General features: G+C 60.7%; 48 protein-coding genes (2 of these 48 only partly in view). 12 read left to right on the top strand and 36 right to left on the bottom strand.

Annotation, left to right across the window (positions count from 1 at the left end; all coding sequences use genetic code 11):
* The 15 genes from pnp to miaB form a co-directional block, all read right to left on the bottom strand.
* On the bottom strand, positions 1-1,745 hold the 5' portion of the coding sequence (gene pnp, locus H6851_03605) for a polyribonucleotide nucleotidyltransferase (GenBank protein ID MCB9942693.1). Its footprint begins 463 nt before the window's first position; only the first 1,745 of its 2,208 coding nucleotides appear in the window; its start codon is at positions 1,743-1,745; its stop codon lies beyond the left edge, outside the window.
* A 76-nt stretch (positions 1,746-1,821) separates the two neighbouring features.
* Positions 1,822-2,091 carry a 30S ribosomal protein S15 gene (gene rpsO / locus H6851_03610; GenBank protein MCB9942694.1) on the bottom strand — a complete coding sequence of 90 codons (270 nt, stop codon included), beginning with the start codon at positions 2,089-2,091 and terminating at the stop codon, positions 1,822-1,824.
* Positions 2,092-2,124: 33 nt separating this feature from the next.
* A complete protein-coding gene (gene truB / locus H6851_03615; GenBank protein ID MCB9942695.1) occupies positions 2,125-3,072 on the bottom strand; it encodes a tRNA pseudouridine(55) synthase TruB in 948 nt (315 codons plus the stop codon).
* 9 nt (positions 3,073-3,081) lie between these two features.
* Positions 3,082-3,525, bottom strand: coding sequence for a 30S ribosome-binding factor RbfA (gene rbfA, locus H6851_03620; protein MCB9942696.1), 444 nt, complete (start codon positions 3,523-3,525; stop codon positions 3,082-3,084).
* Entirely contained in the window at positions 3,494-6,172 is a 2,679-nt protein-coding gene (gene infB / locus H6851_03625) for a translation initiation factor IF-2 (GenBank protein MCB9942697.1), read from the bottom strand. The genes rbfA and infB overlap by 32 nt, the downstream gene beginning before the upstream one ends.
* Entirely contained in the window at positions 6,165-6,827 is a 663-nt protein-coding gene (locus tag H6851_03630; GenBank protein MCB9942698.1) for a DUF448 domain-containing protein, read from the bottom strand. Before H6851_03630 ends, infB begins: the two co-directional genes overlap by 8 nt.
* 5 nt (positions 6,828-6,832) lie before the next feature.
* Entirely contained in the window at positions 6,833-8,437 is a 1,605-nt protein-coding gene (gene nusA, locus H6851_03635) for a transcription termination/antitermination protein NusA (protein ID MCB9942699.1), read from the bottom strand.
* Positions 8,438-8,441: 4 nt separating this feature from the next.
* Positions 8,442-8,975: a ribosome maturation factor RimP gene (rimP, locus tag H6851_03640; GenBank protein MCB9942700.1), complete on the bottom strand. Its 534-nt coding sequence runs from the start codon at positions 8,973-8,975 to the stop codon at positions 8,442-8,444.
* Between the two features lie 109 nt (positions 8,976-9,084).
* The gene (gene trmB / locus H6851_03645) at positions 9,085-9,813 is read right to left on the bottom strand and encodes a tRNA (guanosine(46)-N7)-methyltransferase TrmB (GenBank protein ID MCB9942701.1); all 729 of its coding nucleotides are present in this window, start codon (positions 9,811-9,813) and stop codon (positions 9,085-9,087) included.
* The gene (locus H6851_03650) at positions 9,765-10,916 is read right to left on the bottom strand and encodes a methionine adenosyltransferase (GenBank protein ID MCB9942702.1); all 1,152 of its coding nucleotides are present in this window, start codon (positions 10,914-10,916) and stop codon (positions 9,765-9,767) included. The genes trmB and H6851_03650 overlap by 49 nt, the downstream gene beginning before the upstream one ends.
* Positions 10,917-11,102: 186 nt before the next feature.
* Positions 11,103-12,638, bottom strand: a complete 1,536-nt coding sequence (gene lnt / locus H6851_03655; protein ID MCB9942703.1) for an apolipoprotein N-acyltransferase — start codon at positions 12,636-12,638, stop codon at positions 11,103-11,105.
* Positions 12,625-13,536 carry an HlyC/CorC family transporter gene (locus tag H6851_03660; protein ID MCB9942704.1) on the bottom strand — a complete coding sequence of 304 codons (912 nt, stop codon included), beginning with the start codon at positions 13,534-13,536 and terminating at the stop codon, positions 12,625-12,627. The genes lnt and H6851_03660 overlap by 14 nt, the downstream gene beginning before the upstream one ends.
* Positions 13,533-14,066, bottom strand: coding sequence for an rRNA maturation RNase YbeY (gene ybeY, locus H6851_03665; GenBank protein MCB9942705.1), 534 nt, complete (start codon positions 14,064-14,066; stop codon positions 13,533-13,535). Before ybeY ends, H6851_03660 begins: the two co-directional genes overlap by 4 nt.
* A 44-nt stretch (positions 14,067-14,110) precedes the next feature.
* Positions 14,111-15,088, bottom strand: a complete 978-nt coding sequence (locus H6851_03670) for a PhoH family protein (GenBank protein MCB9942706.1) — start codon at positions 15,086-15,088, stop codon at positions 14,111-14,113.
* 23 nt (positions 15,089-15,111) lie between these two features.
* A complete protein-coding gene (miaB, locus tag H6851_03675) occupies positions 15,112-16,494 on the bottom strand; it encodes a tRNA (N6-isopentenyl adenosine(37)-C2)-methylthiotransferase MiaB (protein ID MCB9942707.1) in 1,383 nt (460 codons plus the stop codon).
* A 112-nt stretch (positions 16,495-16,606) separates the two neighbouring features.
* Between miaB and H6851_03680 the strand changes: the two genes are divergently transcribed.
* On the top strand, positions 16,607-16,858 hold the full coding sequence (locus tag H6851_03680) for a hypothetical protein (protein MCB9942708.1): 252 nt from the start codon (positions 16,607-16,609) through the stop codon (positions 16,856-16,858).
* 11 nt (positions 16,859-16,869) lie between these two features.
* Here the strand turns inward: H6851_03680 and tnpA are convergent, their stop codons facing one another.
* The gene (gene tnpA, locus H6851_03685; GenBank protein ID MCB9942709.1) at positions 16,870-17,301 is read right to left on the bottom strand and encodes an IS200/IS605 family transposase; all 432 of its coding nucleotides are present in this window, start codon (positions 17,299-17,301) and stop codon (positions 16,870-16,872) included.
* Between the two features lie 149 nt (positions 17,302-17,450).
* Positions 17,451-17,882: a MucR family transcriptional regulator gene (locus H6851_03690; GenBank protein ID MCB9942710.1), complete on the bottom strand. Its 432-nt coding sequence runs from the start codon at positions 17,880-17,882 to the stop codon at positions 17,451-17,453.
* Positions 17,883-18,022: 140 nt separating this feature from the next.
* Between H6851_03690 and H6851_03695 the strand changes: the two genes are divergently transcribed.
* Positions 18,023-18,265 carry a sulfurtransferase TusA family protein gene (locus H6851_03695; GenBank protein ID MCB9942711.1) on the top strand — a complete coding sequence of 81 codons (243 nt, stop codon included), beginning with the start codon at positions 18,023-18,025 and terminating at the stop codon, positions 18,263-18,265.
* Positions 18,266-18,291: 26 nt separating this feature from the next.
* Here H6851_03695 and H6851_03700 read toward each other — a convergent pair whose 3' ends face one another.
* The 5 genes from H6851_03700 to H6851_03720 form a co-directional block, all read right to left on the bottom strand.
* On the bottom strand, positions 18,292-18,831 hold the full coding sequence (locus H6851_03700; protein MCB9942712.1) for a GNAT family N-acetyltransferase: 540 nt from the start codon (positions 18,829-18,831) through the stop codon (positions 18,292-18,294).
* An 8-nt stretch (positions 18,832-18,839) separates the two neighbouring features.
* Complete coding sequence (tsaB, locus tag H6851_03705) at positions 18,840-19,538, bottom strand: tRNA (adenosine(37)-N6)-threonylcarbamoyltransferase complex dimerization subunit type 1 TsaB (GenBank protein MCB9942713.1); 699 nt, start codon at positions 19,536-19,538, stop codon at positions 18,840-18,842.
* Positions 19,501-20,055, bottom strand: coding sequence for a NifU family protein (locus H6851_03710; protein MCB9942714.1), 555 nt, complete (start codon positions 20,053-20,055; stop codon positions 19,501-19,503). The genes tsaB and H6851_03710 overlap by 38 nt, the downstream gene beginning before the upstream one ends.
* Positions 20,056-20,541: 486 nt before the next feature.
* On the bottom strand, positions 20,542-21,612 hold the full coding sequence (locus tag H6851_03715; GenBank protein MCB9942715.1) for an alanine racemase: 1,071 nt from the start codon (positions 21,610-21,612) through the stop codon (positions 20,542-20,544).
* Positions 21,609-24,368, bottom strand: a complete 2,760-nt coding sequence (locus H6851_03720; protein MCB9942716.1) for a hypothetical protein — start codon at positions 24,366-24,368, stop codon at positions 21,609-21,611. Before H6851_03720 ends, H6851_03715 begins: the two co-directional genes overlap by 4 nt.
* A 317-nt stretch (positions 24,369-24,685) precedes the next feature.
* On the opposite strand from H6851_03720, the gene H6851_03725 reads away from it, so the two are divergent.
* The 3 genes from H6851_03725 to H6851_03735 all read left to right on the top strand — a co-directional run bounded on the left by H6851_03725 (position 24,686) and on the right by H6851_03735 (position 29,697).
* Positions 24,686-25,798, top strand: a complete 1,113-nt coding sequence (locus H6851_03725) for a TRAP transporter substrate-binding protein (protein ID MCB9942717.1) — start codon at positions 24,686-24,688, stop codon at positions 25,796-25,798.
* Positions 25,799-25,967: 169 nt separating this feature from the next.
* Positions 25,968-26,978 carry a TRAP transporter small permease subunit gene (locus H6851_03730; GenBank protein ID MCB9942718.1) on the top strand — a complete coding sequence of 337 codons (1,011 nt, stop codon included), beginning with the start codon at positions 25,968-25,970 and terminating at the stop codon, positions 26,976-26,978.
* A 55-nt stretch (positions 26,979-27,033) separates the two neighbouring features.
* Complete coding sequence (locus tag H6851_03735) at positions 27,034-29,697, top strand: TRAP transporter large permease subunit (protein ID MCB9942719.1); 2,664 nt, start codon at positions 27,034-27,036, stop codon at positions 29,695-29,697.
* A gap of 578 nt (positions 29,698-30,275) precedes the next feature.
* On the opposite strand, the gene ggt is transcribed toward H6851_03735, so the two are convergent.
* Entirely contained in the window at positions 30,276-32,021 is a 1,746-nt protein-coding gene (ggt, locus tag H6851_03740) for a gamma-glutamyltransferase (GenBank protein MCB9942720.1), read from the bottom strand.
* A gap of 88 nt (positions 32,022-32,109) precedes the next feature.
* On the opposite strand from ggt, the gene H6851_03745 reads away from it, so the two are divergent.
* Positions 32,110-33,294, top strand: a complete 1,185-nt coding sequence (locus tag H6851_03745; GenBank protein ID MCB9942721.1) for a class I SAM-dependent rRNA methyltransferase — start codon at positions 32,110-32,112, stop codon at positions 33,292-33,294.
* 131 nt (positions 33,295-33,425) lie between these two features.
* Here the strand turns inward: H6851_03745 and H6851_03750 are convergent, their stop codons facing one another.
* Together H6851_03750 and H6851_03755 are read right to left on the bottom strand one after the other, a co-directional pair.
* Positions 33,426-34,925, bottom strand: coding sequence for a sensor domain-containing diguanylate cyclase (locus H6851_03750; GenBank protein MCB9942722.1), 1,500 nt, complete (start codon positions 34,923-34,925; stop codon positions 33,426-33,428).
* Positions 34,926-35,100: 175 nt separating this feature from the next.
* Positions 35,101-36,705, bottom strand: coding sequence for a choline dehydrogenase (locus H6851_03755; protein MCB9942723.1), 1,605 nt, complete (start codon positions 36,703-36,705; stop codon positions 35,101-35,103).
* A 130-nt stretch (positions 36,706-36,835) separates the two neighbouring features.
* Here H6851_03755 and H6851_03760 point away from each other — a divergent pair, with 130 nt between their 5' ends.
* Positions 36,836-37,207 carry a DUF1232 domain-containing protein gene (locus tag H6851_03760; GenBank protein MCB9942724.1) on the top strand — a complete coding sequence of 124 codons (372 nt, stop codon included), beginning with the start codon at positions 36,836-36,838 and terminating at the stop codon, positions 37,205-37,207.
* Between the two features lie 15 nt (positions 37,208-37,222).
* Here the strand turns inward: H6851_03760 and H6851_03765 are convergent, their stop codons facing one another.
* The 3 genes from H6851_03765 to H6851_03775 are packed head-to-tail and all read right to left on the bottom strand — an operon-like array spanning position 37,223 to position 40,294.
* On the bottom strand, positions 37,223-37,957 hold the full coding sequence (locus H6851_03765) for an SDR family oxidoreductase (GenBank protein MCB9942725.1): 735 nt from the start codon (positions 37,955-37,957) through the stop codon (positions 37,223-37,225).
* A 59-nt stretch (positions 37,958-38,016) separates the two neighbouring features.
* Entirely contained in the window at positions 38,017-39,093 is a 1,077-nt protein-coding gene (alr, locus tag H6851_03770; GenBank protein ID MCB9942726.1) for an alanine racemase, read from the bottom strand.
* Between the two features lie 37 nt (positions 39,094-39,130).
* A complete protein-coding gene (locus H6851_03775) occupies positions 39,131-40,294 on the bottom strand; it encodes an acyl-CoA/acyl-ACP dehydrogenase (GenBank protein MCB9942727.1) in 1,164 nt (387 codons plus the stop codon).
* A gap of 68 nt (positions 40,295-40,362) precedes the next feature.
* Between H6851_03775 and H6851_03780 the strand changes: the two genes are divergently transcribed.
* Together H6851_03780 and H6851_03785 are read left to right on the top strand one after the other, a co-directional pair.
* Positions 40,363-40,887, top strand: coding sequence for a gamma carbonic anhydrase family protein (locus H6851_03780; protein MCB9942728.1), 525 nt, complete (start codon positions 40,363-40,365; stop codon positions 40,885-40,887).
* Positions 40,888-41,138: 251 nt separating this feature from the next.
* Positions 41,139-41,909 carry a TIM barrel protein gene (locus H6851_03785; GenBank protein MCB9942729.1) on the top strand — a complete coding sequence of 257 codons (771 nt, stop codon included), beginning with the start codon at positions 41,139-41,141 and terminating at the stop codon, positions 41,907-41,909.
* Positions 41,910-41,945: 36 nt separating this feature from the next.
* Here the strand turns inward: H6851_03785 and rnr are convergent, their stop codons facing one another.
* The 5 genes from rnr to H6851_03810 form a co-directional block, all read right to left on the bottom strand.
* On the bottom strand, positions 41,946-44,150 hold the full coding sequence (rnr, locus tag H6851_03790; GenBank protein MCB9942730.1) for a ribonuclease R: 2,205 nt from the start codon (positions 44,148-44,150) through the stop codon (positions 41,946-41,948).
* Position 44,151: 1 nt separating this feature from the next.
* Positions 44,152-46,845, bottom strand: coding sequence for a type I DNA topoisomerase (gene topA / locus H6851_03795; protein MCB9942731.1), 2,694 nt, complete (start codon positions 46,843-46,845; stop codon positions 44,152-44,154).
* Positions 46,846-46,930: 85 nt separating this feature from the next.
* Positions 46,931-48,058: a DNA-protecting protein DprA gene (gene dprA / locus H6851_03800; protein MCB9942732.1), complete on the bottom strand. Its 1,128-nt coding sequence runs from the start codon at positions 48,056-48,058 to the stop codon at positions 46,931-46,933.
* Between the two features lie 94 nt (positions 48,059-48,152).
* Complete coding sequence (gene purS, locus H6851_03805) at positions 48,153-48,395, bottom strand: phosphoribosylformylglycinamidine synthase subunit PurS (GenBank protein MCB9942733.1); 243 nt, start codon at positions 48,393-48,395, stop codon at positions 48,153-48,155.
* 86 nt (positions 48,396-48,481) lie between these two features.
* Positions 48,482-49,246 carry a phosphoribosylaminoimidazolesuccinocarboxamide synthase gene (locus tag H6851_03810; GenBank protein ID MCB9942734.1) on the bottom strand — a complete coding sequence of 255 codons (765 nt, stop codon included), beginning with the start codon at positions 49,244-49,246 and terminating at the stop codon, positions 48,482-48,484.
* A 191-nt stretch (positions 49,247-49,437) separates the two neighbouring features.
* On the opposite strand from H6851_03810, the gene H6851_03815 reads away from it, so the two are divergent.
* Both H6851_03815 and H6851_03820 read left to right on the top strand, forming a co-directional pair.
* Positions 49,438-50,379 (top strand): 2-hydroxyacid dehydrogenase, encoded by a 942-nt coding sequence (locus H6851_03815; GenBank protein ID MCB9942735.1) that lies wholly within the window; start codon positions 49,438-49,440, stop codon positions 50,377-50,379.
* Between the two features lie 4 nt (positions 50,380-50,383).
* Complete coding sequence (locus H6851_03820) at positions 50,384-51,298, top strand: homocysteine S-methyltransferase family protein (protein ID MCB9942736.1); 915 nt, start codon at positions 50,384-50,386, stop codon at positions 51,296-51,298.
* Positions 51,299-51,541: 243 nt separating this feature from the next.
* Here H6851_03820 and H6851_03825 read toward each other — a convergent pair whose 3' ends face one another.
* The 3 genes from H6851_03825 to H6851_03835 form a co-directional block, all read right to left on the bottom strand.
* Positions 51,542-53,905: a mitochondrial fission ELM1 family protein gene (locus tag H6851_03825; GenBank protein MCB9942737.1), complete on the bottom strand. Its 2,364-nt coding sequence runs from the start codon at positions 53,903-53,905 to the stop codon at positions 51,542-51,544.
* 220 nt (positions 53,906-54,125) lie between these two features.
* Positions 54,126-55,235, bottom strand: a complete 1,110-nt coding sequence (locus H6851_03830; protein MCB9942738.1) for an AI-2E family transporter — start codon at positions 55,233-55,235, stop codon at positions 54,126-54,128.
* A gap of 2 nt (positions 55,236-55,237) precedes the next feature.
* The gene (locus H6851_03835; protein ID MCB9942739.1) at positions 55,238-56,134 is read right to left on the bottom strand and encodes an NAD-binding protein; all 897 of its coding nucleotides are present in this window, start codon (positions 56,132-56,134) and stop codon (positions 55,238-55,240) included.
* A 400-nt stretch (positions 56,135-56,534) separates the two neighbouring features.
* Between H6851_03835 and H6851_03840 the strand changes: the two genes are divergently transcribed.
* Positions 56,535-57,671: the beginning of a sensor domain-containing phosphodiesterase gene (locus H6851_03840; GenBank protein ID MCB9942740.1), read on the top strand. The gene runs 1,677 nt beyond the window's last position; 1,137 of the gene's 2,814 nt are visible here — the first part of the coding sequence; it begins with the start codon at positions 56,535-56,537; its stop codon lies off the right edge, out of view.

Genomic DNA, 57,671 nt, shown 5'->3' on the forward strand with positions numbered 1-57,671 from the left:
GTCTCGGTGATCTCGCGGATCATCTTGCCACCTGGTCCAATCACCGCGCCGATCTTGTCCTGCGGGATCTGCAATGTGATCACCCGAGGTACTGAATCGCGCATCTCAGGACGCGGGATGCCGATGCATTTGGCCATCTCGCCCAGTATGTGGATACGCCCCGCCTTTGCCTGATCGAGAGCGACCTGCATGATCTCCTCGGTAATGCCGGCGATCTTGATGTCCATCTGCAGCGAGGTGACACCGGCTTCCGTACCGGCGACCTTGAAATCCATGTCTCCAAGATGATCCTCATCACCAAGGATGTCGGAGAGCACCTCGAAGCGGTCACCTTCCTTGATCAGCCCCATGGCGATACCAGCGACCGGGCGGGGCATGGGCACACCGGCATCCATCAACGCCAGCGATGTGCCGCAAACCGTGGCCATCGACGATGAACCGTTGCTTTCGGTGACCTCCGAAACCACGCGGATGGTGTAGGGGAACGCCTCCTTGCCGGGAAGCAGCGGGTGAGTCGCACGCCAGGCGAGCTTGCCGTGACCGACCTCCCGACGACCGGGCGAACCGATACGCCCCGTCTCACCCACCGAATAGGGCGGGAAGTTGTAGTGCAGCATATAGTTCTGCCGCATGTCACCTTCGAGCGCGTCGATCAGCTGTTCGTCCTGACCAGTGCCGAGAGTGGCCACCACCAGCGCCTGAGTTTCACCGCGGGTGAACAGCGCTGAGCCATGAACACGGGGCAGAACACCAACCTCAGCCACGATCGGCCGTACCGTCCGGGTATCACGCCCGTCGATGCGGGGCTTGCCATCAAGAATCGAGCCGCGAACGATTTCCTGCTCGAGATGCTTGAATTCGCCGGCGACAACCAGTTTCTGGTCGACATCCGCGTCTTCGGCCATGAAAGCGGTCATCGCCTGGTCGCGCACGACGGCCACCTTCGCGGTGCGTTCCTGCTTGACCCGCTCCGCGTAAGCTTCACGCAACGGCGTCTCGAAACGCTCCTTCATCTGGCCGTAAAGGACGCTGTTATCGACCTCCTTCAGATCCCAGGGCTCCTTGGCACAGGCCTTGGCCAGCTCGATGATGAGATCGATGGCGGGCTGGAAACCCCGATGGCCGAACATGACGGCCTTGAGCATGGTATCCTCGGAAAGCTCATGGGCTTCCGATTCAACCATCATCACGGCGTCCCGGGTACCTGCGACCACCAGATCGAGCTTGCTTTCCTTGACCTGCTCGATCGTCGGATTGAGGATGAAGGCGCCATCGACATACCCGACCCGCGCCCCGCCGATGGGACCGAGAAAGGGAACACCGCTGATCGTCAAGGCTGCACTGGTGGCAATCATCGACAACACGTCAGGATCGGTCTCGCCATCATGGGCGAGCACCGTGACGATGACCTGCGTCTCGTTCTTGAAACTTGACGGAAAGAGGGGGCGGATCGGCCGATCGATCAGGCGTGATGTCAGCGTCTCCTTCTCCGAGGGACGTCCCTCGCGCTTGAAGAAGCCACCTGGAATCTTGCCTGCAGCGAATGTCTTTTCCTGATAATTGACGGTTAGCGGGAAGAAATCCTGGCCCGGCTTGACAGACCGCGCGGCTGTCGCCGTGGCCAGGACAACCGTCTCGCCGAGCGTGGCGAGAACCGCACCGTCCGCCTGTCGGGCGATACGGCCGCTCTCGAGCCTGAGCGGCTTGCCGCCCCACTCGGTCTCTTTCACGGTGACTTGAAACATGGAATTTGCCTTTCATGGACCTGCCGGACGGCAGGCGGCGGACCCGCGTGATTACGGGTCCGCACGATCTGCCGGATCAGCGACGCAGGCCGAGCTTGCCGATCAACTCCTGGTAACGTGCGGCATTGTTCCGCTTGACATAGTCCAGAAGCCGGCGTCGCTGGCCGACCATCATCAACAGACCACGGCGCGAAGCGAAATCCTTCTGGTGCGTCTTGAGATGTTCCGTGAGATTGGTGATGCGCTCGGACAGGATGGCCACCTGCACCTCGGGCGATCCGGTATCGCCTTCCTTGGTGGCATATTCCTTGATGACTTCTATCTTGCGCTCGGGCGTAATCGACATCGGATTCCTCCTCCAGATGAGACTTTCTCACCTTCACTGGGGGTTGAATACGCGGAGCGGACTGAGTTCCGCACCATGCAGCCGTGCCAGAGCGACGACCTCGCCTCCCTGCAACGCCTGAATGGTAACACCTTCCTCGTCATCGCCGATATCATGGTTTTCGGGAAGACCCTGAACCAGACGCGGGGAGATGACGATGGATTGTCCGGAACGCAATCGCACCGCTTGCGGTTCCGTGAGGGCAAACGCCGGGATGTCGGCCAGCGCCGTCCTCATCGAAACCAGAACCTGGGAAAGGCTGTCATCCGTGACAACCTGCTTGAGCGTATCGAGCGTGATGGCCTCGGCCTCATCGAATGCCCCCACACACAATCGCCGAAGCTCGCTCACATGAGCTTCGCAACCGAGTAACTCGCCAAGGTCACGCGCCAGGGCACGGACATAAGCCCCCTTGCCACACGTCACCTCGAAGACCGCATGATCCCTGTCCGGACGCCCGACCATCTCATAGGCGTCAATGCGGATCGGGCGGGGTTCGAGCTCGACCTTTTCCCCGCGCCGGGCGATATCGTAGGCCCGCTCGCCCTGGATCTTCACCGCCGCATAGACAGGCGGCCGCTGCAGGATGTCACCGACAAAATCGACCAGTGCTTCACGAATGGCTTCATCGCCGGGGCGGTCATCGCTGGTCGCGACCACCTCGCCCTCGGAATCGTCCGTATCGCGCCGCTCACCGAAACGCATCGTGAAACGATAGCGCTTGACCGATTCCATGACATACGAAACCGTCTTCGTCGCATCTCCCATGGCGATCGGCAACACTCCCGTCGCCAAGGGATCGAGTGTACCGCCATGACCGACCTTGGCAGCGCGAGTCATGGCCTTGACCACGTTCACGACATGCGTGGAGGTCATGCCCGCTGGTTTGTCAATCACCAGCCACCCGTTTATCGGGCGGCCCCTTGAACGCCGTCTTGCCATACCTTCACTTCAACTTTCGCGTCGGTCGCGACCGAGTCCTTCATCGAGCAGTTGCTCGATCCGATCGACACGATCAAGCGTATCGTCGGCAAGAAACCGGAGCTTCGGCGCATATTTGAGATTGATCCTGCGCGCCACCATACCACCGAAGCGGCCGGCCTCGCGTTTGAGCAACTCAAGCACATCGGAGGCAATACCCGAATGCCCCAGCTGACTGATAAACACGGTAGCCTGACGCAGGTCGGGAGACATGCGCACTTCGAGAACCGTCAACTGCGCATCCTGAAGCCGGGTATCATGAACCTCGCCACGGACGAGGCTCTCAGCCAGCACATGCCTGACCTGTTCCCCCACCTTCAGCTGCCGCTGCGATGGCTGCCCCTTTCCTTGCCGGCTGTCGTTCCGGCCCGCCGGGGGGCGGCTAGAGCGTGCGGGCAACTTCCTGCACCTCATAGGCCTCGATCACGTCACCCTGCCGGATGTCGTTGTAGCCCTCAATCGACATGCCGCACTCGAAACCCTGGCGAACCTCTCGCACGTCATCCTTGAAGCGCTTGAGCGAACCGAGCTCACCATCATAGATGACAACATCGTCGCGAAGCAGCCTTGCTCGCGCACTGCGTTTCATCAGACCATCGATCACCATGCAACCGGCGATCTTCCCGACGCGGGAAATGCTGAATACTTCGCGAATTTCGGAATGGCCGAGGATGACCTCGCGTGCTTCCGGCGCAAGCATGCCGGAGAGGACCGCCTTCATCTCGTCGAGCAACTCGTAGATGATCGAATAATAGCGGATCTCCAGCCCTTCGCGACGAGCCAGTTCGCGGGCCTGCGCATTGGCGCGGACATTGAAACCCACGACCAGAGCGCCTGAAGCCTGTGCCAGCGTGATATCACTTTCGGTGATGCCGCCAACGGCACCGAACAGGACGCGAACCTTCGCCTCATCGGTCCCGATCTTGTCGAGACCGGCCTGGATAGCCTCCAGCGAACCATGCACGTCCGACTTGATCACGACCGGCAATTCCTGGATCTCACCGGCCTTCAACTGGTTGAACATATCCTCCAGTGTCGCCTTGCCACCCGTGGCGGCAATCTGCTGACCACGCCGCTTGCGCTGGCGATAATCGACAATCTCGCGGGCCTTGCGTTCGTTGTCCACGACCGACATGACATCGCCGGCTTCAGGAACACCATCAAGGCCGAGGATTTCCACCGGCATCGATGGTCCCGCCTCCTTGACGTTCCGGCCATGATCATCGACCAGCGCACGAACACGACCCCACTGAGCACCGGCCACGACAATATCACCGACCCGTAACGTACCCTTCTGGACCAGAACGGTAGCGACCACGCCACGACCGCGATCAAGACGCGCCTCAATAATGAAGCCCTGGGCCTCGCGATCCGGATTGGCCTTGAGTTCCAGCAATTCCGCCTGAAGCTGGATGGCCTCGATCAACTTGTCGAGGTTCTGCTTCTTCGTGGCACTCACTTCCACGGCCTGCACATCACCGCCAAAATCCTCGACGACGATATCGTGACTGAGCAGTTCCTGCTTGACCCGCGACGGATCCGCATCCGGAAGGTCGCATTTGTTGACCGCCACGACGACTGGAACACCCGCCGCCTTGGCGTGACTGATCGCCTCGATCGTCTGCGGCATGACACCATCGTCGGCCGCAACCACCAATACCACGATGTCCGTCACCGACGCACCGCGAGCACGCATCGCCGTGAACGCGGCGTGACCGGGAGTATCGATGAAGGCAACCGGCGTACCGTGACCGATATCCACCTGGTAGGCACCGATGTGCTGGGTGATGCCACCCGCCTCGCCGCTGACCACATTGCTCTTGCGCAACGCATCGAGGAGCGACGTCTTTCCATGATCGACATGGCCCATTACCGTGACCACCGGCGGACGCGGCTTCAGGTCGCTGTCGTGGTCCTCGGCACCTTCGACACCGACCTCGACATCCGATTCGCTGACTCGCTTGGGCGTATGACCGAACTCCGAAACAACAATCTCCGCCGTATCGGCGTCAATGGACTGGTTGATCGTCGCAAGGACACCATTACGCATCAGCACCTTGACCACTTCCGCACCGCGAATTGCCATCCGCGCCGCAAGTTCCTGCACCGTGATGGTCTCGGGAATTACAACTTCACGGACCTGGGGCTCGTTGCTCGCCACTTTCGCCAGACGCTCGCGCTCACGCTGCCGCTTGAGCTTGGCAAGGCTGGGACCACGCACGGGCTCATCGTCGTCAGCACCCAGCGTCAGCTTGGAACCTCGCCGGTTGTCACGCTTGGCGGCACCACGCCCGGGCTTGCCCCGCCCACGTTCATCATCATCACCTTCGGCGCGACGCGTGGACTTGGCCGGACGCTTGGCACTATCGGGGCGCGGTGCGGCCACGTCCTCACCGGAAACCACAGCCGGCTCATCGGCAACAACGACCTGATCCGCGGTGGCATCAGCCTGAACCTCTGCCTGCCGAGCCTTTTCGGTCTCCTCGGCGGCCTTGCGCTTGGCCTCTTCCTCGGCCAGCAGTCTCGCCGCCTGCTCTTCGGCCTTGCGCCGGGCATCTTCCTCTTCCTGACGACGTGCAGCTTCCTGCTCCTTGCGCAAGGCTGCGGCCGCCTCCTCCTCCTTGCGCCGGGCCAGCTCCTCGGCAGCACGGCGAGCATTCTCCTCCGCCCGCTTACGCGCTTCTTCCTCGTTCTTGCGCGCCTCGCTCAACGCCTTGAGCCGGACCTTCTTTTCCTCATCGGTCAGCGGCTTGAGGACCACCGGGCCGCGACCGGACTTGCCGCCTTGGTCCTGACGCGCCGAACGCCGGACTTCGCGCTCATCGCCCGCCCTTTCACCGCCACCCTTGCCGCCCCCGACGGCCGGCTTGCGCATCGAGCCGCCTGTGCCCGTACCGATCCGCCGTTTCTTCACCTCGACAGCGACCGGCTTGCTCCGCCCATGGCTGAAGCTCTGCCGGACAGTACCCTGTTCCACAGTCGTCTTGAGTTCGAGCTTGCCACCACCCGAGCGGTTCAACTCGATCCGGCCGCCACGATCCTGCCCCTTCGCGTCACTCATTGCGTCCGTGACTTCCCTTCCTTTGACGGCATTGCTCGCCTCGCAATGCCCACGTATCCGGTATGACCATCTCTACATCGCGAAAGCCTCGCAGCTTGCGCACGAGCGCGACCAACCTCATGGCAATCGCGCCTTCTTCCATCCATGCATAAACCAGCTCGTCACGCCCTACCTGACGACCGATCTCCTGCCGGGCAAATGCCTCGATGACGATACTGCCGTCACCAATCTGACGAAGCTTACGGGCGTCGCCGGCCGCATCCACGGACATGATCAACACACCGCGCACAGCCGACGAAAGTGCTGGCCGCACCTGATCAAAACCAATGACCAGCTGTCCGGCACGTCGCGCCAACGAAAGCTGTTGCAGGCAGGCCTGCACCAGCAAGCGCTCGACGAGATCGGCCAACCCGCCATCAGCAATGGCCTTGCGACGCAACTCACGTGCGAAAAGATTCTTTCTCGTCGCCAGCATCACCGCATCGCGAGATGCCTCCAGCCAGACACCGCGCCCGGGCAACTTTCCCGCAACATCGGGTACAATACGCCCTTCCGTGTCGGCAACATAGCGGATCATGTCACGCGCGGGCACCCGTTCCCGATTCATCGCATTGCGACGAATCGGCCCGGAAACCTCCGCGGGTATGGCATCCATGATCGTCAGGAGCGTTCCTCTCCGGTTTCAGGTTCGACAGCAATGCTATCCTCTCCACCTTCGTTGGAAGGCTCGACTTCAGGATTATCGCCTTCGCGCTCAGGTTCGATCCACCCCAACTTCACCCTGGCGGCGAGAATGATCGCGCCCGCCTCCTCGCTGTCGACATCGACCTCGGGCAAAAGCTCGATGAACTCGTCGCCGGATAGATCGGCGAGATCCTCAAGCGTCTTTACACCCTGCTTGGCCAGATCGACCACAGTAGCCAGGTCGAGCATCTCGAATTCGCGCAAGTCATCGGCGAGTCCCACCGAGTCGGCTTCCGCAACCAGCGCCTCTTCCTGTTCTTCGAAATAGGCATAAGCGCGTTCCTTCAGCGCCTCGGCTATTTCCTCGTCGAAGCCCTGAATGGCGGCCAGTTCTTCAACATCACTGTTAACGATTTCCTCTATCGAGGAGTATCCCTCGGTCGAGAGTAGTTGGGCGATAACCTCTTCGACATTCAACGCTTCAGTGAACAACTGCGTTGTCTGGCGGAATTCGCGATTGCGCCGCTCGGACTCTTCGGTCTCCGAGACGATATCGATATCCCAGCCCGAAAGCTGCGATGCCAACCGCACGTTCTGTCCACGACGGCCGATGGCAATATGTTGCATGTGATCGGGAACAATCACCTCAATGCGCTGGTTGTCGGGATCGAGCACAACCTTGCTCACCTCGGCCGGCGCCAGGGCATTGACAATGAAGGTAGCCTGATCGGCGGACCATGGAATGATATCCACCTTCTCGCCCATCAGTTCCTGCACGACGGCCTGCACACGGCTCCCACGCATGCCGACACAAGCCCCCACGGGGTCGATGCTGCTGTCCTTGGAAATCACCGCGATCTTCGCACGGCTTCCCGGATCGCGCGCCACCGCCCGGATCTCGATAACACCATCGTAGATCTCAGGCACTTCCTGCTCGAACAGCTTCGCCATGAACTGCGGGTGAGTACGGGACAAGAAGATCTGCGGTCCCCGGGTCTCGTGGCGAACGTCGTAGATATAGGCGCGAATCCGATCCTTGGGGCGGAAAATCTCGCGTGGTATCAGGTCATCACGACGAACAACGGCCTCGCTGCGACCAAGGTCGATCAGCACGTTGCCATGTTCCATGCGCTTGACCTCACCGACGATAACCTCGCCGATGCGATCCTTGAATTCTTCGTACTGGCGTTCACGCTCGGCATCGCGCACCTTCTGCACGATGACCTGCTTGGCGCTCTGGGCGGCAATCCGTCCAAGATCGATCGGCGGGAGAGGATCCAGGATATGGTCGCCGATACCAGCTGCGGGATTGCGTTCTCTGGCATCGGGAAGGGAGATCTGCCGGGCATGATCCTCCACCTCCTCTGACACCTCCAGCTCGCGATAAAGCCGGATCTCACCGGTCTTGCGGTCAATCTCCGCAACGATCTCGTGTTCCAGACCATATTTCCGGCGCGCTGCGGTCTGGATGGCCTGCTCCAGCGCCTCGATCACCTCGGCGGTGGAGATGCCCTTCTCCTGTGCCACGGTCTCGGCCACGCGAATCAGTTCGGCGCGTCCCAGGCCGGCACTCAGATCCATGAGATCATCTCCCGTCATCCTCTCTGCTTACAACCGGATCGGGCTTGCGGGCTTTCCCCGCTTTCCGGATCAAATCCTCGCTCACCTCAAGACGCGCCTTGCGGACATCAGACAACGGCAACTCAACCACGCCATCCTCACAATTCAGCCGCAACTGCCCTCCATCGCCAACCAGAGCCAGGAGTTCCCCCTTGAAACGCCTGCGACCATTGACCGGAGTCCCGGTCTCAACCCGGATGCCATGACCAACAAAACGCACAAAATCTGCCTTGCGAACCAAGGGACGGTCGAGTCCCGGAGAACTCACCTCCAAGGTATATCGCCCCGGAATGGGATCCTCCACATCAAGAACTGCGGACAGGGCATGACTGATCTCGACACAATCCTCAACCGTCATCGACCGACGATGGTCCACTGGCTCGGCCATGACCTGGAGCGTCCTTTTCGAACCACCGATCATGCGAGCCACAACCAGATCATAACCGAGATCGGACAATACCGGTTGCAACAGCTTTTCGATTTCGCTGAAAGCGTCGATTCCTGACATCACCCCACAACAAAAAAGAGCGGGCGTCGACCCACTCTTTACCATTTCCGTGCTTGTCTGACGACGCCCTTATGCTCCGAATCGAGCGTTGGCGCAACCCCTAAACCTGATGCCGCGCCACCCGCCCGAAACGCAGGAACACGGGAGGGCGGTTCTCCCTTACAGCCTTTTCCTCGTATCGTGTCGGCGGCCAATCATCACCCCGCTCGCGCCAGTCCGCAGGGCGCTCTGCCTGCCATTCGAAACCGGGCGCCCGCAACATCACCTCAAGAATCCATTGGCGATAGTCTGCATGATCCGTGGCAATCCGCAACAATCCACCGGACCGCATAACCCGGGCGACCTCGGAAATCACGGCATCACAGACAATCCGCCGCTTCCAGTGCCGGCGTTTCGGCCATGGATCGGGAAACAGGATGAAAACCCGCTCCACACTCCGTTCGGGAAGTGCGGCCAGCAGAAGGCGGGCATCGTCGACGACAACCCGAACATTCTTCAGGTCGTCGCTTTCGATATGCTGGAGCAATTTGACCACACCACCCATGAACGGCTCGACACCGATGAAGCCGACATCCGGGTTGTTGGCAGCCTGCCATGCGAGATGCTCACCGCCACCGAAGCCGATCTCCAGCCATAGCCGCTCCGGAAGATGGACAAGCCTGCCGTCTTCGGGAATGTCGAGACGCAGCTTCGGCAACATTGTCTCAAGCCGCGCCTTCTGGACCGGGCGCAGCCGCGGCGCAAGATGCCGGCCATAGACCTGCCGTCGAACTCCCGTATTCAGTTGAAGGCTCGCTTCAGCTCGTCGACGAGGTCGGTCCGCTCCCACGAAAAGCCGCCATCGGGCGTAGGCTCACGACCGAAATGACCATAGGCTGCGCTGGGCGCATAGATCGGACGGTTGAGCTGCAACCGCTCGCGAATACCGCGTTGCGACAGGTTGATCTCACCGAGCACCTTGACCAGACGTGCCTCATCGACCCGCCCCGTGCCGTAGGTGTCGACATGGATTGACAGCGGCTGCGCCACACCGATCGCATAGGAAAGTTGGATCATGCAGCGGCTGGCCAGACCGGCAGCGACGACGTTCTTGGCCAGATGACGGGCAGCGTAGGCGGCCGAGCGATCGACCTTGGTCGGATCCTTGCCGGAAAAGGCGCCTCCACCATGAGGTGCCGCGCCGCCATAGGTGTCAACGATGATCTTGCGACCGGTCAGACCGGCATCACCATCCGGCCCGCCGATAATGAACTGGCCCGTGGGATTGATGTACCAGACTGTCTCATCCGACAGCCAACCCTCGGGCAGGGCCTTGAGCACGTAAGGTTTCACGACCTCCTGCACACGTTCCTGGCTGACGTCGGCTCCATGCTGGGTCGAGACGACCACGGACGTGACACCGACCGGCTTGCCGTTCACGTAGCGAACGGTGATCTGGCTCTTGGAATCGGGGCCGAGTTCCGGTGCATGTCCCGACTTGCGTGCCTCGGCCATGGACCGGAGTATCCTGTGTGAAAACTGGATCGGGGCCGGCATCAGTTCCGGTGTCTCATCGCACGCATAGCCGAACATGATGCCCTGATCACCGGCGCCATCACGATCGACGCCCATGGCGATATCGCCTGACTGGGCGTGCAGCAGTACATCGACCTGTGCATGCTTCCAGTGAAATCCGTCCTGCTCGTAACCGATATCGCGAACGGCCTCACGGGCCGCCTCCTCGATCCGCTCACGGGTGATGTCCGCGGGTCCCCGAACCTCGCCGGCGATGACGATGCGATTGGTGGTGGTCAGCGTTTCCGCCGCGACACGAGAATTGGGATCCCCGGCAAGGAACAGGTCGACGATTTCGTCGGAAATACGGTCACAGACCTTGTCGGGATGCCCTTCCGAGACGGACTCGCTCGTGAACAGGTAATCGGATTGCGACATGATGAGAGGCCCTTCCGCCCTTATAGCAGGTGGTCGTAATGCCCGGTTGATGGGGAATGGCCACCTGCCGGATTGCGGGTCGTGGCCGTGACGACGACGCCCTTTAAGACCAAGAAGGTGCATGCGGTCAAGAATGGCCGGCAGACGATTTCATCGAACAAAATCCATCGACCGCGCAACATACCCTCATGCATCCTTCCGAGGAACGATGATGGCGGCCAGCAACCCCAGCAATGGAAGCAGCCAAGCCAGCAGCGGCCAGCGGGCAACGGGGGGAGGAACGACCAGGGCGGGCGGCAGCGCGACATCCAACACACCCATTTCCCCCAGCCCCAGTTCGCCGACCACCCGACCATAGGCATCCGTCACCACCGAAATACCCGTATTGGCAGCACGAACGAGGGGAAGTCCGCTTTCGACCGACCGCATCCTTGCCATGGCAAGATGCTGATACGGTCCCGAACTTATTCCGAACCATGCATCGTTGGTGACGTTCAGGATCCAGCGCGCCCGACCGCTGCCATCGGTCGCCCTGCCGGGGAAGACAGCCTCGAAGCAGACCAGCGGACTGAACGGTTCCACATCCTCGACCTCGATGGTGTGTCGCTTCGCACCAGGCTGGAAGTCGATACTGCCAACCGCCAGTGCATCCAACCCGACCCTCCCCAACAATGAACGGAACGGGAGAAATTCTCCGAATGGTACCAGGTTCACCTTGTCATAACGGGCACGAACAATGCCGTTGCGGTCGATGACATAGACGCTGTTGTTGAGGATCGGCGGCTTGCTGTCGAAGTCGATGTGATCAGCGCCGACAATCGCGAGCCGCCCCCCGCCGATGGCCCCGGCCACCATGCGTCGGGCGGTCTCGTCGTCATCGAGGCGATAGGGCACCGAGCTTTCCGGCCAGATGAGCAGATCGTAGCGGCCGGGCAGGTTGGAGAGCTCGATATGGCGCATGAACCATCCGCGTCTGAGCTCCGGATCCCATTTGTGGTGCTGGGCGATATCGGGCTGGACGAGACGCAGGCCGAGCATCGGATCCTCGCCGAGGGCCAGGTGATCGAGCCGCTGGTGACCGACCGTGAAGAGGATCGCCGTCAGCGCCACGACACCGGCAAGCCGGCCCCAGTGACGCTGTGCCAGCGACAAGCCCGCAACCATCGGTACCAGCAGGGTCAGGAAACTCGCACCCGGCACACCGACCCATGCGATCAACTGGTAGAGAGAGTCGCTGAATGCCAGGGCGATGGCCGGCGGATTCCACGGGAACTGGGTGCCGAATGCGCCACGGAACAGATCGGTCAGGGGCCACGCGGACGCGAGCACGAGGACCGAGGCGAGCACGCTGCGCCGAGCAAGACGTGCGAACAGGGCCAGAATCGAGGCGTTGATCGTCGAAAGGACCACCGCCAGCCCGACCACGCCCGGCACGGCCAGCGCTCCAAAACGTTCGGCATCGGCAAAAAAGGCTATCCCCACCCAGTAGAGGCCGGCCAGGAAATAGCCAAAGGCGAACGACCAGACGACAAGGAACGAATCCCACGCTCGCTCGGCACGATGAAAATGCCAGGCAAGGAATGCGAAGACGAGAAACGCCGGGAACAGATGCAGGGGCGGCAATGCCGCAACAGCAACTGCCCCCGCAAGAAACAGGCCCGCGCCCAGCTTCCATCCGGTTCGTCGCGGTGCGGGCCGAATGTCGCTGTTAATGATCGCCATCTGCCTCGTGCGTATCGCCGGGTGTTCCCGGCATCACTCGTACCCGCTTGATCCGCCGGGGATCGGCATCGAGGATCTCGAACACCGGGCCTGCCGGGTGCACGACCTTTTCGCCGACGGCCGGCACCCTGTCGACAAGTGTGAAGATCACACCGGCCAGAGTGTCGACCTCGTCACGATCGTCGTCCTCCAGCAGCGACAGACCGAGCCGTTCCTCCAGTTCATCGATGTCGAGCCGGGCATCCGCCTCGAAGGAACCGTCTGTACCGTCAACCAGGTGTTCGGGCTCGGGCTCGGCATGTTCGTCATGCATGTCGCCGAGGATTTCCTGAACGAGATCCTCCACGGTGACAAGACCGTCGGTGCCGCCGAATTCATCCACCACCACCGCCATGTGCGTGCGCGTGTCACGCATCTCCAACAGCAGGTCGAGAACCCGCATGGATGGCGGCACGACCATGACCGGGCGCATGATCGCAGCAAGTTCGAACCGCTCGCCATCGCCCCAGAACGGGAGAATATCCCGAATATGAACAATACCCGCAACGTCATCGAGATTGTCGCGATAGACGATGAGCCTCGAATGTCCGCGTTCGCCGAAAGCCGTCACCAGTTCTGTTAGGGTGGTGGCAATCTCGATGGCGCGAATGTCGCTTCTCGGCACCATGACGTCATCGACGCGCAACTCGCCGAAGCTCAGGGCGTTGAGCAGCAATTCACGCTCTTCAGCTGTGAATTGCTGCTCATCGGGCGTATCTCCCTCTTCCTCGATCAGATCCTCAAGGGTCTCGCGCAGGCCATTGTTTTCACCATCGCCCTTGCCGAGGCCACGCAGGCGGCGCAGCAAGGTGTCTAGCAGTGACGGCGACCTTTCCTCATTCCTCGGAAGCTGTTTCATGATAGCGGTTCTTCGCTGGTTTCCAGCAGTGCCGTGCCGGCATAGGGATCGGCAAATCCGAGTTGGCCGAGAATGCGCCGCTCCGCGCCTTCCATCTCGTCGGCTTCGGCATCTTCGATATGATCGTGACCCGCCAGATGCAACAGGCCGTGGACAACCATGTGGGCCAGATGCGCATCGGCACCAATGCCGGCGGCTTCCGCCTCATCGCGTACGGTCTCCCACGCCACGACAATATCGCCAAGCAGCACCGGCCCCGCCGACGGCCAGTCCTCATCGTCACCCACGCCCGGAAAGGACAGGACATTGGTGGGTTTGTCCTTGCCACGCCAGCGCGCATTGAGCTCGCGGATCGACGCGTCATCGGTCAGAATAATGCCGAGTTCGACGCGTTCGCGGACGTCATCGGGAAGTTCGAGCAAAGCCGCACGCGCAATATCAGCGCAGAAGGCCTCAGGATCGGTGACGGTCACGTTCCAGCCTGCGGCCTCGACCGTCACCTCGATAGACTGACTGCAATCTTCATCCATGAATTCCTCTGATGGCACCCTCGCGGATACCGTCGCGCTCCCTTTCAGTTCTGGTTGTTTCCAATGGCGGGCGGAGACGGATCCCCTCCCTCGTAGGCTTCGACGATGCGGGCGACCAGTGGGTGTCGGACCACATCGCCGCGATCAAAACGAACCGTGGCGATCCCCGGTATGGTTTCCAGCCGCTCGACGGCATCGACAAGCCCCGAACGCATTCCATGAGGCAGATCGACCTGACTGGGGTCGCCTGTCACGACCATGCGGGAACCGTCACCGAGACGGGTGAGGAACATCTTCATCTGTGCCGCCGTCGCATTCTGAGCTTCGTCCAGAATAACATAGGCATTCGACAATGTCCGTCCGCGCATGAACGCCAGAGGAGCAATTTCGATCTGGCCACTGTCAAACCGCTGCACCAGCTTTCCTTCGGGCAGCATGTCATGCAGGGCGTCGTAGAGTGGCCGCAGGTAGGGGTCGACCTTCTCCTTGAGATCGCCCGGCAGGAAGCCCAGCCGCTCGCCGGCCTCCACGGCCGGCCTCGAAAGGATCAGCCTGTCGATGCGCCGTTCCTTGAGCATCGCCACCGCTGCCGCCACCGCGAGATAGGTCTTGCCCGTACCCGCCGGTCCCAGCGCGAACACCAGATCATGGCGCTCCAGCGCCGACAGATAGGCCGCCTGGTTGGGTGACCGAGGCTTGACCGCGCGCCGCTCGGTCTTGAAATGACGGCGATCGTCGAGGCTGACGGGATGGTCCCCCACGACCATGCGCAACGCGGCGTCGACATCCTCATGGCCGATCACATGCCCCTGTTCGAGCAGGCTGTAGAGTGACTGCAGCACATCTGCCGCCGCGGCGACATCGCCATCGGCCTCGCCCTGAATGAAGACCTCGTTGCCTCGGGTAACGAGACTCACGGACAGGCGCTGCTCGATCCGGGCCACATTCATGTGATGCTGACCGAACAACATCGCGCAAATACCATTGTCGGCGAAACTGAGCCTCCGGCTCGCTCCGTTCATGTCCGCCTTGGGTGCTGGTATCGTCAGGCTCCAGGCTCCTCTTTTGCGATGTTCCGTTCCGCCCGCTCGCCGGCGAGACTGTGGGGATTGCGGGCGACGATGGTCACATCGACGATATCGCCGATATGCGCGTCGCCATCTTCCAAATGGACCGCCTGCAGATGCGGTGTCTTGCCGACCAGTTGCCCCGGATGGCGGCCCTTTCGTTCGAGCAGGATGGCCGTGCGACATCCGACCGAAGCCGCGTTGAAGGCATCAGCCTGCTCATTCAGCAGAGACTGCAACCGCGCCAGGCGCTCGCTCTTCACCGTATCCTTCACCTGCGCGTTCATGAGTGAACCGGGCGTTCCCGGTCGCGGACTGTACTTGAAGGAAAAGGACTGGGCGAAGCCGATTTCCTCGACCAGTTTCAATGTCGCCTCGAAATCGTCGTCACGTTCGCCGGGAAAACCGACAATGAAATCTGAAGAAAGAGCGAGATCGGGACGAACCGCACGCAATGCCTCAACAACCCGCCTGAAATCATCGGACGAATACTTGCGGTTCATGGCTCTGAGCACGACATCCGAGCCCGATTGCACCGGCAGATGCAGGAACGGCATGAGTTGCGGGACTTCTCCATGAGCACGGATAAGGTCGTCACTCATGTCGACCGGATGGGATGTGGTGTAGCGGATGCGCTCGAGTCCATCGATTTCGGCGAACATACGCACGAGATCGCCGAGACCGCGGCTGCGCCCCCGTGCGTCCAGCCCATGATAGGCGTTGACGTTCTGGCCCAGAAGCGTGATCTCGCGCGCGCCAAGTGCCACCAGTCGACGGGCTTCGTCGAGCAGGTCGGTCACCGGCCGGCTCTCTTCCGCGCCGCGAGTGTAGGGCACAACACAGAAGGTGCAGAACTTGTCGCAACCTTCCTGCACAGTAAGGAAAGCGGAAACCGAACGTTCCCCGATGTCGTCCCCGACACCTCCCGCCGGCAACAGGTCGAACTTGCTTTCCACGGGAAAATCCGTGTCGACGATCGCGTTCGCCGACCGCTCGCGGCGGGCGAGCAGTTCCGGCAGCCGATGGTACGATTGAGGTCCGACCACGACATCGACGAACGGCGCGCGTGCGATCATCGCATCGCCTTCGGCCTGCGCGACGCAACCAGCCACGACCAACAGGGTTTGCCGCCCCTCACCTTCTGCCTTGCGATCCCGCATAGCGCGTAACCGGCCCAGCTCCGAATAGACCTTCTCGGCCGCCTTTTCCCGAATGTGACAGGTATTCAGCAGAACAAGGTCGGCATCCTGAACCGACTCGGTCCGAGCGTAACCGTGATGCGACAGAAGTCGTGCCATACGATCGGAATCGTAGACATTCATCTGACAGCCATAAGTCTTTATGAAAAGTTTTCTAAACACGCGCGACGCCGACTTGCTTCAAAGGCCAGCCGTCACATAAGCAGTTCACATCGCGCGTCAAGATTGTTACCGTACCAAATGTCTGTCTGCAGACTTCAAAACAGGGATCTCAATGGCCACGATGGCCTATTCGACCACCCGGCCTTCCATACGCTCCGCCGACACCCGATCCGAATCCAGGACGAAACAGGCGGGAGTCATGAAACAATACCATCATTACCACTTCATGAACAACCTGCAAAGCCGGCTCCTTCGAGGAACCGGCTTCAGTAAATATCCCCCGGCAGAGCCGGGGGCTTTGGTTGAGAGCCGCTCAAAGCGGCGGTTTGCGGCGCTGCGCGGCCGCAATCTGTTCGCCGCCTGAAGGCGGCATGTTCAGGGTAACAGCGCGAGTTGATCGAGCCGGCGATCTTCCTTCTCCTGATTGCGAATGTAGTCGCGGATGACCGTTTCGTCTCGCCCGACCGTGCTGACAAAATATCCTCTTGCCCAGAAATGTTGGCCAACGAAATTGCGTCGGCGTTCGCCATAAACACGGGCTAAGTGAATGGCGCTCTTCCCTTTGATGAAGCCGACGACATTGGAGACAGCATATTTGGGGGGAATGGCGAGCATCATGTGGACGTGATCCGGTAGCAGATGACCTTCTATGACCTTGCTCTCCTTTTGTTTGGCTAGCTGTCGAAAAACCGCGCCGAGATGTGGGCGCAGGCCTGTATACAGCGTCTTGCGTCGGCATTTCGGGATAAAGACGACATGATATTTGCAGTCCCAAACGCTGTGACTTAGGCTCTGATACGTGTCCATCGCTGACGTTCCTTCCGTATGCGTGGTGGCAAACGAAAGAAACCCGGCGATGGACTGCCGGAAACGTCAAACTCGGGCTGCCGCCCCGGCATAGCCGGGGGATCTCCTATTTTAGTTTAGGTCATGAGACGAACGAACAACGCCACCGATCACCCGGCGCTACGACGGCCACGTGCGCGAGGCTTGGTGCCCAAGCCAATCTTCTTGGCCAGACTCGACCTCTGCTCGGCATAAGCCGGCGCAACCATAGGATAATCATCCGGGAGCTTCCACTTTGCGCGGTACTCGTCCGGGCTCATGTCGTAGCGGGTCTTCAGATGCCGCTTGAGCATCTTCAATTTCTTCCCGTCTTCCAGACAAATAATGTAATCGGGCTGCACGGACTTGCGAACCGAAACTGCAGGGACAAGTTTCTCCGGCTGCTCCGGCTCATCCTCACTCCCCTGTCCCGCGAGACTGTTGAAGACAGCCTTGATCAGATACGGTATGTCGCTCACTGGAACGGTATTGTTCGACACGTGCGAAGCGACAATTTCGGTTGTAAGGGAGAGCAACTCGTTCTGGCTGATTTTCTCGCTCATGACTTTTGTTTTCCATAAATTGCGAGTAAAGGGATGCGATGAGCGTCAACATATAATCTTTTCATGTATCTTCAAGGCAAATTTCGTTGCAAAAACATTAAAAAATACACGAGTCAATCGACTATGGAGCTTTAGACCAAATGAAACCGGACCTCGAAATCGACATATCTACAGAAAACTGCCCGATGACATTCGTCCGGACCAAGCTTGCACTGGAGAAGATGACGAGTGGTGAAATTCTCGCAGTGACGTTGAAAGGCGAGGAACCGCGACGGAATGTCCCTCGCGCAGTGCGCGATCACGGACATGAGATCCTTGGCGAGGACGATATCGGCGAAGGCAGGTTCAGACTATACATTCAAGTCAAGAACAATCTGATTTAGTAAAATTCTCCGCTGCAAGACAGCTGTCAGTTGTTGTCGAGAAATAACAGGCTTCCCTCCATCGTGTAGGCATGGGCACGAGTACCATCCGCACGCTGGTAGTAATTCGGCCGTGTTCCGACCGTTTCGAAGCCGTGCTCGGCGTAGAGCGCCTGGGCCTCCGGGTTGTCGATGGCCACTTCAAGGAACATTTTCTTAGCACCGGCCATATGGCAGTGAACCATGCTCGCCTGCAGCAGGGCCCGGGCCACACCCTGCCGGCGACTGGCAGGAATGACGCCGATCGACAGCAGCTCGCATTCGTCACGAACGACCCGGCACAACGAGAATCCGGCACCGCGCAGGCTATCCAGCCCCGGAAACCCGCAGTGGTTCAGCCGTGCGAACAACCCGAAACTGCCCGGCAGAGCGAGCAGATGCGCGACATCCGACCGGCTCCAGCCATCAGCGAAACAGGCGCGGTGCAGGCGCGAGATACGGCCAAGATCGAACGGCCCCGCAACTTTGATGGTAACGCGCGACAGATCCTGATGTTCTCTTGAGGGATTATCGCGCGATGCCAACATCGGATGGGTCACGCCGATCGATGCAGAAGGGACTGACCGGCCGACTTTCGCGCATCCGGCGGATTCAGGTAAAGAGGCAGCAGCGATGTGCCGGCAATCGGCACGGCCCCGCGCTCCATTCGCACCGCCGCAAGCCGGATCATCGCCGACGCGCCCATCATGGCCGGCTCCCCGCCGAACCCCAGAACGGGCCGTTGCGATCCGGTACCCCTTAGGGTGGCGAATGCCGCATGATCGAGACTGGCGGCCTCGCCTTCCGCCGTGAACGGGTCACTGAAATCCTGCACGAACAGACGGTTGCGGCGGCCGTCCATGATCACCCTGAACGCCCCGCCGCTGCCGCGTCCCGCCGCCATGACTTCAAGCGTGGTCATCGGCATGATGGGAATACCCCCTGCGAGCGCAATGCCGCGCGCAGCGGCCACGCAGGTACGGATGCCGGTAAAACTGCCGGGGCCGCATGTCACGGCGAGCAGGTCGATGGCATCGAACCCGCATCCCGCTGCCTTCACCATGTCGACGATCATCGGAACGAGACGTTCGGCATGACGGGCCGTCGATGCCGAACAATCCTCGGCAAGCATCGTCACCTGCCCGCCGTCGACATCGCCGACACCGGCCGCCATCGCATCACCGCAGCAGTCGAAAGCGAGAACACGCACCAGGCGTTCAGCCGATCGACCGAACCTCGACAACCTCCGGAACATAGTAACGCAGGAGATTCTCGATACCGTTCTTCAACGTGATGGTCGAACTCGGGCACCCGGCGCAAGCTCCGCGCATGTGCAGATAGACGACGCCGCGATCGAAACCGTGAAAGACGATGTCACCACCGTCCTGGGCCACGGCCGGACGTACGCGGGTATCGATCAGTTCCTTGATCTGCTTCACCGTTTCATCATTCTCGTCGATCTGCACATCTTCCGGCAGGTTCGCGCCGTCCTCGATTACCGGATCACCGGACATGTAATGGTCCATGATGGCACCGAGGATTGCCGGCTTGAGAAGGTACCAATCTTCCATCTCGGACTTGGTTACCGAGATGAAATCGTGGCCGAGATGAACGCCGGACACACCATCGACAGCAAAGAGACGACGCGCCAGCGGCGACCCCGCGGCCGACGACTCATCGGCAAAATCGACCACGCCCTCGCCCATCACATCCTTGCCCGGAAGAAACTTCAGGGTCGCGGGATTGGGGGTCTGTTCGGTCTGGATAAACATGGGAAACGCTCCATTGACGCACCTTGCGTCTACCTAAGCAGGCCATTGTCATTCCGGCACGCTTCCAAATCAAGGATAATCCCGGGCAGCGACCCGGCAAGGCAATCCTGCATTCTTCAGCTGCGAAATATTGCCGGTCAACCCGACTAGCGGTCACCGTTGCAGATATGCAGATGGTACGCGAACGACGTTTGCACAAGCAGCCATCGATAGAGCGACTACAATTCGTCGCATAAAAGATACGTCGGAACTGCAAGCCCCTGCCGCCAACACTTCCATCCTTCCAGTTCTTTCTACCGCAATGACAAGAACGGAATATCGGGAAAGTCATCGGCTGACCGGATTCACCCACATGACTACAGTTTTCCAATGAAACCATCCCGGCTGGAGGTTACGACGGTTGGAATTGATCTGGCAGAGGTTGTGCTCGTGCTGCGCGAGTGGCACCATACCCGATTGCGGGTACCGGAAAGCTTACCGGCCTGATCAGGTTACTTGGCCGCGGGCATCGACCCGCTGGGACCCAACGACCTCGGCGCCCATGGTCAGCACCACCTCGTCAAAGAGATTGGAGACCGGACATACATGGTTCGGAATGATCGTTATCCGTTCACCGATCCGGGGCTTGTCCGACGATGCGGACAGATCGACATGACCGTGCTCTTCGCTGAGCTGTCTGATCACAGCTAGGGGATATTCCCGGATGAGACCATGTCCCGCCAGACCTCCCATATCGCTCGTGAGCGATTTCGAGCCGGCATCGATGCAGGCTCGGTCACCATGGCGGCTCACCACCGTCGCATGTACCGACAGCGCACAATCTTCGAAAGTCGCCGAACCGGCAGCTTCCTGCATGCGGTCAAAATAGATGTAGGTGCCGGCCCGGTGCTCGGTGGCATTGGTGACCTCGTGCGCCTTCCACATGTCGGGCGAACCACCGTTGGAACGGATACGGGTTTCGATACCGGATTCGGCGAGCATTGCCGCCGCATCTTCAAAGAACCCGCGCACCTTCGCGGCACCGCCGGTCGGAGGATAGGTCATGAGCCCCTCGAAGCGGATTGCCGGCAGGCTATCGGCCAGTTTGGCCAGGGCGAGGGCTTCTTCAATCGTCGCAACGCCGCAGCGTCCGGCCCCCGAGTCGAACTCGATGACAAGGCCGACCTCACTACCGGCTGCCTGCATGGCCTGGGCCATGGGCAGCAGCATCGCCTCGTTGTCACAAGCCAGCGTCAGCCGGCACTGCTTCGACAGGGCCGCCGCCCGCTGAAGCTTGGAATTTCCCAGGATATTATAGGGTATCATCAGATCCAACGGGCCACGATCGGCCAATCCCTCAACCATCACTTCGGCTTCGCCGAGCTTCTGGCAGGCTATGCCCATCGCTCCCTTCTCCAGCTGCAACCGCGCCAGCGACACCAGCTTGTGGGTCTTGATATGCGGACGATTTCCAATCCCGTGCCGATCCAGATAACCCTGCCAGCGGTCGATATTGCGCATCACCCTGTCGAGATCGACAGCAACGAAGGGAGTTTCAATATCGGCGAGACTGGTCATCGCGGCGCGGGCTCCGGCGGCTTGGGTGTGTAGCGGGAAAGAAGTTTTTGAATACTGTTCATCCGGTCCCGGAGTTGATCCACACGATCGGTCAATTCGTCATTCTCATTTTGGCTCGCATGCAGTTCACTGGCCACGTTGATCGACCCGGGTGCCGCCGGCGGGAGATTGGCCAGTTGCCCTTCGAGATCGGCAATGCGCGCTTTGGCACCGGTCAATTGCTGAGTAAGAGCAAGAATGCGGTCATTGCTGACAACGACACCGTTCGCATTTTCAGCTGTTTCCGGAGCCGTAGCACCTGCTGTATCGTCGCCACTGGCACCTTTTTCCAGGTTGGCAATACGCTCCTGCAACCGTTCGCGCTCGCTGGCGAAGGATCGTTCTGCCGCGACCAGCGCCGACTGGCCGGTTGCCAACGCCGCGTCGCGCTCTTCCGTAATCTGGTCGAGGCGGGTCTGAAGGCTGCCGATACGCTCCTCGGCCATCTGCAGCGCCACCTGTGCCTCGGAATCGACGGAAGTCGCGTCACCGGCTGCGCCAGACTGTTCCGCCATCTTGGCCGCGAACGCATCGCGTTCGGCGGCCAGCACGACACGTTCATTCTCCCACTTCACCTTGTCGGCTTCCAGAGCCCTTACCTGGTCAAGCGCAGCCGCAAGCTTCGCGTCCAGACCGGTCGCAACCTCCCTTTCTTCAGAGGCATTCGCCTCCAGCTCGGCAAGCTGCCTCCGGAGCTGGTCCACGTCCCCTTCGCGCGCGGTCTCGTAACCCGCAAGCATCGTGTCAAGCCGCTGCCTTTCCTCCATCAGCGAAGCATTTTCGCTCTTCAGCGCCGCCAGGGCTGCCGCCGTCGCCTCCCGTTCACCCTGCTGCGCATCGCGATCCTCCAGCGACCCCTGCAGGGAAGCCACCTGTTCACCCAGCCTGCCCACCTGGGCCGCAAGATCGTCCCTCTCGCTCGCAAGCTGTGCATTTTCCTGCGTCAACCGATCACTGGCTGACGCCATTTCGCCAAGTCGCGCATTTTCCGCCTGCAACCGCTCGACCTCACTTCGCAGTTCGGCCAGCGTCGCCGAATCAGCCTGCTGCCCATCCAATTGCGACTGGCGTTCGTCCAGCGATTGCCGAAGCGATGCCACCTGCTCACCCATGCTTGCCGAATCGGCCTTCAGTTCCTCGTTCTGGCTCGCAAGCTGATCATTTTGAACGCGCAAGTCAGCGACTTCGCTTTCCAGAGCCGCCCGGGCCCTTTCGATACGGTCAAGATCGCCTGCAGCGGCCTCACGGGCAGCGGAAGATTGCTCGCGCAAGCTGTCGACTTCGGCCTTCATCCTGTCGCGTTCGGAAAGTGCCGAATCTCGTTCCTGTACGAGCGACTGCCTTTCAGCTTCCGCACCCGACTTCAGTTCGTCGAGCTGCGCCAGGGTCGCCGAAAGCGACTCGCTTCCCTTCTGTTGCACCTGCTCAAGCTCGGATTGGAGGCTGGAAACCTTGCCCTGCGCCTCCGCCAGCGCGTTCTTCTGCTCAACCAGCTCGAGATCAAGAGCCGAACGACCACGCTCGACCGCATCGCGCTCGCTCATCAGACGCTGCTTTTCACCCTCTGCCGCCTGCTTGTAACTGTCGAACTCAGCCTGCAATGCGGCAAATTTCTTCTCGCCATCACCACCAAGCTCAAGCATCTGCGCCTTGACACCATCAAGTTCGGAGCGTGTCTCGGCGACCTGGTTTTCGAGGGCCTGACGCCGGGCTTCCGCATCCTTTACCGCCGTGTCGGCCTCTTCCAGCTTCTGCCGGGCAGCCTGCAACTCATCGGCGTTCGCCTGGTTCCCGGCGAGTTGTTTCGTCAGATCGGCGATATCACTCCGAGAAGCATCGAGTTCGCGATCGCGGGCAGCGAGCTCGATGGTCTGCGCCTGCAACTGACGTCGCAGTTCCGCCATCTTGAGGGCAACGTCATTGCCGCTGACGGAAGCGATCCCTTCGTCGATCTGGCTTTCGAGATCCGTGACGATCGCCTGCAAGCGGGCGACCTCGGCACTGTCGGCCGCATTTTCATCGGTGCTTTCCTGCGCTGGAGCGGGAGCCTTGACAACGACAGCTTCCAGTTCGGAGACACGGCCCAGCAGCTTGTCCACCTGCTGGCGGGCAGCATCGCGTTCGCTGGCCGCAAGACGCAATTCGAGCCGTGCTGCTTCAAGTTCGGCGGACAGATCCCCGTCGCCATCTCCGGCCACACTTTCGCCCTGCGGCAGCGAGAGCTCGCTTTCGAGCGCCTTTGCCCGTGCCTCGGCTGCCTGCCGGAGAGCAAGTTCGCTGGCATGTTCGCTTCGCAACTGCTCAAGCTGGGCCTGAGCGGCCGCAAGCTCGCTGCTCAACGCCGCGGCATTGCCATTCGCCGATTCCGCCGCCGCATCCCCGGCCGCCGCATTGCTGTCGATCACCGCCTGCAACCGTGCGACCTCTGCGCGGGCGGCATCAAGCTCCGGACTTGGCGCGTCTTCACGGCGGGCTTGCAGTTCCATCGTCAGTTGCTGCTGCCGGGCCGTGCCACGCTCGTACTCGAAATAGCCATATCCGAGTACGGCCGAAAGAATGGCAACCAACAGGCACAGGACGACAATTGCCCCTTTCACCACAGGCGATGTGCCGGTCTCTTCAATAATGACATGGGGCTCGCCGAGCATGGCTGCCCGCGCGAACATGGCGCTGCCTCGTTTGTCGAAGCGGCGTTTTCCCTCGATCTTACCGGCCATCGGCCTCTCGTGCTGTTATCTGGACCGGCCCGGACATTATCGCCAAAAACGAAAACTGGCGAGAGCGTGATCGGTGGAATTTCATACCGATGGCATGTCAGTCATCGTCTCTCCTTCCCTGCGTCAGCTCATACGGTGCCACCGGCTTGTGCGCGACTGATGGTCGCCTTATGACTCTGGCACGCCTTGGCGTAGCGGCTTGAACCTTATTCAGGTCGTGTTCGTGTTCATTCGCGAGCTTGCAAACGGGACCGGGTGTTGTTTGATTGCCGCGGGACCCAAAAGATCAAACACGACAAAGATCGGAGGTTAAAATCATGAAAAGACGTGATTTCGTCCGTAGCACCGCGATAGGCGGCGCAGCCATCGGTGCAGCGGCGGCTGCTTCATCGAGCTTTCCCAAGCCGGCCATTGCCCAGGGGCGCAAGACGATGGTCATCGTCTCGACCTGGGGTCGGGACTTTCCCGGTCTCGGACTGAGCGCCCAGCGGCTTGCTGCCAGGATCACCGAACTGACCGAGGGAGCGATCACCACCGAGTATTTTGCCGCCGGCGAGCGCGTCGGCGCGTTCGACAGCTTCGACGAGGTCGCGTCAGGCAATGCGCAGGCCTATATCGGCGCTGACTATTACTGGAAAGGCAAACATCCCGCGTGGGCGTATTTCACTTCCGTGCCGTTCGGCATGACTACTCCGGAATGGAATGCCTGGATCAAGTTCCGCGGCGGTCAGGAGCTGTGGGATGAGCTTGGTGACGAATTCGGCTTGAAATGCCTGCCCTGCGGCGCGACAGGTACCCAGATGGGCGGTTGGTTCAACAAGGAAGTCGAAACCGCGGACGACCTCAAGGGCCTCAAGATGCGCATTCCCGGCCTCGGCGGTGACGTCATGGCCAAGCTGGGGGCATCGCCGGTTTCCCTTCCGGGCGGCCAGATCTACGAAAATCTCGTATCGGGTGCCATTGACGCCACCGAATGGGTCGGTCCGTACAATGATTACTTCCTCAAACTGTATGAGGCCGCCAAGTACTACTATTATCCCGGCATGCACGAGCCTGGCGGCGGCCTGTCGCTCGGCATGAACAAGGCATTCTGGGAGAGCCTCACCGACCACGAGAAAGCGATCCTCACGGCGGCAGCCAATGAGGAACTCGCAGCCCAGTTTGAAGAAACCATGGGCTTCAACGGTGAATATCTGAAGAAACTGGTCGAGGAACATGGCGTCGAACTGCGCCAGTTCTCTGACGAGATCTATGACAGTTTTGGCGAAGCTTCCGCCGAAGTATTCGCCGAGACACGCGAGCACAGCGATCTTGCTGCCCGCGTCGATGATTCCTTCCAGAGAAACCTGCGCGAAATCGGCGCATGGGAGGCCATCGCCGAGATTGCATTCTCGCGCCAGCGCAATCGCGTGCTGGGTATCAAGGGCTAGCCTGCCCGAGACGATACCGGGGAAGCTGCGGTCGGTCGGTTTCAAACCGGCCGTTGCTCCCTGCCGGAGGCGAAGATCAGGGAAAACCCGCAAGGCCAGACCGGCATGAGCCGGCGGTACCCGGAAAAACGGGGCACGCGGGAACCAATCGAAGCAGGGAGGCAGCTTCATGAATGCCATGAGTTCGGAATTGATCGACCGGCAGCACCTCTCGGATGGAAGCCGGCCTGCAGTGGCCGTGCGTCTGTTCGGCTGGTTGATACTTGGCACGCTCGCAGCCTTCCTTATCAACGGCTACCTTACCTACGTGCGCGGGTGGCCGGGTGCGGCTGCAGTCCTTCGTGGAGCTGGAGGAGCATTCCCATGGTTGCAGATCGCCTTGTACGGCGTGACTGCCGCCCTGGTGATTTCCTATGTGCTCAAGAGCAGCGATCTGCCTCTGCGCATTGATGCGCAGAGGATCACCCGTTTCAATGCCTGGCTCGTGCGAGCCGCCTTCTGGTCGGTTCTGTTCGTGGGCATTGTCGATGCGGCGATTTCCTTCCTGCGGGTCGAGGGCATGCTGGAACACTATGCCGGCGCGGCGCTGACGACCGAGCTCGGCCGTGCGCAATACCGTGGCCCGGTGGTTCACCTGCCCTTGATCGCCCTGGGTCTGGTGTTCGCCACATTTACCCGCACGCTTGGATTCACCTGGCTCGCACTGCTGGTGGTGCTCGCTGAATTGCTGATCGTGCTGGCCCGCTTCATCTTCTCCTACGAACAAGCCTTCATGGGCGATCTGGTCAGGTTCTGGTACGCAGCCCTGTTCCTGTTCGCCAGCGCCTACACCCTGATCGACGAAGGCCATGTCCGGGTCGATGTGCTCTATGCGGGCATGAAGGGCACAACGCGCGGCATGGTGAACGCGATCGGCTCGATCGTGCTGGGTGTTACCTTCTGCTGGACGATCCTCATCGTCGGCATGGGCAACAAGGCATCCATCATCATCAGTCCGCTGATCAATTTCGAAGTCTCGCAGGCGGGCTTCGGATTGTATGTGAAATATTTGATGGCCGGCTTCCTCGCGATTTTCGCCATCACGATGATGATCCAGTTTGTCAGCTACATGTTCGAGGCTGTCGCCGACTGGCGCGGCGAGCCGGGGGCACGCGAAATCACCGGATCCTCTGCCCACTGATTCTCCCGATACCCAACCGACGTGCCGCCCCGCGGCCGCCTCAGGGAAATGCCCGATGGAAATATACTTCCTGGTTCTCTTGATCCTGCTGATGGCAAGCGCGCTTGGCTCGGGCTATCCCGTGGCATTTGCCTTGCCCGGCTCCGCCATCGTCACCGTGTTGGCCGCTGCCGCCTCGGGCTGGCTGTTCGAAGGCAATATCGACGCCTATTTCGCCCATGGCGGCCCCGGCGAGTGGCTTAGTGCCGGCGTCACCAACCTGCGCGGCGTATACTGGGAGGTCGAACGTGACACGCTGATCGCGATCCCGCTGTTCATCTTCATGGGCATCATGCTGCAAAGATCGAAGATCGCCGAGGACCTGCTCGTGACAATGGCTCAGCTGTTCGGCCCGATCCGTGGCGGTCTTGGCATTTCGGTCGTGTTCGTTGGCGCGTTGCTGGCCGCCACCACCGGGATCGTCGGCGCCACGGTCGTGGCCATGGGCCTGATCTCGCTACCGGCGATGTTGCGCAACAACTATTCCAAGAGTCTGGCCACCGGCACGATTGCCGCATCGGGAACACTGGGGCAGATCATTCCGCCTTCCATCGTGCTCATCATCCTCGCCGACCAGCTTTCCAGTGCCGTCGACCAGGCGAGCACGGCGCGAAAGGCACTCTACAAGGTCAGCACGGGCGAACTCTCGATGCCATCGGAATTCGATGTGGCATCGACCAGTGCCGGAGAAATGTTCCTGGGCGCACTGGTTCCCGGTCTCGTGCTGGTGGCGCTCTACATGATCTATATCCTGGTGTATGCGCAACTTCGCCCCAGGGTAGCGCCCGCTGTTCACCAGGAAGGACGTTTCGACGGCGATTTCTGGTTCAAGGTGGCGATCACGCTGATTCCGCCGCTGGCACTGATCTTCCTCGTTCTCGGCTCTATCCTCATGGGTGTTGCCACGGTCAACCAGGCCGGCGCGATAGGTGCGGCCGGTGCACTGATCATGGCGGGGTACAGGCTGACGGAAGGTAAACGTGGGCAATATGTGCCTGCGATCATTGCCATAATCTCGCTCGTCGTCATCACCTATGTCGTTTCCACCCACGACACCAACATCAAGAACATCAAGACCGAGGCCGACGCTTTCGGCATCATGCTGGCCGCCGGCGCCGTCGGCACATTGGCGCTCTCGCTGCTGTGGAGCGGGATCCGGGTCATGCGCATCGACAACACCCTCCAAGCGGTGATGCTCGAAACGGCCAAGACCACATCGCTGGTTTTCATCATCCTGCTTGGTGCGGCGATGCTTACCGCGTCGTTCCGCGCGTTTGGCGGCGAGGATCTGGTCCGGCACTTTCTGGAGACACTGCCGGGCGGGTTCTGGAGCCAGTTCATCATCGTCATGTCGGTTATCTTCTTTTTGGGATTCTTTCTGGACTTCATTGAGATTGCCGTGGTGGTCGTGCCGATCGTGACACCGATTCTCCTGTCCGACCCGGCCGCCAACGTGACTGCGGTGTGGCTTGGCGTGATGATCGGTCTCAACATCCAGACCTCCTTCCTCACACCACCCTTCGGCTTTGCCCTGTTCTACCTTCGCGGCGTGGCGCCGCCCTCGGTTCTGACGACCGATATTTACAAGGGTGTCGTGCCGTTCATTGCCCTGCAACTCCTGGCACTTGCCATCGCCGGCTACTACCCATCGCTGGTCAACTATCTCCCGACACGGGTTTCCCTCACCTCGCAAACGGCTCCGCCTCCCATCAATCCAAGGCTGCAACCTTGCATCGAGGAGATGGTATTCGCAATCTACGCCAAGGATGAGGATCGATTGCGCAAGGCCATTGACGACATGGCAGGCATTGACCTTTCGACCCTGTCCGACGATGCGCGTGAATCGGTGGAAAAGGGCATCGAAAGTGCCCGTTCGGTATTCGACAGGGTCAAGGATGTCGAGACGGCCGTTGCCGAAGCCGAAGCCTTTGCCGTCGAATACCGCCCGATGCACCAGCATGTGAGCGATATCCAGCGGCTGGCTCGCCAGATCGAGACCGAGCTCGACGATTTGAAACGCGAGAGCACCCTTATCGCGGCCAACAGCAGCGACGAGAGCGCAGCAGCGACGCGAATGAAGGAACGCATTGTCGCACTGGAGAATGAACACGCAGCGATTGTATCGCAGATCCCCACCGAATGGCCTGACAAGCACAAGGCCTACCTGAAGATTGTCGGCACCGAGAACCGTGCTCGTGGTCAATATCGCAGGGCGGTGGATGATGCCTATTCGGGTATTGCGGAAGTCAGGCTGCTGCTCTCCCAGGCCGAGCAGATCACTGCCGTGCGAGGTGACATCGAGGCGTTGCGCCCGATCGTCGAAAGCGGCGATATCACCGCTGCCCAGGAGGCCATCGGCAAGGCCGAGGATACCTTGGGTGCGCTCAACGACGTCGGACCGATCCGCTCGCCTCTGTCGAAGGCGCGCCGCGCTCTCAAGAGCGGTCCTGAAATGCGTGAGGAAGCGCTTGGATTGCTCGACCAGTCATTGGAGGCGCAGGCTGCCGAGGCACAATGGCGAACCGCGGCGGCGGCATCCGTCGGGGCTGCGCTTGACGGCTATGATCTGGCCATCCGCGACACATTCGGGTTACGGCAACAATCACGTCTGGGGGAAGATCAGGCCAAAGAAGTCGCCGCCTGCATGTCACATCATCGCGACATATCGCTCAACTTCTGACTATATTTCTCCATACAGATCGTGCCTTTCGGGAGTCTGTCACCTTGGACTCCCGAATTGTGGATCGACGTGGAACCGAGGGCCTCTCCGATCGGGGTTCATGGTTGTCTGCAACACAGACAGGACCAGATCGCTTCGCCCCGCATCACGGCAGCGCGTCGGCCTTCCGCAAAACACTTGTGCTGCCCCGACGCATGCTCTCGGAACTCAAGATATCTGCTACATCCCCGACCATCTTGCCTCGACACGAAAATATCGGTCGTGATGCCTAGTTCATGTAAAGGCATGCCATGCAGCCAACGCAAAAAAAGGACCCGACGAGAGCAGGAAATTCTACCCTGCCGGATCCTCAAGGCCACTACGGTCTCAGACAATCACCGCTGTGGAAGGCAAATGGGGAAACCCGGTCAGGTCACGGCAGGCTTCCTCTCGCAGGCATGGTCCGCAGAACCTGGGGGCGGGATCAAGGAGGCTCTCCCGCCGTAATTCTTCACCCCACGGTCATGATGCTGACACGCTTCAGGATCCATGGGTGTGAAATTGCCGTGAGTTCCCCCGACACACGCAGTCACCGCCGCTCAGTCGCCGACGGCGATCCCCTCGCGCCTCGGATCGGCGCCCCCGCGCAGGAGCCCATCCCCAAGGATCTCGATGCCGTGCAGGCCAGAATTGAGATCGCTGATCTTGATCTCATGACCATGGGTAACAAGAGCATCCTGCAGCATTTCGGCGTCCGTGCCCGCCTCGAGCTCGGTCGGACCGTTACGGTTGACGAAATGCCCCATGGAAATGGCCGACTGGATATCCATGCCCCAGTCGAGAACGCCAACCAGCGTCGAAGCGACGTAGTTGATGATGCGGCTGCCGCCCGGCGATCCCACCAGCAGCACAGGCTTGCCGTCCCTGAGCACGATGGTGGGCGACATCGAGCTGCGTGGCCGCTTGCCGCCCTCGACACGATTGGCCACCGGCTTGCCATCAACCTCGGGCTCGAACGAGAAGTCGGTGAGCTCGTTATTGAGCAGGAAGCCGTGGGTCATGATACGGCTGCCGAAACCGGTCTCGATGGTGGTGGTCATCGATACGCCATTGCCCTTGGCATCGACGATGGCGAAATGTGACGTGCCAGGGCGTTCGACCTGCAGATCAGGCGACCACAACGAGGCATCCTTCCAAGGTGGAGTACCCGGCTCGGCCTTTGGCATCGCCTTGTCGACATCGATGAGGGTGGCCCGCTGCATCAGATAACCATGGTCGAGCAACCCCTGCGTGGGCATCTTCACATAATCGGAATCGGCCATGTACTGCCCACGATCAGCATAGGCGAGCTTGGCTGCCTCCAGATAGAGGTGCACGGACACCGGCCCGTAGCCCATGGCCCCCATGTTGAAGGGTTCGAGAATGCCCAGAATCTGACCAACGGTAAGACCGCCCGAGGTGGGCGGACCCATTCCGCAGATGTCATATTCACGATAACCGGCACAGACTGGCTCGCGTTCGATGGCCTCGTAGGCCGCAAGGTCGTCGGTGGTCATGATGCCGGGATTGTCTTCCGTGGCCTGCACGGCGGCCGCGATGTCCTGTGCGATCTGGCCATGGTAGAATGGCTCGCTGCCCTCATTCTGCAGCAGCCGCAAGGTGGCGGCGAACTCCGGATTCTTCAGGATGGTGCCTGCCGCCTTCGGGGTGCCATCCTCGTTGAAGAAATATGCCTTGGTCGCGGGAAACTTGTCGAGCGAACGCTCCTGCGCCTCGGCGATGGATGCCGCCAGGCGAGGCGAAATCTCGAATCCCTCCTCGGCAAGGTCGATGGCCGGCTGGAGGAGAACCGCCCAGGGAATGCTTCCATGCGCCGCGTGCACCTTCTCAAGCAGTTTGAGCGTGCCGGGCACACCCACCGAACGGCCGCCGATGACCGCATCCCACCAGTTCATGGGCTGGCCATCTTCCTTGAGAAAGTAGGTCCCGTCGGCAGCCATCGGCGCTTTCTCGCGGCCGTCATAGGTGGTCAGCGCGTCCTTTTCACCGTCCCAGTAAACCATGAACGCTCCGCCGCCGATGCCGGAGCTCTGCGGCTCGACCAGGTTGAGCATGAACTGCACGGCGACCATGGCATCGACGGCATTGCCGCCGGCTGCCAGCACCTCACGCCCCACCTCGGCCGCGTGCGGATTGGCTGCCGCCACCATGTAATGGCTGGTGGTCACGGCTTCCTTGTGGTCGACGGACACCGTATTCTCGGGCTGGGCCGGCGCCGTCGACTGGGCCCATGCCGTCGTTGCAAGGAACGTCGTGGCGAGGCAAAAGGTGCACAATCGGATCATCGATCTCACTCCCCCTTTTCAGGCTCATCGCTGCAAGCCTACCGCTCGCTGGCGATGATGCAACCTGCAGCTTTGCGAAGGACACGCTATGACTTATCCCACGGTACGGATTCAACCGGGCCGCGACAAACGTTTTCGTGCCGGCAGCCCTTGGCTGTATTCCAACGAACTCGTCATGGATGCGGCAGCCAAGGCACTCGAACCCGGCTCGATCGTCAGACCGATGTCGGAAAATGGCAAGGTCATGGGTGTGGCCCATTTTAACCCGCATACCCTCATCGCCGCACGCATGCTGACGCGTAACAAGGACGCCACCATCGATGCGGCCTTCTTCCGCCACCGCTTCGAGCGGGCGCTGAAGCTGCGCGAACGCTTTTACGACCGCCGCTGCTACCGCCTTGTCCATGCCGAGGGCGACGGCCTACCGGGACTGGTCGTGGACCGTTACAACAACGTACTCGTGGCACAGTTCAACACCGCCGGCATGCAGTCCCAGGCCGGCCTTATCTGTGAAGTGCTGGAAGGGCTGATTGCTCCCGCCGCCATCCTCGCCCGCAACGACGCACCCATACGCGAGCTTGAAGGTCTGCCGCTGGAGCAGGCAATAATGTCAGGCACGGCCGGAGCGGTGACGCGTATCAAGGAAAACGGCCTGCCATTCGAGGTTCCGCTGGCCGATGGACAGAAAACCGGCTGGTATTTCGACCAGCGTGAGAACCGGGCATTCATCCGCCGCATGGCCCACGGCGCGGATGTCCTTGATCTCTACAGCTATTCGGGGGGCTTCGGCCTGAACGCGCTCGATGGCGGCGCCGCATCGGCCCTGCTGGTCGACCGGTCGGAGCAGGCCCTGACGATGGCGCGCGCGAGCGCGGCCCTGCAAGGTAGCGGGGAACGGCTGGAAACGTCGCAGAACGACGTATTTCACGAAGCGGCGGCACTGATCGAGGCCAAACGGCGATTCGACATCGTCATTGCCGACCCGCCACCCTTCGTCCGTTCGAAGAAGGATCTTGCCACCGGTCTCAAGGGCTATCGCAAGCTTGCCCGCATGTCGGCTACACTGGTGCGCGAGCCGGGGTTCCTTGCAGTGGGCTGTTGCTCGCATAACGTCTCTATGACCGCCTTCGCCGAAGAGATCCGCAGCGGCGTCAAGGCAGCCGGACGCGGCGGGCGCCAGATCTTCGCTTCCGGCGCTTCCCCTGACCACCCCATTCACCCGGGCCTTCCCGAAACGGCCTATCTCAAGTTCATCGTGCTGGCTCTCGACTGAAACGGGCCTGCCAAACGAAACCAGCGGTATCGCCGACGGAAGTTGGCTCACTCGCCCGGTGGAAGCGTGACAAGTGGCGGAATGCCCCGTTCGAGGGACTTGCGTCACCAGAGCCTCCTCGACATTGGGAATTATGAGGTGCTGGCAAGAGATCTGCTGATGACGACGCGATTGCGACCGGATTTCTTGGCTTCGTAGAGGGCCTTGTCGGCCTGTTCGAGGCCCGTTTCGTGATCGCCGGCAGCAAAATTCCAGGATGCCACACCGAAACTCGCGGTCACCCGCAGCCGGGGTGCCGCAGCGACCTTCCAGTCGGCCGCCTCGACCCGCGCCCGAAGCCGTTCGGCGACAATGACAGCACTGCGGCTCGAGGTGTGCGGCAGCAGGACCGCCAGTTCCTCACCTCCCATCCGGCCAACCTGATCGATGCCGTCACGCAGAAGGTCCGTGATGATGGCGGCCAGTGTCTTGAGCACCTGATCGCCAGCGGCATGTCCATAGGTATCGTTGACATCCTTGAAATGATCGAGATCGACCATGATCACAGTCACCGGATAACCATAGCGAATGGCACGCTGGCTTTCCTGTCGCGCCCTTTCCTGGAAGCCCCGGCGATTGAGCAAGCCTGTCAGTTCATCGGTCAGTGCCAGCCGTTCCATCTTCAGTGTCTCGGCTTCGGCAGCCGTCAGCCTGAGTCCGAGCTCTGCGGTTCGCTCGGCCACACGATCCTCCAGCGACCGGCGTTCGATATCGAGTTCGCGCATCGCCTCGATCCGCCCGCGCTCAACCGAATGCAGAACCAGCGCTGTACAGGCAATGATGACGCTGTAGGCCTGAACCGCGAGGAAAGCCTGTTCGGTGACATCGCCCACGCCATGCAGGGTAATGACGAGGGCCGCGGTTATGGTGATCACCAGAAACACGGTGAACTGGACCGTGCTCTTGCGCAGGGCCAACCAGATGATGAGCGGCATGGTCAGCAACATCACCGGATAATGTCCCAGCACCTCCGGCAATGGCGTGAGGGACAGGAGCACCAGTGCACAGATGGCAAGAGCGGTGATCGATGCCGGCTGCAGGAGCGAGATTGGTCGGGAGCGGGTCACGAACCAGTTGGAAATGGCCATCAGCGGCGGTGCCAGCAGGATGACACCGGTCAGATCGGAAAAGAACCAGCGCCAGGCGATTTGCTGGGTGAGGTCGAAAGACAGGTTGAAACGCAAGGTTACCACGGCCGTACCGACGACCATGGCAATCAGGCTGAGTCCGGTCGCCGCCAGAACGAAGGCCGCGACATCCGCGGGGTGGCGCAACTGGAGTGCCGCCGGTCGCAGTTTCTGGTAGATGCGGGCGGAAGCCCACGTGGCCAGCGTGTTACCGGTGCTGATCAGAATGAAGTGCAGACCGAAGTCCAGATGGAAATAGCCATAGGCGAGATCGCCCAGCCAGATGGCCGGAAGCGCATGCCAGCCGAAATAGAGGATGGCCCAGAATGCGATGCCTGCCGCGGGCCAGATCGCCACGACGTCGAGATTGGCAAAGCCGACGGCAAACGAAAGCCGGATGATCGCATAGATCACGACGGCGATAAGCGACAGTTTCAGCTGCCGAAACAGATCTGCCCGTTTCAAGGCCTCTGCCACATTCCGGCCCTTTCATTCCCGGCGAGCCAGTGGGTATTCCCACCTTCGCACCATATTCTACATGGCAATCGTGAAGAAGGCGTTTATGAACAACGAAATGAATTCGTCGCCCTGCCGGCATTCACGACGCGGCCCACCCCGGCAAGAATAGTCCAGGAAGATATCAACGATTGTCTTCTGCGACCATCAGTGCCGCTTTTTCGGCAATCATCAGGGTTGGACTGTTGGTATTGCCCGACGTGATGGTCGGCATGATCGATGCATCGACGATCCGCAGGCCGCTCATGCCATGAACCCGCAACCGCGGATCGACCACGGCACGCGAGTCTCCGACAGGGCCCATCTTGCAGGTACTCACCGGATGGAAGATGGTGGTGCCGATGTCGCCGGCCGCCTTCGCCAGTTCCTCGTCGGTGGTCAATCCGGCACCGGGCTTGAGTTCGTCAGGCCCGAAGCGCTCGAAGGCGGGAGCCTGCATGATCCGCCGGGTAAGGCGGATGGCATCGGCCGCCACCCGCCTGTCGTCTGCGGTCGAAAGATAGTTCGGTCGGATCGACGGGGCGCTCTTCGGATCGGCATCGCGGATATGCACATGGCCGCGGCTGGTTGGCCGCAAATTGCACACCGAAGCGGTAATCGCCGGAAAATCGTGCAGCGGATCGCCGAACTTGTCCAAGGACAGCGGCTGGATGTGATATTGCAGGTTGGGCGTATCGAAGCTGTCATCGGACCTTGCAAAAGCGCCGAGCTGCGATGGCGCCATCGTCAGCGGCCCGCGCCTGAACAACAGCCAGTCGAGCCCCATCAGTCCCTTTTGCCACCATGTCTGCGCCAGCTCGTTGAGGGTCACCGCTCCCTCGACCTTGAAGATGAGCCGGAGCTGGAGGTGGTCTTGAAGATTCTCGCCGACACCGTCCAGCTCATGCGTCACGGCGATGCCGTGCCGTTGCAGAAGCGCGCCCGGACCAATGCCCGAGACCTGCAGCAATTGTGGCGAACCGATCGCTCCCGAGCAGAGGATTACCTCCCGGCCTGCGCGAATCTCCTTGGGAATGCCGTGTTCCTCATAAGCGACACCGACGCAGCGCCTGCCTTCGAGGAGAAGACGAGTGGTCTGCGCATGGGTGACGATGACAAGGTTTGATCGTCCCCGTATCGGACGCAGGAAGGCTTTGGCCGACGTCCAGCGTACGCCGCGCTTCTGATTGACGTGGAAATATCCACAGCCGTCATTGTTGCCGCGATTGAAATCGTCCGTCGGGGGGATGCCCGTCTCGGCCGCCGCCTTGCGGAATGTGTCGAGGATATCCCAATGCAGGCGCGGCTCCTCGACCCGCCACTCTCCGTCATCACCATGCAGTTCATCGGCACCGGCGAAGAAGTTCTCCGAATGCCTGAAAAGCGGCAGGACATCGTCCCATGACCAGCCGGGATTGCCCATCTGTCGCCACCGGTCATAGTCGCGAGCCTGCCCCCGCATGTAGATCATGCCGTTGATAGAGGAACAGCCTCCCAGCACACGGCCGCGCGGATAGTTCAGCGCCCGCCCATTGAGGCCAGGGTCGCTGTCGGTCCTGAAGCACCAGTCGGTCCGCGGATTGTTCTGGGTGTAGAGATAGCCGATCGGCACATGAATCCACGGATAGGTATCGTGTCCTCCAGCTTCAAGCAGGAGCACGCGCTTCGAGGAATCGGCGGAAAGACGGTTCGCCAGCGCACAGCCGGCCGTTCCGGCTCCCACGATGACATAATCGAATGCTGCCTCCACGACGTCCCTCCTCTTCATTTCTCATAACGATTAGACTTGACGTCCTCGCATGCCAAGGCTTGCCATTGCCGCCGGATGGTTCCGGCAGGAGAATGCCTGTCGACATGGTTGAACCAGAAGCCGGAGAATCATGCAGATATCTCATGTCACGGACTGGTCGAGAGGTATCAGGCGCGACGTGACGGCGCTTTGGCGAGCTGCACGCGACCCGCGAACTCCGTGGTATGCACGATGGCTTGCCGCTGCGACCGCGGCCTATGCCCTGAGTCCGATCGACCTGATCCCCGATTTCATACCAGTCCTGGGCTATCTGGACGATCTGGTGATCGTCCCCCTCGGGATCGTGCTGGCCATCAGGCTCATTCCACCGGAAGTCATGGCCGAGCACCGCGCAGCTGTTGTTCCAACCGGGACCGGGCCGACAGCCCGGCTCGCTGCCGCCGTCATCGTCGTCATCTGGATTGCCACGGCCGGACTCTTGTTTTCATGGCTCCTGTACTGATCGCCGGAACGCGGGTCAGTAGACGTCCTGTCCGCCATTGACCGGGATTTCCGCACCGGTGATATAGGAAGATTCGTCACTGCACAGGTAGAGGATGGCAGCGGCGACCTCCTCCGGCGATCCCAGCCGCTTGAGCGGGATGCGCTCGACAAGCTTTTCGGTCCCCGGCGACAGGATCGCGGTGTTGATTTCCCCCGGACACACGGCATTCACGCGAATGCCCATATGCGCCAGATCGGCGGCGAGTTCGCGCGTGAGCGCCGTCAACGCGGCCTTCGAGGTGCTGTAGGCCGAGCCGGCGAACGGATGAACCCTGCTCCCGGCTATCGAGGTGATATTGACGATGGCTCCCCCCGTCCTGGCCAATAACGGTGCGGCGGCACGACTGAAGAACACGGGAGCGATGAAATTGATGGCGAAGGTCTTCTGCCAGATGGAAAGATCTCCGTCGAGACAGCCCAGACGCGAGCCATCTTCTGCCTTGGGCGAAAATCCCGCATTGTTGACCAGAGCATGCAATTCGCCACCGTCGAGAATCGCATCGAGCTCACGCATGGCCTCATCGAGGGCACCTGTCTGCGAAAGGTCGATGGTGATATGCGCATGGCGCTCGTTGCGCGGGCATTGCGGTGGCACGCCCTCACGGGAGCAGGTAATCGCCCGCCAACCCTTGCTGACGAAATGCTGAGCCGTCGAATGGCCGATACCACGCGACGCGCCGGTAATGAAAACTGTCTTGCGCTCGTTCATGCTCGATATCCTCGGGCAGATAACTGGAGCCCATCATATCGGGCAAAAGGGCGTCCGTATCAAGCGAGCGTGCGAAAGCGAACCCGAGCGGTGACCCCGCACAAGAGCTCATAACCTATTGTACCGGCGGCATCCGCCACTTCCTCGACAGGCAACCCCTCCCCCCACAAGGTCACGGGCGTACCCACCCGCACCTCGTCGCCGAAGCCGTCGAGGTCAATGGCAATCATGTCCATCGACACCCGCCCGACAATGCGGCTGCGGCGGCCATCGACCAGTACGGGCGTCCCTGTTCCGGCATGACGGGGATAGCCGTCGCCATAACCTATGGCGGCAATGCCGATGCGGTGATACGACACCGCCTCCCACGTACCGGCGTAACCCACCCGATCACCGGGTCCAACGGTTTTCACAGCAATGAGTGCTGTCCTGAGAGTCATGACAGGCTGCAGACCGTCGCCGATGCCAGTACGCCCATCCATGGGAGTGACACCATAGAGCATGATTCCCGGCCGGACGATATCGCCATGCGCGGCCGACCAGCCGATGAGTCCCGCAGAGTTGGCTATCGACCGCCGGCCCGGCAAGCCGGCGAACGCCCGTTCGGATACTTCAAGCTGTTCTTCCGTATCGCCTGAGGAAAGGTCGTCAGCCGAGGCGAGATGACTCATGAGTTCGATGGCACTCACCTGATTGCAGGCTCGCAACCGCTGATAGGCTCCCGCATAGTCCGATCGCCGAAAGCCGAGCCGTCCCATGCCGCTGTCGAGCTTGAGCGCCACCGCCAATGGCCGCCTCAGTCGGGCGCGTTCGAGCATGGCGACCTGTCCCGGCTCATGCACCACAATCACGAAATCGTGATCCGCGCACAGATTCAGCTCGCTTTCCTCGAATACACCTTCAAGCAACACAATGGGCTGCCTTGCACCGGCCTCACGCAAGACTATCGCCTCCTCGATGGCAGCCACGGCCAGCCTCGGCGCATCCGCAAGGGCGGGCAGTATGCGTACGGCACCATGACCGTAGCCATTGGCCTTGACCACGGCCGTGACTTCGGCACCATCAGCCAGCCTGCGCGCCTGCGCCAGATTATACGTCAGCGCCGCAAGCGAGATTTCGGCAACAGCAGGTCTCATAGACCCTCCAACCCGAACGAGAACGTGCCGATCCGGATCAATAACTCTTGGGTAGGCCAAGCACCTGATGGGCAATGAACGCCAGGATCAGATTGGTGGAAATTGGAGCTATCTGATAGAGGCGGGTCTCACGCCATTTGCGCTCGATGGCGTATTCGCTGGCGAAGGCAAAGCCGCCATGGGTCTGCATCGCTGCTTCGCCAGCGTGCCAGGATGCCTCTGAGGCGAGCAGCTTGGCCATGTTGGCCTCCGCACCGGGAGCCTCGCCCGCATCGAACAGGCCGGCAGCCTTGCGCACCATGAGATCGGCAGCCTCCGTTTCAGCATGAGCACGGGCAAGCGGAAACTGGATGCCCTGATTCTGGCCGATGGGCCGGCCGAAGATCTGCCGCTCATTGGCATAGGCCGTGGCCCGGTCGAGGAACCAGCGGGCATCGCCGATGCATTCGGACGCGATCAGGATGCGTTCCGCGTTCATGCCATCGAGAATGTACCGGAAGCCTCGCCCCTCCTCGCCCACCAGCGCATCAACGGGCAGTTCCATGTCGCTCATGAAGATTTCGTTGGTATTGTGATTGATCATGGCATCGATAGGACGGATATCGAGCCCCTTGCCCAACACCTGACGCAGGTCGACGAGGAAGATCGACAGGCCATCGCTGCGTCTTTTCACATCCTCGATCGGTGTTGTGCGGGCGAGCAGCAGCATCAGGTCGGACTGTAGTGCTCGGCTGGTCCAGACCTTCTGGCCATTGACGATCCATCGGTCCCCCTTGCGCAAGGCCCTGGTCTTCAGCGAACTCGTATCGGTGCCCGAGGTCGGTTCCGTGACCCCAAAAGCCTGGAGGCGGATCTCGCCGGAAGCGATACCCGGCAGATAGGCAGCCTTCTGTTGGGGACTGCCATGGCGCAACAATGTTCCCATGATGTACATTTGTGCGTGGCACGCGGCGGCGTTGCACCCCGAACGATGGATGGTCTCAAGAATGACCGTGGCCGCCCGCAGCGACAGGCCCGATCCGCCATGCTCTTCGGGGATCAGGCAACCGAGAAAGCCTCCTTCGCTCAAGGCGCGAACGAATTCCTCGGGATAGGCGGCGCGCTTGTCGAGATCCTGCCAGTAGTGGTCGTCGAAAGGCTCGCACAGACGTGCGACCGCCTCGCGCAGTTCGGAAAAATCCTCGCCAATCTCGATTTCCATGCCTTGTCTCCCGTGATCTTAACCTGCATCCCTGAAGCCCACTGATATGAGCGACGGGAGGAATTGTCATGCGTTATGCCCTGGGCGATCTCGTGCCCACCTGCAAGGACGAAAACTGGTGGATTGCCCCCAACGCGGCGGTCGCCGGCGATGTCCGTCTGGGCTCACAAGTGAGCATCTGGTTCGGCGCGACCCTGCGCGGCGACAACGAACCCATAACCATCGGTGATGGCACCAACATACAGGACAATTGCGTCTTGCACACCGATCCGGGTTTCCCGCTTGTGATCGGCGAGAATGTGACGGTTGGACACATGGCAGTGTTGCATGGATGCAACGTCGGCAGCGGCACCCTGATCGGCATGGGTGCCATGGTGCTCAATGGCGCAAAGGTTGGTGAAAATTGTCTGATCGGTGCCAAGGCGCTGATCCCTGAGGGCAAGGAGATACCGCCGGGCAGTCTGGTGATGGGCATTCCTGGCAAGATTGTGGGGCAGGCCAGCACAGCCCAGATCGAGGGTATTCGACGCGGGGTGGAAACCTACAAAAAACGCTTTCGCCTCTATCGGGAACATCTCCAGTTAGCGGAATAATATCTTTTTTGGACATTCTCCTAGAGATAAATATCTTATCTACTTAAACGTTATTTAATGTGGACAATATAATTAACAGTTGATATGTTGTCTATTGTCCGATGTCACTTGCAGATTCCGGGCACAGTTTCTGCAAAGGTCTCTGTTTGCTGGTCATCACGTTTCGTCCCTTCGTGACCGCTGGCATTCGGACCCGATTGGCGGCATTCTGCATCCAACCGGGATTTATCGGACATGAAGGGGGAACGGTCATGGCACGCTACTCGGCCAATCTTGGGTTTCTTTGGACCGAGCTGCCGCTCGATCAGGCAGTCCGTGCGGCGAAACGTGCGGATTTCGATGCGGTAGAATGCCATTGGCCGTTCCTCACACCTCCCGACGATCTCAGGGCCGTGCTGGACGAAACCGGCCTGCCCATGCTTGGCCTCAATACCGTGCGCGGCAACACCGACAAGGGCGATTTCGGCCTTGCCGCCCTGCCGGGCCGGGAAACCGAGGCACGTGCAGCCATTGATCAGGCCGTCGATTATGCCGCCGCCGCCGGTGTGGCCAATGTCCATGTCATGGCCGGAAAAAACGGCCGGCGCGAAACCTTTCTCGAAAACCTCGCCTACGCTGCCGACCGTGCCGCATCCTCGGGCACCAGCATCCTTATCGAACCGATCAACCAGCGCGATGCGCCGGGCTATTTTATCTCGATCGTCGAGAAGGCAAAGGAACTGATCGACGAACTTGGTCGTCCCAACGTGAAGATCATGTTCGACTGCTACCATACGCAGATCATGCAAGGTGATCTGATCCGCCGCATCGAAAAGCACCTGCCGTGGATCGGTCACATCCAGATCGCCGCCGTACCTTCGCGGCAGGAGCCCGACGAAGGCGAGATCGCACTCGACCGAATTGTGCGCACCATCGACAGCCTTGGCTACGAGGGCTGGATCGGTGCCGAATACAGGCCGCGCACAAGCTCCACCGAAGAGGGGCTGGACTGGCTCAGGGCATTTCGCGAGGCTGGCGCGTAGGCCGTCCAGATACCGTGAAGCAGAGGCAGGCGAGGTTCAGCCGCGCCGGTGTCTGCCTCCCGGCCTGCTGCCACGATGGCGATGATGACCGCGACGCGCCAATCGACTGCCACCTTTCTTCCACGCGCGTCGGGCGATTTCGGCGACATGCCCCGGGCGATGTTCCTCAATGCGAAAGGATAACATCCCCTTGTTGGTATCAACCTCGCTCAACGTCACCGTTACCTTGTCGCCCATGGCGAATATCTCGCCATGGCGCTCGCCGACAAGCGCATGGTGACGTTCGTCATGCACGAACATGTCGTCCCCAAGCGTCGAGACCGGCACCAGTCCCTCCGCGCCGGTGTCGTCCAGCGTGACGAACAGGCCGAAACGCTGGACGCTTCCCACCCGGCCCGCAAAGCGCGCGCCCACCCGGTCCTCCATATAGAGTGCCACATAGCGGGCCTGTGCCCTGCGCTCGGCATCAACCGCCTTGCGCTCGCAGCCCGACACATCTTCACCGAGTACCTTGAGATCCTCGAATTCGTACGGCCTCCCCGACTCCTGCCCAAACAGGTCGAGATGCTCGATGAGAAGACGGTGGACAACGAGATCCGAATATCGACGGATCGGAGATGTGAAATGGGCGTAACGCCGCAGATTGAGACCGAAATGACCGATATTTTCAGGACTGTAGATCGCCTGCGCCTGAGAGCGCAAAACCAGGCTTGAGACCTGCTCGCGCAAGGCCGGTTCCTCGATCCGGTTCAAGAGACGCGTGAAATCGGCAGGTTTGTGCGCGTTGCGCGACCAACCGATACCCAGATTCTCCAGGTATTGCGCAAGATTTTCGAGTTTGACGGCATCGGGCTTGTCATGGACCCTGTAGAGACAGGGGACGCGCCGATCGGCCAGCGTACGGGCCGCCGCAACATTGGCGGCAATCATCATTTCCTCGATCAGCATATGGCTCGGCAACCGTTGTCGGGCGGTAATGCCACGAATCCGGCCTTCCGGCGTGATGTCGACAACCCGCTCGGGCAGGTCCAGTTCAATGGTGCCCCGTCGCTGCCGAGCCTCCGCGAGCTTGTCATAGAGTGCGTAGAGCGGTTCGATGATGGACAGCGGCGCTGCCTGAGGATCGCCATCGCGAGCGCGCTGCGCCTGCTCGTAGGTGAGCCTTGCGCGCGAGCGCATCAGCGCTCGAGAAAAATGCCAGTCAAACAGCTGTCCGCCCGCATCGAAGCGCATGTGACAGGCCAGACAGGCCCGCTCCACCTCGGGTTTGAGCGAGCAGAGCTCGTTGGACAGGGCTTCCGGCAGCATGGGAATGACCCGGTCCGGGAAGTAGACCGAATTTCCGCGCTCACGCGCATCGTGATCCAATGCCGAACCATCGCGGACATAGTGTGCCACATCCGCAATGGCAACTATGGCACGAAAACCACCCGGATTGTCCGCAGCATTATCCGCTGCTGCCCATACCGCATCGTCGAAATCGCGCGCATCCGCACCATCGATGGTGACAAGATCGACATCACGCAGATCATCCCGACCTTCGAGTTCGACGGGTTCGGCCGCCGCCGCTTCATCAAGGGCCTGCGGCGAGAATTCCATCGGCAATTCGAGCTCGATGGCCAGCGCCATGGAAATGGCCCGCGGCTCATCGGCGCGGCCGATCCGCTCGACGATCCGCGCACGCGGCGGTTCCAGAGGACGGCCATGCTCCAGCGTGACCCGCACGATATCACCGGAGTCAGCCTCGACCTCGCCTGGTACGACTGGAAGCTCCCGCTTCTGGTCCTTGCGGGAAGGCACCAACACAAGACCGTGCGCCGTCTTTTCCAACTGCCCCACCATCTCGCGCGGGGCCCGCGGCAGCAGCTTGAAGAGATGCCCGACAATGAGCCCGTCTTCCTGTCGTTCGGGCCTTGCCAACAGGCGGTCGCCCAGAGTCGGCGCCGCACCGGGCCGGTCGGAGCGAATGAGGATCGCGGCACCTGGAAGAGTCGCGCTCTCCGCCCAGATCTCACCGTCCTCATCGATTTCGCTGACCTCGCAAAAGATCATCGATGGCGCCCTGCGGGCATTCGGACGCTCAAGCTGGCGAAGCCTGTGCTTCAGTTCCGCCCTGGCATCTCCGCTCAGCCCCAGTTCGCGGGCGAGATCGCGGGCCGAAACCCGAGCGCCCCGATCGTGCAGGAGTTCCAGCAATTCGGCCGGCGACGGCACCGTGGCGCGTCCCTTGCCACGGGCCACCTCAGGCTTCCGTCGAGGAAGATGCGTCTTCGTCCGACGGTTCGGGCGCAACCTTCTTCCTTGCAGCAGTCTTACCGGCCGACGCCTTCGCGGCAGGTGCCTTCTTGGCGGCAGCCTTCTTCGCCGGCGCCTTCTTTCCCGCCGTCTTCGTTGTTGCTGCAGGCTTCTTCTTGGCGGCAGCCTTTTTCCTTGGGCCGGCACTTCCAGCCTTGGCAGCGAGCAACTCGACCGCCTCATCCATGGTCAGCGCTTCCGCTTCCATACCCTTGCGCAGGCTGGCATTGACCTTTTCATGCTTCACGTAGGGCCCGAAGCGCCCCTTGAGGATCTGGACAGGCTTGCCAGTCTCTGGATGTTCGCCCAATTCCCTGAGCACCGACGCACCAGCACCTCGCCCGCGCGTCGCCGGTGCCTCGGCAATTATGGCTATGGCGCGGTTCATGCCGATTGCAAGTACGTCCTCATCTTCCGGCAACCGCACAAACTTGCCGTCATGGGCAACAAACGGGCCGTAACGGTTGATCCCGGCGGTAATCGCCTTGCCGGTCTCGGGATGGGTCCCCACCTCGCGCGGCAGCGCCAGAAGCTTGAGGGCAATCTCGAATGTGACCTCGTCCGGCGTGAGGTTGGGTGGAAGGGATGAGCGGTTGGCCTCCTTGCCCGTACCGCTTTGCAGATAGGGACCGAAACGGCCGACCTTGAGCCAGACCTCTTCCTCTGTTGCCGGGTCGACGCCAAGCATGCGCTCGCTGGCCGCTCGCTGTTCGGCGTCCTTCTCGCCCTCACCGAGCTTTCGCGTATAGCGACATTCAGGGTAATTCGCGCACCCGACGAATGCACCATAGCGCCCGAGCTTGAGACTCAGCGCTCCTTCGCCACATACCGGGCAGATACGGGGATTCGAGCCATCTTCCCGCTTCGGGAACAGCTTGATCGCCAGCGCTTCGTTGAGAGCGTCGATCAGTTCCGAGGTACGACGTTCCTTGACTTCACCGACATCGCGATCAAACGGCTCCCAGAACTCCCGGACCACTTTCTTCCAGTCCGTCTCTCCAGCCGCGACACCGTCGAGCTTGTCCTCGAGTTCGGCAGTGAAGGCTGGCTGGATGTAGCGGTCGAAGAAATGGCTGAGGAATACATTGACCATGCGCCCCCGATCCTCGGGCACGAAACGCCGCTGCTCAAGACGAACATACTGCCGGTTCTGCAGGACCGAAATGATCGACGCATAGGTCGACGGCCGCCCGATGCCGAGCTCTTCGAGCTTCTTGACCAGGCTCGCTTCCGAAAAACGCGGTGGCGGCTCGGTGAAATGCTGGGTAGGCGTCACCTTTTCCTGAATAAGCGCGGTGCCTTCCGCCAGATCGGGCAGGATGGCCTCGGCATCGTCATCATCAGTCGGATCGTCCCGACCTTCCTGATACAATTTCAAAAAGCCATCGAAGGCTACAGTTTGCCCGGTAGCGCGCAATCCGACGCGGTCGTCGCCACCATCGATCTCGACCGTCACACGATTCATGATGGCTGCCGACATCTGACTGGCTACCGTGCGCTTCCAGATCAGATCGTACAACTTCTTCTGGTCGTCATCCAGATAACGGGAGATTTCCTGTGGCGCGCGGAACAGGTCCGTAGGGCGGATGGCCTCGTGCGCTTCCTGTGCATTCTTCGTCCTGGTCTTGAAGATACGTGGCTTTTCAGGAAGATAGGACTGACCGAACTTCGAATCGATCAGTCGCCGCGTTCCCTGCAACGCGTCATTGGAAAGCTGTACGCTGTCGGTCCGCATGTAGGTGATGAGGCCCACGATCTCTCCACCGAGCTGCACGCCTTCGAACAACCGCTGTGCGGTCTTCATCGTCCGGTCGGTCGAAAAGCTGAGCTTGCGCGCGGCTTCCTGCTGCAGGGTGGAGGTGGAAAACGGTGGCGACGGATTGCGCGCGACCTGCTTCTTTTCCACCGAGCGCACCATGAGACTGGCAGCCTCGATGGCCGCTACGGCCTTTTTTGCCGCAGCTTCATCCGGCAGCCCGAACTTGTCGAGTTTTTTGCCGTCGAGCGTGACAAGCCGAGCACCAAACGGGCCGCCGCCATTCCTGAGCAGTGCTTCGATCGTCCAGTATTCCTCGCTGACAAATGCCTCGATCTCGCTCTCACGCTCGCAGATCAACCTTAGGGCTACCGACTGCACCCGGCCAGCGGATCGCGAACCCGGCATCTTGCGCCACAACACCGGAGAAAGTGTGAAACCGACGAGGTAATCCAGGGCACGACGGGCTTGATAGGCGTCGATGAGGTCAGTATCGAGATCACGCGGATGTCCCATGGCTTCAAGCACGGCCCGCTTGGTCACCTCATGGAACACGACCCGTTTGACATCAACGCCGTTGATCGCCTTCTTGTCCTTCAGGGCAGCCAGCAGGTGCCATGAAATGGCTTCCCCTTCGCGATCGGGGTCGGTCGCCAGATAGAGCCGCTCGGCGCCCTTGACTGCCTTCGCGATCTCGTCGACCCGCTTCTTCTTGTCCGCCATGGTCTCGTAGATCATGCGGAAATCATCGTCGACCACGACGGACCCATCCTTTTCGGGAAGATCCCGGACATGACCATAACTCGAAAGTACCTGATAGCCATCGCCCAGATACTTGTTGATCGTCTTGGCCTTGGTCGGAGATTCGACGACGACGACATTCATGATGCAGATCACATCCGTAATTGAGCCGGACCCTTGGCAAGGTCCTCAAACAGCGCATTGACTTTCGAGAATATCGGGACAGGTCTCAACCCATTTCAAGCGAGACGCGGTTCCCGGCATGGCGGATCAGACGGCCCTCCAGCTCGAGCGTGAGCAAGGCATCCTGAACTTCCGCGACATTTCCTTGGCATTGGCGAATGAGTTCGTCAACCGCGAGTGGCTCCGGACCGAGGAGATCGATGACGGATTCCAACTGGATTTCACACGATGAGCCTACCGGTTTACACATTTGATCCGACGTGGAACAAGCGGCTGGCGGGGTGTGAGCCGGCATGGTGCGGGTCGGGCGCATCGGTGCCGGACGCAATTCGAGCACATCTTCAAGCGTTTCGACCATGGCCGCCCCCTGCTTGATGAGACCATTGGTGCCACGATGTCGCGGGTCGGCCGGAGACCCCGGCACGGCCATCACCTCCCTGCCCTGTTCAAGCGCCATGCGTGCCGTCATGAGCGAACCCGACCGCTCGGCGGCCTCGACCACCAGCACGCCCCATGACAGACCGGCGATAATCCGATTACGGCGGGGAAACTGACTGGCATGCGGCGGCGCGCCCATCGGTCGCTCGCTGATGACGACACCCCGCTCGGCAATCTCGGCCAACAATCCGGCATTTTCTGGTGGGTAGGCGATGTCCACGCCGCAACCGAGCACGGCAATCGTCGAGCCCGCGCCCTGCAGGCCACCACGATGCGCGGCCGTGTCGATGCCGCGGGCGAGACCCGAAGCGATGGTGAGGCCATGGTGTGACGCGGCAGCTGCAATGTGCTCGGCGAAATATCGGCCGTTGCCACTGGCATTGCGCGCTCCGATCACAGCCAGCGACGGGGTTTCGAACAGTTCCACCCGTCCAAGCGCGGTGAAGGCCAATGGTGCATCGTCAATGACCGCGAGCGCTGCCGGATAGAGCCCTTCCCCACGTATGACGAGGCGCCCACCCAAGGCTTCGATGGCCTCCATTTCACATCGTGCCGTACTGAGCGAACAGGGAGGGGACGGAAGATCCGCCAATCCCCGCGCCAGTATCCTCGTCACCGTACCATGACGCTGCAGCAACCTGTCGACCATTCGCGGACCGACACCACGCGTTCGCGCCAGTCTCAGCCAGTTCAGTTTCAGGTCGACCGGAAATTCATCGACAGTCTGGTCGTTCATCTCAAGGTCCGTTCAGGTCAGTGGGTAGACGACCTTAACAAACCATGACACCCAGTGGTAGAAATTCTGATCTTGACAAATTCACACACGATTTCTAGCCGATCATCTCGATCCGATAGGCTTCAATTACCGGATTGGCCAGAAGACGGTCACACATGGACTTCACCTCTGCCTCGGCGACGGTCCTGTCGGAGATTTCTAGATCCAGCTCAATCTGGCGCACGCGACGCACCGAACGAACCTTGTCGAAGCCGAGCCTGCCAAGCGCCCCCGCGATCGCGTTGGCTTCGGGATCCAGCACACCAGATCTCAAGCTGATCGAAACGATGGCTTTCATGTCGAAGCATCCGCTTGTTCACCGTTCCCTGCACGCAACCGTACACATATGTCGCCAGAACCGGCAGGAACGGAAGAAATCCTGTCCTACTGCATGGTCTCCGGCCCCTTGAGATCACGCGGGCCGGCCTCGGGCAAAATCCCCAGTCGCCGCGCGATTTCCTGGTAACCTTCCTGCACGTTGCCGAGGTCCCGGCGGAACCGGTCCTTGTCCAGCCGCTCATTGGTCTCGACATCCCAAAGTCGGCAATTGTCCGGGCTTATCTCATCGGCAAGGATGAGACGAACTTCTTCATCCTCCCACAATCGGCCGAACTCCAGCTTGAAATCGACCAGCTTGAGGCCGATCCCGATAAAGATACCGGAGAGAAAATCGTTGATCCGCAGGCTCATGCTCAAGATCTCGTCGATCTCCTGAAAGCTGGCCCAGCCGAATGCGGTGATGTGTTCCTCACTGACCAGCGGATCGCCCAGTTCGTCAGACTTGTAGTAATATTCGACGATCGCACGCGGCAGCCGTTGGCCTTCCTCGATGCCAAGCCGCTTGCACAGCGACCCTGCCGAGATGTTGCGCACCACGACTTCGATGGGGATAATCTCCACTTCGCGAATGAGTTGCTCGCGCATGTTGAGCCGACGGACAAAATGTGTGGGTATGCCTACCTCATGCAGCCGAAGCATGAGATGTTCGGAGATGCGGTTGTTCAGCACGCCCTTGCCGGTAATGACCGCCCGCTTCTTGTTGTTGAAAGCGGTAGCGTCATCCTTGAAGTACTGGATGAGAGTCCCGGGTTCCGGGCCTTCAAAAAGGACTTTCGCCTTTCCCTCGTAAAGCTGCCTTCGCCGGGCCATCGCCGTTCGTCGCCTTGATGTAAGACACGTCAAACGGCGCCCGCCACAGACGCCGCACCCCTGCCTCTGACAGGTGCGGTTGCTATAAAGCACGGCAAGCGGGAATACAACAACGCGCTCTGGCAGCGAGACCTGCAAGCCGCTATCAAGTACGCTAGCAAGTTTGGACATCGTTCGGGGAGGACAAGGGAATGACCGTCGAGATTGCTGCTGTCAGCGGGTTCACGCCTGCGATCATTGAAGAAATGCGTAAGACATTCACCGTTCACTGCGTATGGGATCAAAAAGACAAGGTCGAGGCCGTCCGCTCGCTGGGCGGCCGGATACGCGGGATTGCATCAGGCGGAATGGTCGGCCTGTCGAAGGAAATGATGGATGTCCTGCCCAATCTTGAGATTTGCGCGATCAACGGCGTCGGGCTCGAAACCACGGATCTCGTGACAGCCCGCGAGCGCGGTATCGTGGTCGCGACAGCGCCCGTGCTTTTCGAGGATGTGGCCGATCTGGCCGTGCTGCTCGCCATGTCCGCCTGCCGGCGCCTTCCCGTCGCCGATCGTTTCGTCCGTCAGGGCGAATGGGCGAACGGTCAGTTTGCACTGCAACGCAAATTTTCCGGCAAAAGAATGGGAATCATGGGCCTCGGCCGGATCGGGATCCAGCTTGCCAGGAGGCTTGAGGGTTTCAGCGATCAGATCGCCTATTTCGACCCGATGCCCAAGGAGGACGTACCCTACCGCCTGTCGTCGAGTGCCCTGGAGCTTGCCCGCGAAAGCGACATCCTCTTCATGGCTGCCGCCGGCGGTCCGGCCGGAAGTGGCGACAAGCCGATCAGTCGCCAGGTTCTTGAAGCTCTCGGGCCGCAGGGTGTATTCGTCAACGTGGCCCGAGGCTGGCTCGTGGATGAGCCGGCCATCGTGGAATTGCTTGGCAATGGCGGGTTGGGCGCGGCGGGGCTCGACGTGTTCGAGGCCGAGCCGTCGGTTCCCGAAGCACTTCTCACGATGGACAATGTCGTTCTCACCCCCCATGTGGCTTCGTCGACTGTCGAAACGCGGCAGGCCATGGGGCAGTGCGTGGTCGACAACCTCAAAAGCTGGTTCGAGGGCAAGGGTGCCCTCACGGCGGTAAGCTGACCCTATGGGATACGGGCGCATCAAGGCGCGACTGGATGCCGGTCGCACCATCATCCTGGATGGCGGGACCGGCACCGAACTGGAAAAGCGCGGGGCTCCGATGAACGAGGCCGCATGGTGCGGTCTCGTCGCCATCGAGCAGCCGGAATTGCTGGAATCGGTGCATGCCGACTACATCGAGGCCGGTGCGGACGTAATCACTGCCAATACCTTCGCCTCGTCGAGACTGATGCTGGAAGTGGCAGGTGCGGCTGATCGTGTCCAGGAAATCGCCACCGCAGCCATCGAAACGGCGAAACGGGCACGCGACCAGTCCGGCCGGGAAATTGCCATTGCCGGTTCGCTGTCGCACATGGTTCCGGTGGCGTCCGGCACCGACAACATTCTCGGCGACGGACCCGACACGGCAACAATGCAGGTGGCCTTCGAGGAACTTGCGGAAGCTCTCGTAACGGGCGGTGCCGAACTTATCATTCTTGAAATGATGTACTTCCCCGAGCGGATGAAACTGGCCATTGATGCTGCACTTGCCACGGGATTGCCGGTCTGGTGCGGCCTGAGCGCACGAAGTGATAGCGATGGCCGGTTACTCAGTTTCAGCCGACAGAAGGAAATCCCCTTTGCGGACGTGATCGCTTCGCTCCCGGAAACGGATTTCGACGCCGTTGGCGTGATGCACACGCACCTGAACGATATCGCACCTGCACTGCGGATGCTCGACGGACGGGGACCGCTGATGGCCTATCCCGATTCGGGTTATTTTGCGATGCCGAACTGGCAGTTCGTCGATATTGCCACGCCGGAAGGCCTTGTCGCGCATGCCAGGAATTGGCAAAATCTGGGAACACTGGTGTTTGGCGGCTGTTGCGGCATAGGGGTCGAACACATTCGGGCACTATCCGCCTTGCGCAATGACTGACTGACGATTTATTGCCGATCCCATCGAGATGGTCTCCGTGAGAATTTGATGAGCACCGGAGATATGTCGTTCGAAAAGGTTGTTCGTGGATTCGAGACCGGTCGTGTCGACTGGATCAACGGCAGCCCGTCGAACTTCGCCAGCGCTACAACAATGACAGGCGCACACTGCCGGGCGACGTCGCCCGCGATTTCAGACACGAAAACCGCTGAGCGACATTCCCCCGACGGGATAATCTCCTGATCAACCCCCGACTATTCGGGGCACCTCGTTCATCAACCGGCGAATGCGCTCAATGGTCAATTCCAGGTCGTTCAACGGCTTGCGGCTGGCTACCGCACGGTCATCGTCCAGTCGGTTCACCAGTCCACGGGCCACCAGGGCACGATGCAGACGGGCAAGGTCGCGCGGCAGCCGGATGAGTCCACGCGTCGTCAGATGATCGAGTCCGCGCGCAACCAGATGCTGCTGGTGTGGCGTGCCTCGATAGCTGTTGCCGCCACCGGCAATCAACGTCAGCACCTGAACAAGAGGACGACCGCCGGGAACGGTATCGTACCAACGCGGCAGCTCGAACAGATCCACCGGCTTGCCGGCAAGGCAGGCCGTCGCCAGCAACCGTGCATCGTCTCCCGTGAGCATGCAGCGGTCTGCTGCCACCAGCAGTCCGTCAACCGACTCCATGTCCCCGGACGTGAGCTCGATGGTCTCGAACGGACGACCGACGGACGAAGTCAGTGCGGTTATCACTTCATCGCCAAGTCCCGGTGCCAGCGCCACCCACAGACTGCCGCCAACATCGCCGATCTTTCGACCTGCGAGTTGCCCGAGTTGCCCAGCCACGGAGGCCGTCATCCTGTATGAGCCCCTACCCGGCCCGACCAGCAACACGGTGCGAGGCGCTTCGCCATCACCGATCCGATCACGCCAGCGCACCGCGCTCTCCTCCAGCCGATCAGCATCGATTCCCGCTAGCGGCGCGGTGACATGCAGGACATTGTCGCGCACCGGCAGGCGGTGGTCAGGCGCGGTAACGATAAGATCGAACAAATCGAATGACGCCTTGGGATGACCGAGCTGGACAACCCTCGTCCGTCCTTCGCTAGCCTTCCTGATCCATCCTGCCACCGGCGCGCTGTGCTTGCCTGCGGCGATCACCAGGTCCGGCAGGGGTTCATCAAGGCGACTGCTTCGATCCCTGTCGACCGAGGCCAGCGAGGCGCCATGCCACGCGTTGGGTAACTTTGATCGGAGATTGTAGAACAACCGCTTGGTCTCGAAGCCCCAGCCAAGCGCATCGGCCAGCTTTTGAACCTGTGCGTCGCCATTGGCATCTCCATCGACCAGCGCCCAAACCCGCGGCGCGCCGCCGGCAGCCGGCCGTTCGATCCGATAGCTGACGCGTGTATCCGGGATAAGTGCCGCCCTGTCACAGATATCCAGTTGCCAACTGACATGCGGATGCTTGCGCGCGGCCTCGTCCAGCCGCTTGCGCCACCATTCGGCCGACCCGAGGCCGACAGGCTCGGTGGCAGGAACCCGCACTTCAACCAACTTGTTTGCATGCGCGAAGAGGCCGTCGAGCACCCATGGAATATCAGCCGGCGGAATGCGTTCAAGCAGGCCTGCGGCCAGTACTGCATCGGCCTTGGCATCTGGCCAGCGGCTGTTCGGCGACAACGTGAATGACGCGGCTCCGGCACGCTGCGGGAGTCCATTCCAGTCGGAAACCGCCCCACGGGCCTGGACGAGCAACACGCTCCGGGTGCCAGCACGCTCCAGCATGGCCCCGATACCGTCATCGAGCGGTACGGGCACATCGGAATCCACATTGTTGCGACCGAGAACTGCGGCGAAATTGGGGCTCGGGCGGTCGATCCCGAACAGCTCATAGCCCTGAGCATCGGCCTCACGCTCGAGATCGTACCAGATATAGGCCAGCGGATTGGGATGATAGGAATAGTCGTCCGGGAACGGATGCCACGGTTGCTGATGCAGCGCCGTGTAGTGCAGGCACTTGGTCAATCCCTCGACATATTCCTGGTCCCGGGCATTCCAGTGACCGTCGAGATGCCCCCAGAGACCGGGAGTCGACGCCGGCTTGTTGATGAGCTCATGCTTGCCCATGCTGCTGGCCGTCGCCCGGTTCCAGATCGGCATCATTTTCGGACAATTGATGAGCATCACCGAGGTATCCTTCGCCGAAATGGCGAGATATCCGTGATCGCCCATCGGCAGATCGAACAGCAGCGCGGGATCAGCCAGGTAGATCTGGTCGACATCGTTGTAGATCGCCCGCCCCGTACCGCCAGCGAGCTCTGGAATGGCATAGCGATAATTGGTGAATCCGGTACGCCACTTGCGCCGGTCGAAACCTTCCAGGTTCTTCATCAGGTGGATTTCGTAGACCCGCGACGGATCGCGAACCTTCTCGATCGAGTAGAAGAAGATTCGCTCGCCCCGGTACTGGGCCTCCTCGGTACCAAGAAAGATCCGCACGGGCGGCTTGGATGAAGGCTCGTACCCCGGCCGTACGCCAAGGACCACACAGTCCGGCGCATGGCGGAAAAATGGCCAGCGATCGGATTTGGCGGAAACTTCGGACATGACGAACTCTCGAAACTGGAGGTGGTTTCACCGGCTTGAACGCATCCCGGCGTCAACGAGCCGAACCAGGCGTCCGTCGAACCGATTTGCTGCGGCTCCCGAGTCTTCGGACAATCCGGCCGGACAGGGAGGAACCGCAGCAATAGGCGACGCCATAGCGTGGCACTGGTTAGCACGCAAAATACATTCGTCAATTTGCTGCAATGCCGCGCCTGCCGCGTCAGGCCGCCTGTTCGTCTGAATATCCCTCATCGTCCATCGCCTCGACTTCGGCCTTTCCCATTTCAAGCCATTCACGCATCAGGGCGAGGGCCACGGCCAGCACCGTGGGACCGAGAAAGATACCCAGTATACCAAAAGTGAGTACTCCACCTATGACACCCATGAAAACCAGCAGAAACGGCAGATTGCTGCCCTTCGAAATGAGATAGGGGCGGACGAAGTTGTCGACGCTGCTGATCACGCCCAGACCCCAGGCAGCCATGAAGATGCCCCAGCCAAGCTCTCCCTGATTGAGCAGCCATATCGAGGCCGGTATCCAGACGAAGGGAGCCCCGATGGGCAACAAGGCAAGGAAAAAGGTCAGTACACCGAGTAGAAAGGGAGCGGGCACGCCGGCGATCCACAGGCCCAGGGCAGCAACGGCTCCCTGAACGATCGCCGTGCCGATCATCCCGTAAACCACACTGCGTATCGTGTTGCTGGCGACATCGAGCATGCGGATTGCCCGCCGGCCGGCAATACGATGGCCGATACGGCGCACATTGGCGACTGCCCGCAACCCGTCACGATAGAGGAAAAAGGCAATGAGGATGCTCAAGGAAAGCTCGATCACACCGCGACCCACCGTGATGCCGCTCTTGACCGCCGCGTCCCGCACCGGTCCCAGATAGGGGACGACAGTGGAAACGAGGGTACCAGTGTTGCTCATCAGTTCGCGCCAATACTGGCCGAGGTTCTGCCCGAGATAGGGAATGGAGGCGAGCCATGACGGCGGAGCGATCGACTCCGTTCCATTCCTGCCACTCTCGGCAAGCCGATGCAGCAGGTTCTCGGCATTGTCGGCGAGGCTGGCACCTAGCACGACAAGAGGCACAACCAGCGCCAGAGCCAGTCCGGACGTCATGACCAGCGCAGCGAGCGTACTGCGCGCCCCGCAACGGTCTCTCACGTACTCGAACACGGGCCACGTCGTGAATGCGAGGATCGTCGCCCACAACAGCGGTGAAATGAACGGCCTGAGCACCTGCACGCAACCGATGGCAAGCAGGACGAGGGCCACCCAACCCGCAGCGTACTCGATCCGCCCCCGCCCCCAGAAGGACGGCACGGTCAGCCCTTGACCTCGATTCCGGCGATCTGCTCGTACACCTTGACCACGGCGGCATCATCCTCCTTCGCATGTCCGGCGGCGGCGGCGGCCAGATATTGCTGATGAGCGCAGGCGGCAAGGGGTAGCGGGAACTGCAACTCCGCCCCCGTCTCCAGAACGATGCCCAGATCCTTGATGAAGATTTCCACAGCGGATTTCGGCGAGAAATTACGCTCCAGCATGTGCGGAACCCGGTCGCCGAACATCCAGCTGTTGCCGGCGCTCGATGAAATGACATCAAAGAGTATGGCAGGATCGGCCCCGGCACGGGCTCCGAGCGCCATGGCCTCGGCGGCCGAGACAATATGGACTCCCGCCAGATGCTGATTGATCATCTTGACCGTCGATCCGATACCGGGTTCGGTTCCCAGCCTGTAGACTTTCCTCGAAATGGCCGCGATGGTCCGCTCCGATGCCGCAAAGGCTTCTTCCGGCCCAGAGGCCATGATGGTCAACGTTCCCGCATCGGCACCGACCCGACCACCGCTGATGGGCGCATCGAGGAAAGGATGCCCGGTCTCGGCAAGACGCGCGCCAAGCCTGCGGGCGAAGGCCGGGGGTACCGTGCTGTGCAAGACCACGGTCGCGCCGTCGGCCAGTTCCGCTACCGCCCCGTCATCCCCGAACAGCACCATTTCCGCCTGTTCCGCCTTTGCCACCACGACATGCAGCAATGACTGGCCGCGTGCGGCATCCTTGCAGGAAAGGGCAGCGACACCACCGGCATCCGCAAGACTCTGCATCGCAGCCTGGTTGAGATCGAACCCGCGCAGATCAATTCCGGCCTTCACCATATGTGTGGCCATGGCCAATCCCATCGAACCGAGGCCGATAAACCCGCACGCTCCGCTGCTCATCACAATTCGCCCATGACTGCCGAAAGAAGCCTGACGCTAGGCGTCTCCGACGATCTCGGCAAGTCCCTCTGCGATCTTGGCCCGACTGCTGCAGGAAACATGGGCATGGTGGCGATGGAACTCGGAACATGTCTTTTAGAGGCTTCCGCGAGGGATATGATCTTGGGGAAGCACGATCACTTCCGCCCATCCGTCCGGATCCTGCCCCTTGGCTGGACGCTGACCACGATGTCGCCATCGAATTCGCCAAGCCCTTGACCCGACAGGCAATACCCCGACAAATCACACCAGACAGAGGCTTGCAGGGATTTCTTGATACACTACAAGAGTTTATGACACAGTAGAATTAAACGATGGCACGCCCGTCCACGAAAAGCCTGAAAGCACTCAACAAAGCGTGATGACAACTGTTTGCGCCCCTTCACCACATAACCTGCTTGCAGCCTTTCCGTTCGGGGCCTGCCTTCTCGTCCGCGAAGGCGAGTTCGAATTCTGGCGCGTCGGCGAAATGAACGACCGTTTCGCCAGCATTGGCGGTGCCCGACAGGACAACTGGCAGGGAATGCCCGCAACCGGCCTCCTGCGCCAGGTCCTGGACGAGGATCGGCTCATTCAGGCCATTGACTGCCTCGACCGCAACCAGCCCTTTGATCTGGGCCTGCGCGCCGGCCTGTCAAATCGATCCGGGCATGCCATGGCGCTGCATGGCCGCCCCAATCCGACCAGCGATTCCTGTTATCTCATCATGCTGCGCAGCTCGAATTCCAGAATGCTTGAGCGTATGACGCGCAAACTCGCGACATTGCGTTCAGATCCCGGAAAGATCAGCGACGGTACCCTGATGCTCGTGGGCCCGGGCGGCAGTATCCTCATGGTCGATGGCGGCCCATCGCGTTCGGGGCTCATTCGCGGCAGCGAAGCCAACGCGGAGAAAAAATTTCTTGAGGACGTGCTGGAGCCCTCCCTGGTGGGACCGGCCTACCGTACGCTCGGCGAAGCCCGGACCCGGCGCGGACTCGCCTATACGAGCGGTCCATCAACCGGGCCCGAAGACGGGCGCATCACAATCACCAGCATTTTTCTCGGCGAGCACACATGGCTGATGCTGGTGGCTCCACCACGCCAGCTATCGAGCAGCTTCGAACCCCGACCGCTGGTCGCAGGATTGGTCGACATGCTCGCGCGGCGGCTCAAGACCACTGCCGTCTTCTTCGACAGCGATCTCCGCATCAACCACATCTTCGAGCAACGCCACCTAGCCACCGCCAGCGGTCTCGCTCCCCATGCCATCAGATCGATGCGGGACCTGATTGTCACTGAACGCGATCCGCAACCGGCCCGTCCCGGCGGCCTGCCTCCTGCATTGCCCGCAAGCTGGGATCAGAGCCGCCGCTGGAGTCTGCTTGCGCTCCAGCCCCTTCGCGACCTGTTCCTCGGCTTTCTCGAACCCGACGCGGGGGAGCGGATGGATGGCACCGGAACCGACGAGATCCTCTCGATTCTTGAAACCACCGATGTCGCGATCATGAGCCTTGAT

The sequence above is a fragment of the Geminicoccaceae bacterium genome (assembly GCA_020638465.1).
GTDB lineage: Bacteria > Pseudomonadota > Alphaproteobacteria > Geminicoccales > Geminicoccaceae > JAGREO01.

What these genes read in the sequence shown, in the direction of transcription:
- rpsO (MCB9942694.1), bottom strand. Translation starts at nt 2,091, where the DNA reads ATGTCGATTACGCCCGAGCGCAAGATAGAAGTCATCAAGGAATATGCC.
- truB (MCB9942695.1), bottom strand. Translation starts at nt 3,072, where the DNA reads ATGGCAAGACGGCGTTCAAGGGGCCGCCCGATAAACGGGTGGCTGGTG.
- rbfA (MCB9942696.1), bottom strand. Translation starts at nt 3,525, where the DNA reads ATGAGGTGCAGGAAGTTGCCCGCACGCTCTAGCCGCCCCCCGGCGGGC.
- infB (MCB9942697.1), bottom strand. Translation starts at nt 6,172, where the DNA reads ATGAGTGACGCGAAGGGGCAGGATCGTGGCGGCCGGATCGAGTTGAAC.
- H6851_03630 (MCB9942698.1), bottom strand. Translation starts at nt 6,827, where the DNA reads ATGGATGCCATACCCGCGGAGGTTTCCGGGCCGATTCGTCGCAATGCG.
- nusA (MCB9942699.1), bottom strand. Translation starts at nt 8,437, where the DNA reads ATGGATCTGAGTGCCGGCCTGGGACGCGCCGAACTGATTCGCGTGGCC.
- H6851_03650 (MCB9942702.1), bottom strand. Translation starts at nt 10,916, where the DNA reads ATGTCGCAATCCGATTACCTGTTCACGAGCGAGTCCGTCTCGGAAGGG.
- lnt (MCB9942703.1), bottom strand. Translation starts at nt 12,638, where the DNA reads ATGGCGATCATTAACAGCGACATTCGGCCCGCACCGCGACGAACCGGA.
- H6851_03660 (MCB9942704.1), bottom strand. Translation starts at nt 13,536, where the DNA reads ATGAAACAGCTTCCGAGGAATGAGGAAAGGTCGCCGTCACTGCTAGAC.
- ybeY (MCB9942705.1), bottom strand. Translation starts at nt 14,066, where the DNA reads ATGGATGAAGATTGCAGTCAGTCTATCGAGGTGACGGTCGAGGCCGCA.
- H6851_03670 (MCB9942706.1), bottom strand. Translation starts at nt 15,088, where the DNA reads ATGAACGGAGCGAGCCGGAGGCTCAGTTTCGCCGACAATGGTATTTGC.
- H6851_03680 (MCB9942708.1), top strand. Translation starts at nt 16,607, where the DNA reads ATGGCCACGATGGCCTATTCGACCACCCGGCCTTCCATACGCTCCGCC.
- tnpA (MCB9942709.1), bottom strand. Translation starts at nt 17,301, where the DNA reads ATGGACACGTATCAGAGCCTAAGTCACAGCGTTTGGGACTGCAAATAT.
- H6851_03690 (MCB9942710.1), bottom strand. Translation starts at nt 17,882, where the DNA reads ATGAGCGAGAAAATCAGCCAGAACGAGTTGCTCTCCCTTACAACCGAA.
- H6851_03695 (MCB9942711.1), top strand. Translation starts at nt 18,023, where the DNA reads ATGAAACCGGACCTCGAAATCGACATATCTACAGAAAACTGCCCGATG.
- H6851_03700 (MCB9942712.1), bottom strand. Translation starts at nt 18,831, where the DNA reads ATGTTGGCATCGCGCGATAATCCCTCAAGAGAACATCAGGATCTGTCG.
- tsaB (MCB9942713.1), bottom strand. Translation starts at nt 19,538, where the DNA reads ATGTTCCGGAGGTTGTCGAGGTTCGGTCGATCGGCTGAACGCCTGGTG.
- H6851_03710 (MCB9942714.1), bottom strand. Translation starts at nt 20,055, where the DNA reads ATGTTTATCCAGACCGAACAGACCCCCAATCCCGCGACCCTGAAGTTT.
- H6851_03715 (MCB9942715.1), bottom strand. Translation starts at nt 21,612, where the DNA reads ATGACCAGTCTCGCCGATATTGAAACTCCCTTCGTTGCTGTCGATCTC.
- H6851_03720 (MCB9942716.1), bottom strand. Translation starts at nt 24,368, where the DNA reads ATGGCCGGTAAGATCGAGGGAAAACGCCGCTTCGACAAACGAGGCAGC.
- H6851_03725 (MCB9942717.1), top strand. Translation starts at nt 24,686, where the DNA reads ATGAAAAGACGTGATTTCGTCCGTAGCACCGCGATAGGCGGCGCAGCC.
- H6851_03730 (MCB9942718.1), top strand. Translation starts at nt 25,968, where the DNA reads ATGAATGCCATGAGTTCGGAATTGATCGACCGGCAGCACCTCTCGGAT.
- H6851_03735 (MCB9942719.1), top strand. Translation starts at nt 27,034, where the DNA reads ATGGAAATATACTTCCTGGTTCTCTTGATCCTGCTGATGGCAAGCGCG.
- ggt (MCB9942720.1), bottom strand. Translation starts at nt 32,021, where the DNA reads ATGATCCGATTGTGCACCTTTTGCCTCGCCACGACGTTCCTTGCAACG.
- H6851_03745 (MCB9942721.1), top strand. Translation starts at nt 32,110, where the DNA reads ATGACTTATCCCACGGTACGGATTCAACCGGGCCGCGACAAACGTTTT.
- H6851_03760 (MCB9942724.1), top strand. Translation starts at nt 36,836, where the DNA reads ATGCAGATATCTCATGTCACGGACTGGTCGAGAGGTATCAGGCGCGAC.
- H6851_03765 (MCB9942725.1), bottom strand. Translation starts at nt 37,957, where the DNA reads ATGAACGAGCGCAAGACAGTTTTCATTACCGGCGCGTCGCGTGGTATC.
- alr (MCB9942726.1), bottom strand. Translation starts at nt 39,093, where the DNA reads ATGAGACCTGCTGTTGCCGAAATCTCGCTTGCGGCGCTGACGTATAAT.
- H6851_03775 (MCB9942727.1), bottom strand. Translation starts at nt 40,294, where the DNA reads ATGGAAATCGAGATTGGCGAGGATTTTTCCGAACTGCGCGAGGCGGTC.
- H6851_03780 (MCB9942728.1), top strand. Translation starts at nt 40,363, where the DNA reads ATGCGTTATGCCCTGGGCGATCTCGTGCCCACCTGCAAGGACGAAAAC.
- H6851_03785 (MCB9942729.1), top strand. Translation starts at nt 41,139, where the DNA reads ATGGCACGCTACTCGGCCAATCTTGGGTTTCTTTGGACCGAGCTGCCG.
- topA (MCB9942731.1), bottom strand. Translation starts at nt 46,845, where the DNA reads ATGAATGTCGTCGTCGTCGAATCTCCGACCAAGGCCAAGACGATCAAC.
- dprA (MCB9942732.1), bottom strand. Translation starts at nt 48,058, where the DNA reads ATGAACGACCAGACTGTCGATGAATTTCCGGTCGACCTGAAACTGAAC.
- purS (MCB9942733.1), bottom strand. Translation starts at nt 48,395, where the DNA reads ATGAAAGCCATCGTTTCGATCAGCTTGAGATCTGGTGTGCTGGATCCC.
- H6851_03810 (MCB9942734.1), bottom strand. Translation starts at nt 49,246, where the DNA reads ATGGCCCGGCGAAGGCAGCTTTACGAGGGAAAGGCGAAAGTCCTTTTT.
- H6851_03815 (MCB9942735.1), top strand. Translation starts at nt 49,438, where the DNA reads ATGACCGTCGAGATTGCTGCTGTCAGCGGGTTCACGCCTGCGATCATT.
- H6851_03820 (MCB9942736.1), top strand. Translation starts at nt 50,384, where the DNA reads ATGGGATACGGGCGCATCAAGGCGCGACTGGATGCCGGTCGCACCATC.
- H6851_03825 (MCB9942737.1), bottom strand. Translation starts at nt 53,905, where the DNA reads ATGTCCGAAGTTTCCGCCAAATCCGATCGCTGGCCATTTTTCCGCCAT.
- H6851_03835 (MCB9942739.1), bottom strand. Translation starts at nt 56,134, where the DNA reads ATGAGCAGCGGAGCGTGCGGGTTTATCGGCCTCGGTTCGATGGGATTG.